54 protein-coding genes and 2 tRNA genes (1 of these 56 running past the window's edge) are annotated in these 55,636 nt (G+C 71.1%); 33 read left to right on the forward strand and 23 right to left on the reverse strand.

Annotation, left to right across the window (positions count from 1 at the left end; all coding sequences use genetic code 11):
* The 4 genes from KBX26_RS14310 to KBX26_RS14325 all read left to right on the forward strand — a co-directional run.
* A protein-coding gene (locus tag KBX26_RS14310) for a hypothetical protein (protein ID WP_210865605.1) crosses the window boundary here: on the forward strand, positions 1-279 show its final stretch. Its footprint begins 735 nt before the window's first position; 279 of the gene's 1,014 nt are visible here — the last part of the coding sequence; its start codon lies beyond the left edge, outside the window; its stop codon occupies positions 277-279.
* Between the two features lie 183 nt (positions 280-462).
* The gene (trxB, locus tag KBX26_RS14315) at positions 463-1,413 is read left to right on the forward strand and encodes a thioredoxin-disulfide reductase (RefSeq protein WP_030331847.1); all 951 of its coding nucleotides are present in this window, start codon (positions 463-465) and stop codon (positions 1,411-1,413) included.
* 31 nt (positions 1,414-1,444) lie between these two features.
* Entirely contained in the window at positions 1,445-1,768 is a 324-nt protein-coding gene (trxA, locus tag KBX26_RS14320; protein ID WP_030331849.1) for a thioredoxin, read from the forward strand.
* A gap of 170 nt (positions 1,769-1,938) precedes the next feature.
* Positions 1,939-3,102, forward strand: coding sequence for an N-acetylmuramoyl-L-alanine amidase (locus tag KBX26_RS14325; RefSeq protein WP_030331851.1), 1,164 nt, complete (start codon positions 1,939-1,941; stop codon positions 3,100-3,102).
* A gap of 11 nt (positions 3,103-3,113) precedes the next feature.
* On the opposite strand, the gene KBX26_RS14330 is transcribed toward KBX26_RS14325, so the two are convergent.
* Positions 3,114-3,779: a hypothetical protein gene (locus KBX26_RS14330; RefSeq protein WP_030331852.1), complete on the reverse strand. Its 666-nt coding sequence runs from the start codon at positions 3,777-3,779 to the stop codon at positions 3,114-3,116.
* A 294-nt stretch (positions 3,780-4,073) separates the two neighbouring features.
* Here KBX26_RS14330 and KBX26_RS14335 point away from each other — a divergent pair, with 294 nt between their 5' ends.
* Complete coding sequence (locus KBX26_RS14335) at positions 4,074-5,387, forward strand: PLP-dependent aminotransferase family protein (protein ID WP_030331854.1); 1,314 nt, start codon at positions 4,074-4,076, stop codon at positions 5,385-5,387.
* A gap of 7 nt (positions 5,388-5,394) precedes the next feature.
* Positions 5,395-6,396 carry a D-alanine--D-alanine ligase gene (locus KBX26_RS14340; RefSeq protein ID WP_030331856.1) on the forward strand — a complete coding sequence of 334 codons (1,002 nt, stop codon included), beginning with the start codon at positions 5,395-5,397 and terminating at the stop codon, positions 6,394-6,396.
* Positions 6,397-6,476: 80 nt separating this feature from the next.
* On the opposite strand, the gene KBX26_RS32345 is transcribed toward KBX26_RS14340, so the two are convergent.
* From KBX26_RS32345 to rpmH, 9 genes are all read right to left on the reverse strand, one after another.
* On the reverse strand, positions 6,477-7,550 hold the full coding sequence (locus KBX26_RS32345) for a hypothetical protein (protein WP_247680632.1): 1,074 nt from the start codon (positions 7,548-7,550) through the stop codon (positions 6,477-6,479).
* Positions 7,551-8,639: 1,089 nt separating this feature from the next.
* Complete coding sequence (locus KBX26_RS14350) at positions 8,640-9,656, reverse strand: ParB/RepB/Spo0J family partition protein (RefSeq protein ID WP_210865606.1); 1,017 nt, start codon at positions 9,654-9,656, stop codon at positions 8,640-8,642.
* A 27-nt stretch (positions 9,657-9,683) separates the two neighbouring features.
* On the reverse strand, positions 9,684-11,009 hold the full coding sequence (locus KBX26_RS14355; RefSeq protein ID WP_374224288.1) for an AAA family ATPase: 1,326 nt from the start codon (positions 11,007-11,009) through the stop codon (positions 9,684-9,686).
* A 256-nt stretch (positions 11,010-11,265) separates the two neighbouring features.
* Positions 11,266-11,976 carry a 16S rRNA (guanine(527)-N(7))-methyltransferase RsmG gene (gene rsmG, locus KBX26_RS14365; RefSeq protein WP_030331865.1) on the reverse strand — a complete coding sequence of 237 codons (711 nt, stop codon included), beginning with the start codon at positions 11,974-11,976 and terminating at the stop codon, positions 11,266-11,268.
* Between the two features lie 111 nt (positions 11,977-12,087).
* The gene (locus KBX26_RS14370) at positions 12,088-12,711 is read right to left on the reverse strand and encodes a R3H domain-containing nucleic acid-binding protein (protein ID WP_030331867.1); all 624 of its coding nucleotides are present in this window, start codon (positions 12,709-12,711) and stop codon (positions 12,088-12,090) included.
* Between the two features lie 212 nt (positions 12,712-12,923).
* Entirely contained in the window at positions 12,924-13,916 is a 993-nt protein-coding gene (gene yidC, locus KBX26_RS14375; RefSeq protein WP_030331869.1) for a membrane protein insertase YidC, read from the reverse strand.
* Positions 13,913-14,209 carry a membrane protein insertion efficiency factor YidD gene (gene yidD / locus KBX26_RS14380; RefSeq protein ID WP_081883822.1) on the reverse strand — a complete coding sequence of 99 codons (297 nt, stop codon included), beginning with the start codon at positions 14,207-14,209 and terminating at the stop codon, positions 13,913-13,915. Before yidD ends, yidC begins: the two co-directional genes overlap by 4 nt.
* On the reverse strand, positions 14,206-14,622 hold the full coding sequence (rnpA, locus tag KBX26_RS14385) for a ribonuclease P protein component (RefSeq protein WP_030331871.1): 417 nt from the start codon (positions 14,620-14,622) through the stop codon (positions 14,206-14,208). Before rnpA ends, yidD begins: the two co-directional genes overlap by 4 nt.
* 34 nt (positions 14,623-14,656) lie before the next feature.
* A complete protein-coding gene (rpmH, locus tag KBX26_RS14390; protein ID WP_007453904.1) occupies positions 14,657-14,794 on the reverse strand; it encodes a 50S ribosomal protein L34 in 138 nt (45 codons plus the stop codon).
* Between the two features lie 508 nt (positions 14,795-15,302).
* Here rpmH and dnaA point away from each other — a divergent pair.
* The 5 genes from dnaA to KBX26_RS14415 all read left to right on the forward strand — a co-directional run bounded on the left by dnaA (position 15,303) and on the right by KBX26_RS14415 (position 21,823).
* Entirely contained in the window at positions 15,303-17,249 is a 1,947-nt protein-coding gene (gene dnaA, locus KBX26_RS14395) for a chromosomal replication initiator protein DnaA (protein ID WP_374224289.1), read from the forward strand.
* A 776-nt stretch (positions 17,250-18,025) separates the two neighbouring features.
* Positions 18,026-19,159: a DNA polymerase III subunit beta gene (gene dnaN / locus KBX26_RS14400; RefSeq protein WP_210865609.1), complete on the forward strand. Its 1,134-nt coding sequence runs from the start codon at positions 18,026-18,028 to the stop codon at positions 19,157-19,159.
* 40 nt (positions 19,160-19,199) lie between these two features.
* Entirely contained in the window at positions 19,200-20,072 is an 873-nt protein-coding gene (gene gnd, locus KBX26_RS14405; RefSeq protein ID WP_030331875.1) for a phosphogluconate dehydrogenase (NAD(+)-dependent, decarboxylating), read from the forward strand.
* 16 nt (positions 20,073-20,088) lie between these two features.
* A complete protein-coding gene (gene recF / locus KBX26_RS14410) occupies positions 20,089-21,222 on the forward strand; it encodes a DNA replication/repair protein RecF (protein ID WP_030331876.1) in 1,134 nt (377 codons plus the stop codon).
* Positions 21,212-21,823, forward strand: a complete 612-nt coding sequence (locus KBX26_RS14415) for a DUF721 domain-containing protein (RefSeq protein WP_210865610.1) — start codon at positions 21,212-21,214, stop codon at positions 21,821-21,823. Before recF ends, KBX26_RS14415 begins: the two co-directional genes overlap by 11 nt.
* A 10-nt stretch (positions 21,824-21,833) precedes the next feature.
* On the opposite strand, the gene KBX26_RS14420 is transcribed toward KBX26_RS14415, so the two are convergent.
* Positions 21,834-22,061, reverse strand: a complete 228-nt coding sequence (locus KBX26_RS14420; protein ID WP_030331879.1) for a hypothetical protein — start codon at positions 22,059-22,061, stop codon at positions 21,834-21,836.
* A gap of 128 nt (positions 22,062-22,189) precedes the next feature.
* Here KBX26_RS14420 and KBX26_RS14425 point away from each other — a divergent pair, with 128 nt between their 5' ends.
* Positions 22,190-22,678, forward strand: a complete 489-nt coding sequence (locus KBX26_RS14425) for a MarR family winged helix-turn-helix transcriptional regulator (RefSeq protein WP_030331880.1) — start codon at positions 22,190-22,192, stop codon at positions 22,676-22,678.
* On the opposite strand, the gene KBX26_RS14430 is transcribed toward KBX26_RS14425, so the two are convergent.
* Positions 22,663-23,217: a hypothetical protein gene (locus KBX26_RS14430; RefSeq protein WP_030331882.1), complete on the reverse strand. Its 555-nt coding sequence runs from the start codon at positions 23,215-23,217 to the stop codon at positions 22,663-22,665. The two genes, KBX26_RS14425 and KBX26_RS14430, sit on opposite strands and share 16 nt — an antisense overlap.
* 521 nt (positions 23,218-23,738) lie before the next feature.
* Between KBX26_RS14430 and gyrB the strand changes: the two genes are divergently transcribed.
* The 6 genes from gyrB (at position 23,739) to KBX26_RS14460 (ending at position 31,036) form a co-directional block, all read left to right on the forward strand.
* Entirely contained in the window at positions 23,739-25,685 is a 1,947-nt protein-coding gene (gene gyrB, locus KBX26_RS14435) for a DNA topoisomerase (ATP-hydrolyzing) subunit B (RefSeq protein ID WP_030331885.1), read from the forward strand.
* Between the two features lie 130 nt (positions 25,686-25,815).
* Positions 25,816-29,598, forward strand: coding sequence for an intein-containing DNA gyrase subunit A (gene gyrA / locus KBX26_RS14440; RefSeq protein WP_156057541.1), 3,783 nt, complete (start codon positions 25,816-25,818; stop codon positions 29,596-29,598).
* 4 nt (positions 29,599-29,602) lie between these two features.
* Complete coding sequence (locus tag KBX26_RS14445; protein ID WP_030331889.1) at positions 29,603-30,520, forward strand: DUF3566 domain-containing protein; 918 nt, start codon at positions 29,603-29,605, stop codon at positions 30,518-30,520.
* A 154-nt stretch (positions 30,521-30,674) separates the two neighbouring features.
* A tRNA-Ile gene (locus KBX26_RS14450) sits at positions 30,675-30,748 on the forward strand.
* Positions 30,749-30,790: 42 nt separating this feature from the next.
* Positions 30,791-30,919 (forward strand): DLW-39 family protein, encoded by a 129-nt coding sequence (locus KBX26_RS14455; protein ID WP_209444550.1) that lies wholly within the window; start codon positions 30,791-30,793, stop codon positions 30,917-30,919.
* A 41-nt stretch (positions 30,920-30,960) separates the two neighbouring features.
* Positions 30,961-31,036 (forward strand) — tRNA-Ala (locus tag KBX26_RS14460).
* Positions 31,037-31,079: 43 nt separating this feature from the next.
* Here the strand turns inward: KBX26_RS14460 and KBX26_RS14465 are convergent.
* Complete coding sequence (locus KBX26_RS14465) at positions 31,080-31,262, reverse strand: tyrosine-type recombinase/integrase (RefSeq protein ID WP_307857814.1); 183 nt, start codon at positions 31,260-31,262, stop codon at positions 31,080-31,082.
* 296 nt (positions 31,263-31,558) lie between these two features.
* Between KBX26_RS14465 and KBX26_RS14470 the strand changes: the two genes are divergently transcribed.
* Together KBX26_RS14470 and KBX26_RS14475 are read left to right on the forward strand one after the other, a co-directional pair.
* A complete protein-coding gene (locus KBX26_RS14470) occupies positions 31,559-31,744 on the forward strand; it encodes a hypothetical protein (RefSeq protein ID WP_210865611.1) in 186 nt (61 codons plus the stop codon).
* A 134-nt stretch (positions 31,745-31,878) separates the two neighbouring features.
* A complete protein-coding gene (locus KBX26_RS14475; protein WP_156057547.1) occupies positions 31,879-32,205 on the forward strand; it encodes a hypothetical protein in 327 nt (108 codons plus the stop codon).
* Between the two features lie 78 nt (positions 32,206-32,283).
* Here KBX26_RS14475 and KBX26_RS14480 read toward each other — a convergent pair whose 3' ends face one another.
* A complete protein-coding gene (locus tag KBX26_RS14480) occupies positions 32,284-33,084 on the reverse strand; it encodes an MBL fold metallo-hydrolase (protein WP_210865612.1) in 801 nt (266 codons plus the stop codon).
* Between the two features lie 61 nt (positions 33,085-33,145).
* Positions 33,146-37,603 carry an HAD-IC family P-type ATPase gene (locus tag KBX26_RS14485; protein ID WP_210865624.1) on the reverse strand — a complete coding sequence of 1,486 codons (4,458 nt, stop codon included), beginning with the start codon at positions 37,601-37,603 and terminating at the stop codon, positions 33,146-33,148.
* A gap of 218 nt (positions 37,604-37,821) precedes the next feature.
* Here KBX26_RS14485 and KBX26_RS14490 point away from each other — a divergent pair, with 218 nt between their 5' ends.
* From KBX26_RS14490 to KBX26_RS14510, 5 genes are all read left to right on the forward strand, one after another.
* Entirely contained in the window at positions 37,822-38,082 is a 261-nt protein-coding gene (locus KBX26_RS14490) for a hypothetical protein (protein ID WP_210862586.1), read from the forward strand.
* A 59-nt stretch (positions 38,083-38,141) separates the two neighbouring features.
* Positions 38,142-39,530 carry an MFS transporter gene (locus KBX26_RS14495; RefSeq protein ID WP_210865613.1) on the forward strand — a complete coding sequence of 463 codons (1,389 nt, stop codon included), beginning with the start codon at positions 38,142-38,144 and terminating at the stop codon, positions 39,528-39,530.
* 51 nt (positions 39,531-39,581) lie between these two features.
* Positions 39,582-40,253, forward strand: a complete 672-nt coding sequence (locus tag KBX26_RS14500; RefSeq protein WP_210865614.1) for a GAP family protein — start codon at positions 39,582-39,584, stop codon at positions 40,251-40,253.
* Between the two features lie 65 nt (positions 40,254-40,318).
* Positions 40,319-40,513 carry a hypothetical protein gene (locus KBX26_RS14505; RefSeq protein WP_030331904.1) on the forward strand — a complete coding sequence of 65 codons (195 nt, stop codon included), beginning with the start codon at positions 40,319-40,321 and terminating at the stop codon, positions 40,511-40,513.
* Positions 40,514-40,608: 95 nt separating this feature from the next.
* Positions 40,609-41,157, forward strand: coding sequence for a YbaK/EbsC family protein (locus tag KBX26_RS14510; protein WP_030331905.1), 549 nt, complete (start codon positions 40,609-40,611; stop codon positions 41,155-41,157).
* A 73-nt stretch (positions 41,158-41,230) separates the two neighbouring features.
* On the opposite strand, the gene KBX26_RS14515 is transcribed toward KBX26_RS14510, so the two are convergent.
* From KBX26_RS14515 to KBX26_RS14530, 4 genes are read right to left on the reverse strand one after another with little or no spacing between them, the layout of a single operon-like run.
* Positions 41,231-41,872, reverse strand: a complete 642-nt coding sequence (locus KBX26_RS14515; protein ID WP_030331907.1) for a DsbA family protein — start codon at positions 41,870-41,872, stop codon at positions 41,231-41,233.
* Positions 41,873-41,892: 20 nt separating this feature from the next.
* Positions 41,893-42,321, reverse strand: a complete 429-nt coding sequence (locus KBX26_RS14520; RefSeq protein ID WP_030331909.1) for a SufE family protein — start codon at positions 42,319-42,321, stop codon at positions 41,893-41,895.
* Between the two features lie 35 nt (positions 42,322-42,356).
* Positions 42,357-42,782, reverse strand: a complete 426-nt coding sequence (locus tag KBX26_RS14525; protein WP_030331911.1) for a CBS domain-containing protein — start codon at positions 42,780-42,782, stop codon at positions 42,357-42,359.
* Between the two features lie 56 nt (positions 42,783-42,838).
* Entirely contained in the window at positions 42,839-44,608 is a 1,770-nt protein-coding gene (locus KBX26_RS14530; RefSeq protein WP_210865615.1) for a proline--tRNA ligase, read from the reverse strand.
* A gap of 18 nt (positions 44,609-44,626) precedes the next feature.
* Between KBX26_RS14530 and KBX26_RS14535 the strand changes: the two genes are divergently transcribed.
* From KBX26_RS14535 to KBX26_RS14555, 5 genes are all read left to right on the forward strand, one after another.
* The gene (locus tag KBX26_RS14535; protein ID WP_156057550.1) at positions 44,627-44,785 is read left to right on the forward strand and encodes a hypothetical protein; all 159 of its coding nucleotides are present in this window, start codon (positions 44,627-44,629) and stop codon (positions 44,783-44,785) included.
* A gap of 44 nt (positions 44,786-44,829) precedes the next feature.
* Positions 44,830-45,597: an SGNH/GDSL hydrolase family protein gene (locus tag KBX26_RS14540; protein ID WP_030331914.1), complete on the forward strand. Its 768-nt coding sequence runs from the start codon at positions 44,830-44,832 to the stop codon at positions 45,595-45,597.
* Between the two features lie 2 nt (positions 45,598-45,599).
* Positions 45,600-46,046: a hypothetical protein gene (locus KBX26_RS14545; RefSeq protein ID WP_030331916.1), complete on the forward strand. Its 447-nt coding sequence runs from the start codon at positions 45,600-45,602 to the stop codon at positions 46,044-46,046.
* A 129-nt stretch (positions 46,047-46,175) separates the two neighbouring features.
* On the forward strand, positions 46,176-47,534 hold the full coding sequence (locus KBX26_RS14550) for a hypothetical protein (protein WP_156057553.1): 1,359 nt from the start codon (positions 46,176-46,178) through the stop codon (positions 47,532-47,534).
* A 139-nt stretch (positions 47,535-47,673) separates the two neighbouring features.
* Complete coding sequence (locus KBX26_RS14555) at positions 47,674-48,576, forward strand: sulfurtransferase (RefSeq protein ID WP_030331920.1); 903 nt, start codon at positions 47,674-47,676, stop codon at positions 48,574-48,576.
* Between the two features lie 50 nt (positions 48,577-48,626).
* Here the strand turns inward: KBX26_RS14555 and KBX26_RS14560 are convergent, their stop codons facing one another.
* From KBX26_RS14560 to KBX26_RS14570, 3 genes are all read right to left on the reverse strand, one after another.
* Complete coding sequence (locus KBX26_RS14560) at positions 48,627-49,820, reverse strand: hypothetical protein (RefSeq protein WP_030331922.1); 1,194 nt, start codon at positions 49,818-49,820, stop codon at positions 48,627-48,629.
* Positions 49,817-50,365, reverse strand: coding sequence for a SigE family RNA polymerase sigma factor (locus KBX26_RS14565; protein WP_036411447.1), 549 nt, complete (start codon positions 50,363-50,365; stop codon positions 49,817-49,819). The genes KBX26_RS14560 and KBX26_RS14565 overlap by 4 nt, the downstream gene beginning before the upstream one ends.
* A gap of 70 nt (positions 50,366-50,435) precedes the next feature.
* A complete protein-coding gene (locus KBX26_RS14570) occupies positions 50,436-51,017 on the reverse strand; it encodes a TetR family transcriptional regulator (protein WP_030331926.1) in 582 nt (193 codons plus the stop codon).
* A 107-nt stretch (positions 51,018-51,124) separates the two neighbouring features.
* Between KBX26_RS14570 and KBX26_RS14575 the strand changes: the two genes are divergently transcribed.
* Positions 51,125-52,282, forward strand: a complete 1,158-nt coding sequence (locus KBX26_RS14575; protein ID WP_210865616.1) for an FAD-dependent oxidoreductase — start codon at positions 51,125-51,127, stop codon at positions 52,280-52,282.
* Here the strand turns inward: KBX26_RS14575 and KBX26_RS14580 are convergent.
* Positions 52,279-53,502: an MFS transporter gene (locus KBX26_RS14580; protein ID WP_210865617.1), complete on the reverse strand. Its 1,224-nt coding sequence runs from the start codon at positions 53,500-53,502 to the stop codon at positions 52,279-52,281. The genes KBX26_RS14575 and KBX26_RS14580 overlap by 4 nt on opposite strands.
* A 107-nt stretch (positions 53,503-53,609) precedes the next feature.
* Between KBX26_RS14580 and KBX26_RS14585 the strand changes: the two genes are divergently transcribed.
* Both KBX26_RS14585 and KBX26_RS14590 read left to right on the forward strand, forming a co-directional pair.
* Positions 53,610-54,209, forward strand: a complete 600-nt coding sequence (locus tag KBX26_RS14585) for a TetR/AcrR family transcriptional regulator (protein WP_030331931.1) — start codon at positions 53,610-53,612, stop codon at positions 54,207-54,209.
* 71 nt (positions 54,210-54,280) lie between these two features.
* On the forward strand, positions 54,281-55,636 hold a 1,356-nt coding region (locus KBX26_RS14590; protein WP_210865618.1), incomplete at its 3' end, for an acetyl/propionyl/methylcrotonyl-CoA carboxylase subunit alpha.

The raw sequence follows: 55,636 nt of genomic DNA on the forward strand, positions 1-55,636 counted from the left end.
GCCGAGGGCGAGCGTCGGCCCTCTCCGGACGGGTCGGACCAGTTGGCCCGGCTGACCGACGAGACGGCCCTGACCAGTTGTCTGGCGAGCGTCGCGGCGGAGCACGGATCGGTGCCACTGGTGGTCGAGGTGATCGACTACGCCCGCTTCCAGGGTGACCAGGCGCTGGTCATTCGCTTCACCGATGCCACCGGAGGCCGGTGGGCCTGGGTGAGTGGCCCGGAGTGCGGAGTGCCCGGGTCCGGCTCGGACAGCAGGTATTCGGCGCGGGTAGGGTGAATCCACGGTCGATGGCACGATGACCGCTCACGTGACCTGACCCACCGGATGCCCGGCTCGGGAATCCCCGGTTCGTACGATGACGTTCTGGAAGTCAGCTGCCGGCCTCACCCAGGCGTCGGCAACTCGGATCGGCATCGGTGCTCGCGCCGACGCCGAACACACACAACTCGGGAGACGGCAGTGGACGAGGTCCGCAACCTGATCATCATCGGCTCCGGGCCGGCCGGCTACACAGCGGCGGTCTACGCCGCACGCGCCAATCTGAAGCCGCTGATCATCGAGGGCGTGCAGTCCGGTGGCGCGCTGATGACCACGACCGAGGTGGAAAACTTCCCCGGCTTCGCCGACGGCATCCTCGGCCCCGAGCTGATGGACAACATGCGCAAGCAGGCCGAGCGGTTCGGCGCCGAGTTCCTCACCGACGACGTGACCCGCGTCGAGCTGGTGGACACCGGCGACGCCGGCTCCGGCGCGGTGAGCACCGTCTGGGTTGGCGAGACCGCCTACCGGGCCCGGTCCATCATCCTCTCCACCGGTTCGGCGTGGCGTCCGCTGGGCGTGCCCGGTGAGCAGGAATACCTGGGCCACGGCGTCTCCGCGTGTGCCACCTGTGACGGCTTCTTCTTCCGCAATCAGCACATCGTGGTGGTCGGCGGCGGCGACTCGGCGATGGAGGAGGCCACCTTCCTCACCCGTTTCGCCGATTCGGTGACGATCATCCACCGCCGCGACTCGTTCCGGGCCAGCAAGATCATGGCCGACCGGGCGCTGAGCAACGAGAAGATCAAGGTGGAGTGGAACAGCACCGTCGAGGAGATCCTCGGCGACGACGGCAAGGTCACCGGCGTCCGCGTTCGCAACGTGCACACCGGCGAGACCAAGGTGATGGACGTGACCGGCGTCTTCGTCGCCATCGGTCACGACCCTCGCAGCGAGCTGTTCCAGGGCCAGGTCGAGCTGGACGACGAGGGCTACGTGAAGGTCGACGCCCCGAGCACCCGCACGAACGTGCCCGGTGTCTTCGCCGCCGGTGACGTGGTCGACCACACCTACCGTCAGGCGATCACCGCGGCCGGCACCGGGTGTGCCGCCGCGCTCGACGCCGAGCGGTTCATCGCGACGCTCAGCTGAAACAACGAACACATCCCGGAGGAGGGGCATAGTGGGAACAACCAAGGCGGTCACGGACAAGAGCTTCGTCGCTGACGTGCTACAGGCCGACAAGCCGGTGCTGGTGGACTTCTGGGCGGAGTGGTGCGGGCCGTGCCGCAAGGTGTCGCCGCTGCTCGAGGAGATCGCCCGGGAGATGGGTGACCAGGTCACCATCGTCAAGCTCAACATCGACGAGAACCCGGAGACCGCCCGGGCCTACCGGGTGATGTCGGTGCCGACGCTGACCGTCTTCAAGAACGGCCAGCCGGTGCAGTCGATCGCCGGTGCCAAGCCGAAGGGCGAGCTGGTCCGGCTCATCGAATCGGCCCTCTGACCAGCAGAAACTCACCCGAACCCCGTACCCGCTCGCCGGGTGCGGGGTTCGTCGTCTTCCCGGCCGCAGCGACGACGTATTTCGCCGCCCCAGCCACCTCGCCGTCCCGGAGCGCATAGCCTCAAGCCTGGGCCGCCCGGCCAGCCAGTGTCGTGCAGAGGGGGTCGTGCGTGCGTCCGATCCGACCCGGTGACCGGGGACCCGCGGTCACGGAGATCCGTACCATCCTGACCGGCCTCGACCTGCTCGCCGCCGCCGGCCCGCACACCGACGAGTTCGACCTCGACACCGAGCGGGCGGTCCGCGCGTTCCAGCAGTCGCGGGGGCTCAGCGTGGACGGCCGGGTCGGAGCCGAGACCTGGCGCGCCCTGGACGCCGCCCGCTGGCGGCTCGGCGCCCGCACCCTCTACCACGCGGTCCCCGAGCCGCTCACCGGCGAGGATGTCCGGTCCCTGCAGGAGCGACTGCTGGAAATGGGGTACGACGTGGGCCGCGCGGACGCCATCTACGGTGTCCGGACGTCGCGGGCGGTGGCCCAGTTCCAACGCGAGGTCGGGCTCACCCCCGACGGCTCCTGCGGCCCGCACACCATGAACGCGCTGCGCCGGATCGGCCGCAAGGTGGTCGGTGGCCGCCCGCAGTGGCTCCGCGAATCCGACGCGATCCGACAGTCCGGGCCGGCGCTGGTGGGTAAGACGGTCGTCATCGACCCGGGGCACGGGGGCACCGACCCCGGCATGGTGGTGCCCGACGGCTCGCTGCGCTGGACGGAGTCGGACCTGGTGCACGACCTGGCCAGCCGCCTGGAGGGGCGGCTCGCCGCCTCCGGGGTGCGGGTGCAGCTCACCCGGGGCCCGTCGCCCGACAGTTGCCTGCCGGACGCCGAGCGGGCGCTGCTCGCCAACTCCCTCGGCGCCGACGTGTTCATCTCCCTGCACCTGGACGGCCACGCCAACCCGGACGCGGAGGGCGTGGCGACCTACCACTACGGCACCGACAACGGGGTGACCTCGGCGACCGGTGAACGCCTGGCCGGGCTGGTGCAGCGGGAGATCGTCGCCCGCACCGGGCTGCGGGACTGCCGTACCCACGCCAAGACGTGGGAACTGCTGCGACTGACGCGGATGCCCGCCGTCCGGGTCGAGGTCGGCTACCTCACCTCGCCGACGGACCGCGCCCGCCTTGTCGACCCCCGGTTCCGGGACCGGGTGGTGGAGGCGATCGTGGCGGCGGTCCAGCGGATGTACTACCCCATCGAACGAGACGTCCCGACCGGATCGCTCGACGTCAGCGAACTGCGTGCCGTGGTGACCGCCGGCACCGTGGTCGACTGATCGGCCCTCGGTCAGCCGTTGGTGGAGCGGGTGGCCGGGGCGGGACGGACCGGCCGGAGCAGCGTCTCCGGACTCATCGAGCCGAGCAGCTTCTCCAGCGCGTACTCGACGTCGGACTTCCAGCTCAACGCCGTCCGCAGCTCAAGGCGCAACCGAGGAAAACGCGGATGCGGACGTACGGTCTTGAAGCCCACGGAGAGGAAGAAGTCGACCGGTGCCACGCAACCCCCGGCCGGGTCGTCCGCGTCGCCGAACTTGGCGTCGCCGAACGCCTCGATGGCCTTGATCCCCCGCTTGGTCAGATCCCGGGCGACACCCTGCACCAACATCCGGCCCAACCCGCCGCCGGCGAACGCGGCGACCACGTTCGCGGTCATCAACAGTGCCGCGTCCGCGGAGACCGGTGAGGTCGGGAACGCCATCGAACGGGGCACGTAGGCGGGCGGGGCGTACATCACGAAGCCGGCCGGCATGCCGTCGACGTACGCGAGCTTGCCGCAGGAGCCCCACTCCAGCAGCGTCTGGGAGACCCACGCCTCCTTCTCCAGGCCCGGGTCGCCGGCAGCGCAGGCCCGCTCCGCGGAGACCGGGTCGAGCTCCCAGTAGACGCACTGCCGGCACGGGCGCGGAAGGTCTTCCAACGTGTCGAGGGTCAGGCTGACCAGACGTCGCGACATATGGCGCATCCCCACAATAGGCTCGGTGGTGAGACCGGCATGGAACGACAGCGCCGCCTTCCTGCCCCCGACGAGCGATCGTACGCCGCCGATCGGCGGTACGGGAGGGGACGCGCAGATGCCCACCCCCGAGGGGGACGCTGACGAGGTCCGCCATGTGGTCGGTCTGCCTCTGCCCGACCGCTGCTGGGCTCCGGCGGACTACGATCGACAATCGGTGTGCCCTCCGCCATGGTCAGCGGTGTGCGGGGTACCCGGGGCGGGAGCCACCCGAGCAGCGATCGAGGTGAGGTCATGACCGGCACGACACTCGACGACTACACCGACCGGTACGCCCGGCGGGTACGCGGGATGACCGCCTCCGAGATCCGAGCATTGTTCGCGGTGGCCAGTCGCCCGGAGGTCGTCTCGCTTGCCGGCGGCGCTCCGTACATCGCCGCCCTTCCGCTGGACGCGGTCGGCGAGATGCTCGGCCGGCTCGGCTCCGAGCACGGCGTGACCACCCTCCAGTACGGCATCGGTCAGGGCACCCTTGAGCTGCGCGAGCGGATCTGCGAGGTGATGTCGCTCTCCGGCATCGACGCCGGGTGCGGCGCGTCCCCGGAGGACGTCGTGGTCACCGTGGGCGGGCAGCAGGCACTGGACCTGGTGGCCCGGCTCTTCCTCGACCCCGGTGACGTGGTGCTCGCCGAGGGGCCGACGTACGTCGGTGCGCTCGGCGTGTTCCAGGCCGCCCAGGCGCAGGTCGTCCACGTACCGATGGACGCGGACGGGCTGATCCCGGAGGCGCTGGAGACCGCCATCGCCGACCTGGCGCGGGCCGGCCAGCGGGTCAAGTTCCTCTACACGATCCCCACCTACCAGAACCCGACCGGTGTGACGCTCAGCGAGGAGCGCCGGGAACGGGTGCTCGACATCTGCGAGCGCGCCGGCCTGCTCGTCGTCGAGGACGACCCGTACGGTCAGCTGGGGTTCGAGGGTGAAGCCCCGGCCCCGTTGCGGGCCCGCCGCCGGGACGGCGTCTTCTACCTCAGCACGTTCTCCAAGACCTTCGCCCCGGGGCTGCGGGTCGGCTGGATCCTGGCGCCGCACGCGGTCCGCGACAAGCTGGTCATCGCCAGCGAGGCGCAGATCCTCTGCCCCAGCGGTTACGCCCAGGCCGCGGTGGCCACCTATCTGAGCACCATGCCGTGGCGGCAGCAGCTCAAGGTCTACCGCGAGGTCTACCGGGAGCGCCGGGACGCCCTGCTCGACGCGATGGCCGACCTGATGCCCGAGGGCACCAGCTGGACCACACCGACCGGCGGGCTGTTCGTGTGGGCCACGCTGCCCGACGGGCTCGACTCGAAGGCCATGATGCCGCGCGCGGTCGCCGCCCGGGTCGCCTACGTCCCCGGCACCGGTTTCTACGCCGACGGCACCGGCACCGGCGCCATGCGGCTCAACTTCAGCTTCCCGCCGCCGGAGCGGATCCGCGAGGGCATCCGCCGGCTGTCCGGTGTGATGGAGCAGGAGATCGCCATGCGCCGGGTCTTCGGCGCCGTGGGTGGCGCCGCCGGCCGGCGCGGCCGGGCCGGTTCCGACGTGCCCGGGCCCGACTTGGCATGATGCCGGCATGGGTACGACCGTCGAGCATCTCCTCGTGACCGAATCCGCCGTCTCGGCCGACCTCCGCGTCGTGGTGCTCGCGGGCGGCCTCTCCTACGAACGGGACGTGTCGCTGCGCTCCGGTCGTCGGGTGCTCGACGCGCTGCGCGCCGTCGGCGTGGAGGCCGAGCTGCGCGACGCGGACGTGGCGCTGCTGCCGGCGCTCGCGGCCGACCCGCCGGACGCGGTGGTGATCGCACTGCACGGCGCGACCGGCGAGGACGGCTCGCTGCGCGGGGTGCTGGATCTGTGCGACATCCCGTACGTCGGCTGCGACGCCCGGGCCTCCCGGGTCGCCTGGGACAAGCCCTCGGCCAAGGCGGTGCTCCGCGAGGCCGGCATCCCCACCCCGGACTGGGTGGCGCTTCCGCACGACCGCTTCTCCGAGCTGGGTGCGGTCGCCGTCCTGGACCGGATCGTCGACCGTCTCGGGTTGCCCCTGATGGTCAAGCCGGCGCAGGGCGGGTCCGGGTTGGGCGGAGCGGTGGTCCGGGACGCCGCCGCGCTGCCCGCCGCCATGGTGGGCTGCTTCGCGTACGACTCCACGGCGCTGGTGGAGCGGTACGTGCCGGGGATCGACGTGGCGGTCTCCGTCGTCGACCTCGGCGACGGCCCGCAGGCGCTGCCGCCGGTGGAGATCGTGCCCCGCAACGGCGTGTACGACTACGCCGCCCGCTACACCGCGGGGCGGACCACCTGGCACGCCCCGGCCCGGCTGGCCCCGGAGGTGGCAGCCACTGTCGCTGACGTGGCCCTCGCGGCGCACACCGCGCTCGGTCTCCGGGACCTCTCGCGCGTCGACGTGATCGTGGACGCGGCCGGCCAGCCCCACGTGCTGGAGGTCAACGTCTCGCCGGGCATGACGGAGACGTCCCTGCTTCCGCTCGCCGTGCAGGCGGCCGGACTGGACTTCGGTCGGCTCCTCGGCACCCTGGTCGCCCGGGCGGCGGCCCGCCTCACCACTCACTGACCGACCTGCCAGCCCGTCGCGGCGAGCGCGGGTCGACCGTGTGGTTGACCCGGCGGGCCAACCACACGGTCGGTTCCAGATCAGTGACCCGCGCGTACGTCTGGTGTGTCGGTGCCGTTGGTGCGCGCTGCTGCGCCCGGGTCGCTGGGGATGCTCGTCCTGCCGGCAGCACCGGAGGCACCGCCGTTGGCGAGGTCGGAGGCGGCCGGGATGGCGGGGGCCGAGCCGCTCTCGTCTACGCGTGCGCCCGCCGGGTCGACGTCTGGCGCGTCCGCGCTTGCGCCCGCCGGGCCGACGCGGAGCCCGTCGCCCGGCCTTCCCGCCGGGTTGTCGGTGGGCGTTGCCGCCGCCTTGTCGGTGGGCGTCCCCACCGTGGCGGCGCTGCCGAACGCGGCGCTCTCGGATGCGGTCCTGTCAGATCCGGTCCTGTCGGATCCGGTCCTGTCGGATGCGGCGTTGTCGGAAGCCGCGCTGCCGGCGGGGGCGGTGGCGTCCCGGGCCGGGACTGCCGGGACACCGGCAGGGTTGGTGACGGGTGGCGTCCGAGCAGGTTCAGCCGCCCGGTCGGCGACGGTGGTCGCCGTCGAGCCGGCACCGGCGTTCGCCTGCGGGACCGGTCCGACCGCCGGCACGCTGTCGGCGTCAGCGGAACCGGACGGGGAGTCCAGCACCGGTTCCGGAATCTCCTCTGCCGCCTCGATGACCGAAACCGCGTCCGCTGCGGCTGCTGCCGCTGAGGCAGCCTCGGCTGCGGCGGCGGCATCCGCGGCAGCCGACTGGGCCAGCAGACTGGACGGCGCCTGCCACTGGATGCGGGGTGGCTCGGCGAGCGGACGGCCACCGAACTCGGCGAGCCAGGCCGCTACCAGTGCCAGATTTTCCCGCCACTGCGCCTCGGAGATCGGCGGCAGGATCGAGTCCCACAGCGACAGGAACGTGCCCCGCAACTGGAGGCGACCGTACGGCCGGGCGAGGAACCACATGTGCAGGTGAGCGGAGCCGTCGCCCCAGCGGTTGACGTGCACCCGGGCGACGCCGTCGAGCGAGCGGATGGCCCGCTCCAGACGTACGGTCATCACGCCCAGTTCGGCGGCCAACAGGTTCGGCAGGTCACCGAGGTCGAGGTGGGTCCGCGATTCCAGGATGAGCACCATAGGCAGACCGGTGGGGCGGTCCATGGCGCGTACCCGCCACCGCTCACCCACCCAGATGTAGGCGTCGTCGGGCGCGTTGCAGGCGGTGCATTCCCGGAGACCCTCACCCTTCCGGGGCGGTTCAACCGGGACCGGATCATCGAGCTGCTTCACGTGGAGGTCACCCTCGAAGGGAAATGACGGCCACTGGGTGAAGTCCGGGACTGAGGGAGGGGTGTCGTGCACGACGCTGACCCTAACCGAGTCTGGCACCGCTGTCCCTACCTGTTTGAGTGGTCCTGAGCCACCGGATCATCGCGCCACCGCCGCTCGGGCTCGAGTGGTCGCGCGGGCACCGAGAGGCGATATCCACAGGCTGCCGAGGTCCTCAACACGGGCCGTCATCCACAGGCCCACACCCGCTCCCACGCGCTGTTCTACGTGAAACGGGGGGTGCCTGTGGACAACCGGTGTGGATAACTTTTCGACCTGTCGGTCGTTGTCGCCAACCCGCGTCCGAGGCGGTTCGGCCGCCTCGGAGGCCGGCCGCTGAACGGTGCCCGCAACGCCGACGCGTGGGGACGCGGAGGCGACCCAGCTGACCGTCAACCCGACCCGCAGGGGTCGATTGGCACACCGACGAGCCGGTGTCGCTGTTTCACGTGAAACCGGCGCGTCGCTGCGCGGATTGCCTCTGGTGGGTCCGACCACAAACCCAGGCCCTTCGGCTCACCCGAGGATCACTGCGGAGGCGCCGTGCAGGCCACTCAGCGGCTCGCTGTCGCGTCGAGCGGGGCAGGGGGTGGCTCGGGTCGACCCCAGCATTCCGGAGCCTTCTGTGACCCGTGCAGGAGATCGGCCCGCCACTGCGGCGTCCACCGACCGCATCTGCGCGGTCGCCGTTCCCGAAGACGTGGACGGCCGGGCCGTCTGCCCCCGCGTACTCCGAGGCGCTCCTCGGGGGGCCGGCTGAGCGATTCGGCGTCCGTCCGGTCCGCCGATCCGTTGAGCGAAGCCGCCGGCTGTTTCACGTGAAACGCGACGACCCCGGGATGCGGAACGGCCGCGCCCCCGGGTGGGGTGGCGCGGCCGTGGGTGAGCGGGCTGGGCTCAGTCCCCGCTCTCCTCCTGCTGCACGCCGATGATCCCGACGATCCGCTCCAGGTCGTCAACGGTCGCGAACTCAATCGTGATCTTGCCCTTGCTCCGGCCGATGTCCACCTTCACCCGGGTGTCGAACCGGTCGGACAGCCGGTCGGCGAGATCGGTCAGGGCCGGCGCGTGCGCCTTGGGCCGCCGCTTCGCGGCCTGACCCTTCGCCGGGCCATCGTTCAGCGTCAGGGCGACGATTTCTTCGGTCGCCCGAACCGACAGCCCTTCGGCCACGATCCGCAGGGCCAGCTGTTCCTGCGCCTCTGACTCGTCGAGGCTCAGCAGAGCGCGGGCGTGCCCCGCCGACAGGACGCCGGCGGCAACCCGGCGCTGCACCTGGGCGGGCAGATTCAGCAGTCGAATGGTGTTGGAGATCTGCGGGCGGCTCCGGCCGATCCGGCGGGCCAGCTCCTCGTGGGTGGCCCCGAACTCCTCCAGCAGTTGCTGATAGGCGGCGGCCTCTTCGAGCGGGTTCAGGTTCGCCCGGTGGATGTTCTCCAGCAGGGCGTCGCGGAGCATGGCGTCGTCGCGGGTGTCCCGGACGATCGCCGGGATGCTCTCCCGACCCACCGCCTGGGCGGCCCGCCAGCGCCGCTCGCCCATCACCAGTTCGTACTTCTCGTCGTCGAGCTGCCGTACGACGATGGGCTGGAGGAAGCCAACCTCCTGGATCGAGGTCTTCAGCTCCTCCAGCGCCTCCTCGTCGAAGACCTGACGCGGCTGCTTCGGGTTGGGCATGATCGCATCGACCGGAATCTCGGCGAATCGCGCACCCGGCACCGGGCTGAGCACGGGCTCCGGCTCGTGGACTGGCACCCGGGCGGGCACCGCGGAGACGGCGGCCGTGGTGCCCGCGCCGTCCGGGCGCTCGTTGTCCGGCTCGGCCGTCGCGGTGCCAGCGGCACCCGGGACCGGCCCGGTCGGGATCAGTGCCCCCAGGCCCTTACCCAGACCGCCCCGAGGACGGTTCTTCATGCCACGCCTCCCAGCGACTTGTCCGCACTACGCATTCCGGCCCACCGGCTCCTTGACGCCCCGCTCGGCGATCTCCTGAGCCGCCTCGAAGTAACTCGTGGCGCCCCGCGAACCGGGATCGTAGGTCATCACCGACTGCCCGTAACTCGGTGCCTCGGAGACTCGGACGTTGCGGGGGATGACCGCCTGGAGGACCTTGTCGCCGAAGTGGTTCCGGACGTCCTGCTCGACGGCGTCGGCCAACCGGGTACGGCGGTCGTACATGGTCAGCAGGATGGTGGAGACATCGAGTTTCGGGTTGAGGTGCTGGCGTACCAGGTTGATGTTGTTGATCAACTGGTTGAGCCCTTCCAGCGCGTAGTACTCGCACTGGATCGGGATCAGCACCTCCTGCGCGGCAACCAGAGCGTTGACGGTGAGCAGACCGAGCGAGGGCGGGCAGTCGATGAAGACGTAGTCGAACTCGCCCGGGTAGGCGGCGATCGCCCGGTCCAGACGCGACTCTCGGGCCACCACCGACACCAACTCGATCTCGGCTCCGGCCAGATCGATGGTCGCGGGCACGCACCAGAGGTTGGGGATGCCCTCGACCGCCTGCGCCACCTCGACCAGCGGCACGCTGTTGATCAGGCAGTCGTACACGTCGGGGATTCCGGTGTGGTGCGGGACGTTGAGCCCGGTCGAGGCGTTGCCCTGCGGGTCGAGGTCGACCACGAGCACCCGGTTACCGTGCAGGGCGAGCGCCACCGCAAGGTTGACGGTGGTGGTGGTCTTACCCACGCCGCCCTTCTGGTTGGCGACGCACATGACCCGGGTCCGGTCCGGCCGAGGCATGGTCACCTCGCCACTGGGATTCAGGATCTGCACGGCGCGCATCGCCTCCATAGCCAACGGTGGGTCATCCTCTTCGCGCGTCGGGGTTTCACGTGAAACGTACGTGGGGTCGGCCGCCACGGCGGCCAACGACTCGGTCGAAGCGACCGGGGCGTCGGCGACCACCGGCGCGGCGTCCCGAACGGCAGCCGCAGTGGGTTGGTGCGGGACCGCCGGCTCGAATCGAACCGCCGCGGCGGTGTTGCGTCGACCCGAGGTCGACCGCACCTCGGCCGCGTTGATCGGTCGACTCGACGCCTCCGGCGTCCTGCGCCCACCCGGTGGGTCCGCAACGGCCGAGCCGTCCGGTCGCCCCGCGCTCGTCGGCGGATCGAGTGCCGGCGGCGGATCGCTGTCGGTGGGTCGGTTCGATGGCCCGGTCGCGCCGGGCGACCAGCTCGGGTAGTCGGTTTCACGTGAAACGGGATCGCTGGTCGACCCGGTCACGCGTGGATCGTCGTACCTGCCGTCGTCATGCACCTGTCATCCCTGCCCGCTTCGGATGGTCGGTCCGCGCCCCGGTCAACTCGGCCGCGTCCACGCCCGCAACCCGGAGCGTACGGCCCACGGGAGCGGTCGGAGACCCGCGACGTCCGTCATCCGCTACACACTATCGACGCGCGGTCAGCCTACGGCGGACGGGCGCGGCCGGTCCACGTCGGGTTCTCATCCCCTCGTCCACCCGTACCGGTACAACGAGGCAACCCACCGGCCGGAAGCCCGATGGCGCGAAGTGTCAACCTCGGCGGGGACGCCCACCCCGGGCGCGCTTCTTCGCCGCCGGGCGGGGCGGACCGACCATCCGCTCGCGCACGATCTCCACCACGGTGGTGGGTGGATCGATCACACCGACGCCGCAGAGCCGCACGGTTGGCTCCCCACCACCGAGTCGCGCCACCACGTCGGCGTGCTCCTCGATCTCGGCGGCGGCGGACGAGCCCTTGAGCGCCAGCAGACGGCCACCCCGAACCGCCAGCGGGAGACTCCAGCCGGCCAGCCGATCCAGGGGCGCGACCGCGCGCGCGGTCACCACGTCTCCGCTGATCGGCTCCCGGCCGCTCGATCCGCTGGCCGCCTCGTCGGCCCGGCCCCGGAACACCCGTACCGACCTGGCCAGGCCGAGTTGCTCAACGACCTCGATCAGGAACGAGGTCCGTCGGGCCAGCGGCTCGATCAGGGTGACGGTGAGGTCGGGGCGGGCGATCGCCAGGACGAGACCCGGCAGGCCGGCTCCGGAGCCGACGTCGAGCACCGTCGCGCCGGACGGGATCCGCTCGGCGACCGCGGCACAGTTGAGCAGGTGCCGGTCCCAGATGCGGGGGGCCTCCCGGGGACCGATCAGGCCGCGGACCACCCCGTCGGTGGCCAGCAGTTCGGCGTACGCGGCGGCCAGGTCGAGACGGTCGCCGAAGAGGGTGAGCGCGGCTGGCGCCAGCTCGGGCGGCAACGCCGCGTCGGCCGGTGACGGGGCGGTGTCGCTGCCCGTCGTGCCAGCGTCGGCGTCGGAGGTGACGGGCCGGACACGGCTTCCGCCGTGAGGTCGTCGTGGGTCACCCGGTCAGTCCGCCGGCCGTACGACGATGCGCCGGTTCGGCTCCACACCCTCGGACTCGCTCGCCACGCCCGACATGGCGTTGACGACGTCGTGCACGCACTTGCGCTCGAACGCGGACATCGCCTCCAGGCGGACCGGCTCGCCGTACTCCTTGACCTTCTCGACGGCGTTCTTGGCGACCGCGGCGAGTTCCTTGCGGCGGTTCGCCCGGTAGCCGCCGACGTCGAGCAGCAGCCGGCTCGGCGTACCGGTCTGCCGGAAGACGGCGAGGCGGGTCAGCTCCTGGAGCGCCTCCAGGGTGGCCCCGCGCTGACCGACCAGATTCTGCAACCGCTCGCCGACCACCTCGACCATCGGCCGGCCGGCGGCGACCAACTCGTCGATGTCGCCGTCGTAGTCGAGGATGTCGAGCAGGCCCTCGACGTAGTCAGCGGCGATCTCGCTCTGCCGGAACAGGTCGCCCTCGCCCACAGCCTTCTTCGCCCGGGTGCCACTGCCAGCGGCGGTGTCGGTGTCGTCGTCCGCCTCGGTGTCGTCGGCTTCGGTGTCGTCGCCGTCCACCGCGAGCGTGGCGGTCTCCTCCTCGTCCACTGACTGCTCGGCGCGGGGGATGCTGGTCTCGGTCACGGTCTCATCTCCGTACTCGCTCGGCCGGACCGTCGGGTCCGACTGGTTTCCCGGGGCCGGCTGGAGGTTGCCGGTGCCCACAGGCACGTCTGTACGGGCAGTGTCGCCCGTGGCCGCGCGGTGCGCGGTCGGTTCCACCCGGCGCCGGCCGTACGGCGGCTGCGCGGTGCGGAACGGGCCGCCGCCGGATCACCGGCGGCGGCCCTCACACATCAGCCCTGCCGCTTGGCGGGGCGGCTCTTCTTCGGGTTGTTCACCGGCTTGGCGCCCGGCTTCGGCCCGGCCACCTTGGGTGCTGCCGCCTTGACCGGCACCGGCGGGGCCGCCTTGCCACGACCGAACAGGCCGCCGGACTTGGCGGGCTGCACCGGGTTGCGGGAGGTGGCGGGGGCGGCGGTCTTCTTGGTGGCGGTCACCGGCGGCGGGAACTTCCGCAGCACCCACTGCTGCTGGCCGAGGGTGAAGAGGTTGTTGGTGACCCAGTAGATGATGACGCCGATCGGGAAGATCGCGCCGGAGATCAGCAGCGACGCCGGGATGCCGTAGAGCATCAGCCGCTGGATCATCCGCTGCTGCGGGTCCTCCGCCCAACCGGTCTTGAGGATCATCTGACGGCTGGTCAGGTAGGTGGTCGCGATCATGACCAGGACCAGGACACCAGCAATGATCTTCACGGTGCTGCCGTTGGCGCCCAGGCTGGCCAGCTCGTCGGCGGTGGAGCCGAACTTGCCGGCGATGGGAGCGGTGAAGAGCTTCGCCTGCGAGGCGCTCTGGAACTGGTCGACGGTCCAGCCGTAGAGGGTCTTGTTCTGCTTGTCGGGATCGAGCCGGCGCAGCACGTGGAAGAGGCCCAGGAAGACCGGGATCTGAAGGAACATCGGAAGGCAACCCATCAGCGGGTTGGCCTTCTCCTTCTTGTACAGCTCCATCATTTCTTTCTGGAGCGTCTCCCGGTCACCCTTGTGCTTCTCCTGAAGCTCCTTGACCTTGGGCTGGAGCGCCTGCATCGCCCGCTGCGACTTGATCTGCTTGACGAAGACCGGGAACAGGATCACCCGGACGGTGACCACCAGGAAGACGATGGCCAGGATCCAGGCGAAGTTGGTGCCGAGCACCGCGCCGACCGGCACCCCGATGGCGTCCCAGGCCGAGTGCCAGGTCAGCAGGATCCACGAAATCGCGTAGTAGATCCAGTCGAGACTCAATTCGGGGCTCCAGTCACATCAGCACGGCGGCGGCCGCCCGGCTCCGGCACCGGGTCATATCCACCAGGGTGAAAGGGGTGGCAGCGCAACAACCGCCGGACCGCCAGCACGGCTCCCCGGAGCGCGCCGTGTCGAGCGACCGCTTCCTGGGCGTACGCACTGCACGACGGGTAGAACCGACAGCGAGCCGGCAGTGCCGGACTTATCCACCGACGGTACGCGATGATGGGCGCGATCAGCACCTTGGCACCGGTTGTCGACGGGCGGGGGCTGGTCTGCTCGGTGTCAGTCATCGGGACCGCCGCTCCCGGGGCGACCTGGCGACCGCGATGGCGGCGTCCAGATCGGTGGCGAGCCGGGGGTACGACGCCTGCGCCGCGGCGGGCAGCGCTCGGACGACCAGGGTGCTGCCGGCGGGCAGGGCGGTCAGCCGTTCCCGGACCAGCGCCCGCAGTCGGCGGCGGACCCGGTTGCGGGTCACCGCGTTGCCGACCGCCTTGGACACGACAAAGCCGGCACGGGAGGGCGCGGACGACTGCTCCGCACTGTTGTCCCGTACCGGCTCCGGCGAGGTCGGTGTGCTGGGGTCGACGGTCACCGGCATGGCCAGGTGGACCACGACGGCGCCACGTCCGGCGCGTCGGCCACCGCGAACCGCTGCGGCGAAGTCAGTGCTGCGCCGCAGTCGCTGTGCGGCGGCCAGCACGACTGCCCACGTCCCCTGGACCGGCCCGGTCGGCTCAGGCCGACAGGGTGGTGCGACCCTTGGCGCGACGGCTCGACAGGATGGCACGGCCGGCACGGGTGCGCATGCGCAGCCGGAAGCCGTGGGTCTTCGCGCGCCGGCGGTTGTTCGGCTGGTAGGTGCGCTTGCTCACGTCAGGCTCTCCGTTTTCGTACGCGCCCCGCGCGACGGGATCGCCGGGGTCGTGTGGTGGTCCAGGCCACCGCGACGGTGGCCCACGATCGGTGCTGTCCGGCGGGGCGGGACCTCGGCGGTGCGAGGATGCGACCGCGGACAGCAAGCACCCATCACCCTAGCAGAGGGCGAGAAAGCAGCCGTTCCAGCCTACGCAGGGGGGCAATGGCCGTCAAACACCCCGAGCAGCGGACAACGGGACGCGCCCGAGGCGGGAGGACGGTTTTCGCTGATGCCGACAAGGGCGCCGCCGCGTCGCCGGTTGATGGCGCAGGGACAACGCTGTTACCGTGCCCGATTGCGGTGAGCGTCGGAAGCTCCGGTCGTCGCACAGGCAAGACCGGACAAGGCAGTGAATCGTTCGGCACGGTGAACCCGCTTCAGCGCCCGTTCAGGCAGGGGCAGGTGCCACCCGCGTCCGGCGGTGGCCACAATCGGTCGGTACACAGGCTGTGGATAACTTGTGGATGACCACCGGTCGATCGTCCGGGTGGGTGTTGTTCCACCCGCGAACGCGGCGGGCCCGGGACGGCCGGCTGGCAGACAGCGGCGGCCGGGAGCAGAGGCGAGGGGGTGGCACGACGGTGGCCGGTACGACCGACCTTGCCGCGGTGTGGTTAGCGGCGACCGACGAACTCGCCGACGAGATCATCTCCGCCCAGCAGCGTGCCTATCTACGGCTGACCCGGCTGCGGGCGATCGTCGAGGACACCGCGCTGCTCTCCGTCCCGGACGCGTTCACCCGCGACGTGATCGAGTCACGGCTGCGCCCGGCGATCACCGAGGCGCTCACCCGCCGGCTCGGCCGACCGATCCAGGTCGCGGTCACCGTTCGGGTGGCCGAGGACTCCACCGGCCGACCGGCTGGCACCGTCTACCGCAGCGCTCCGGAGGTCGGGCAGCTCGACCTCGACGGCCCGGGGGTCGCGTCGTTCGACGACGACCAGGACGCTCGGCCGTCCGCCGACGCGATGATCCCCGAGCAGTCACCCGCGCCGCGTACGCCCGATCCGGGCCCGCCACCCGCGCCGGCGGGTCCGCCGCTCGCGCCGACCGTCGACGGGCACCGCTCCGGGCTGATTCCGGCCAGCAGGGACGGGCAGGAGGCGTTGTTCAGCGCCGCCTTCGCCGAGCCCATCCGGCCGAACCGGCCGGGCCCGGACCGGCGCGGCTACGACGAGCAGGCGGCCCGCCTCGACCCACCCGGCCCGGACACCCGGCCCTACGAGCCCCGCTACCGGGATGACTCGGCGTCGCCACGCGACCAGCACGTGATCCGCTCGCTCCCCCGGGACAGCGGAACGGACAGCGGCCCGGGTCGCAGCGCTGTGGACCACCGCAACGGTGGCCGCGACGACCGCCGGTTGCCCGGTGCCGACACCGGTGGCAACCGGCTCAACCCGAAGTACATGTTTGAGACCTTCGTCATCGGGTCGTCCAACCGGTTCGCCCACGCGGCGAGCGTGGCGGTGGCGGAGTCGCCGGCCAAGGCGTACAACCCGCTGTTCATCTACGGGCACTCGGGACTGGGCAAGACCCACCTGCTGCACGCCATCGGGCACTACGCCACCACGCTCGGCAACGCCCGCTCGGTCCGCTACGTCTCGACCGAGGAATTCACCAACGACTTCATCAACTCGCTCCGGGACGACAAGACCAGCGCGTTCCAGCGGCGGTACCGCGACGTCGACATCCTGTTGATCGACGACATCCAGTTCCTGGAGAACCGCGAGCGCACCCAGGAGGAGTTCTTCCACACCTTCAACACGCTGCACAACGCCAACAAGCAGATCGTGATCACCTCGGACCGGTCACCGCGCCAGCTCGCCACCCTCGAGGACCGGATGCGAACCCGGTTCGAGTGGGGGCTGCTGGCCGACATCCAGCCGCCGGATCTGGAGACCCGGATCGCGATCCTGCAGAAGAAGGCGGCGCAGGAGCGGATGTACGCCCCGCCGGACGTGTTGGAGTTCATCGCCTCCCGGGTGTCGAACTCGATCCGGGAGTTGGAGGGCGCGCTGATCCGGGTGACCGCGTTCGCCAGCCTGACCCGGTCGACGGTCGAGCTGTCGCTGGCCGAGGAGGTGCTGCGGGACTTCATGCCCGACGGCGCCGGCCCGGAGATCAACGCCGACCAGATCATGGCCTCGACGGCGGACTACTTCGGGGTGAGCCTGGAGGACCTGCGGGGCCAGTCCAGGTCCCGTGTCCTGGTCAACGCCCGCCAGGTGGCCATGTACCTGTGCCGGGAGCTGACCGAGTTGTCGCTGCCCCGGATCGGGCAGGCGTTCGGTGGCCGGGACCACACCACAGTGATGCACGCCGACCGCAAGATTCGTCAGCAGATGGCCGAGCGCCGCTCGCTCTACAACCAGATCGCCGAGCTGACCAACCGGATCAAGCAGAACAGCTGACGGGTACGACCGCCGTCGCGGCGGTGCACAACCTGAGGACACGCCCGGCCGGATCTCCGGTCGGGCGTTCTTTTTGGTCAGTCAACTGGACTCTCGACATGGTGTAGACCACAGGATCGAGGCCGTGACCGCCTCGATCCCCACTCGTTGTCCACAGCTCGTTATCCACCGTCGGTGGATAACTACGGTCCGTCCTCCGCCAGTTACCCACAGGCTGTGGAGAAACCCTGTGTACGAGGCTGTGGACGCCTGGGGACGACGGTCGGGTTATCCACCGGTCATCATCAACCTGTGTACGGGCTGTTGAAGGTTCTGGGGATGACGGCAATGGTGATCTTCCCCGCGATCCACAGGCTTGGGGAGAAAGTCGGTGGATTACCGGTGGACAACCGGTGGACAACGGTGGACAACCGGCCGCCGTCGCCGGGCTGTGGACACAGAAGCCGGTTGTACCCCCGGTTCTCCACAGCTAAATCACCGGTCGATAACCTGTCTGAGCTGCGCAGACCTCGGTTTTCCACAGTTTGCACAGGTGCGATGAAGACGATGAGTTATCTCTTCTAAGAGAACAAAAACCAATCATCACCGTTGGGCTTTCTGTGGATCGGGCCGAACGCTGTCGGATCAGCCCGTCAGCATCGACACGATCCATGGGGTCGGGCGCACAGCCGATGTCCCTGCGCCCTAAGGTGCGATGGGTACCCGCACGGTCGGGCGGGACGGTAGGCAGCGGTCGGCATGAGAGAGTTGTCGCTGACGTCGACGCGGAGGCATTGATGAAGTTCCGAGTGGAGCGCGACGCGCTCGCCGAGGCTGTGGCGTGGACCGCGAAGAGCCTGCCCAACCGGCCGTCCGTACCGGTGCTCGCCGGGGTGATGCTCCGCGTCACCGATGGCAACCTGCGGGTCTCCGGGTTCGACTACGAGGTCTCCAGCCAGGTGACCGTCGAGGTGCAGGGCGACGCCGACGGCGCCGCGCTCGTCTCCGGCCGCCTGCTCGCCGAGATCACCAAGGCGTTGCCGGCCAAGCCGGTCGACATCGCCGCGGTCGGCGCGCACCTCGAGTTGGTCTGCGGCAGCGCCCGGTTCACCCTGCCCACCATGCCGGTGGAGGATTACCCCGCGCTGCCCGAGATGCCGCAGAGCGCCGGCACTGTCGACGCCGCCGCGTTCGCCACAGCGGTTTCCCAGGTGGCCATCGCGGCCGGCCGGGACGAGACGCTACCGATGATGACCGGTGTCCGCGTCGAGCTGTCCGGCGACACGTTGTCGATGCTCGCCACCGACCGGTACCGGTTGGCGCTGCGCGAGATCCAGTGGCGGCCGGACGACCCCGAGGTGAGCATCAACGCCCTGGTGCCGGCCCGCACGCTGAACGACACCGCCAAGGCCCTCGGCCCGCTGGGCGGCGAGGTCACCCTCGCCCTCGCCCAAGGGGCTGCCGGTGAGGGCATGGTCGGTCTCGCCGGCGGCACCCGTCGTACCACCAGCCGGCTGCTCGACGGCGCCAACTACCCGCCGGTGCGGTCGCTCTTCCCGGCCACGCACAACGCCGAGGCCCGAGTTTCGGTCAGCACGCTGATCGAGGTCGTCAAGCGGGTCGCGCTGGTCGCCGAACGCACCACGCCGGTGCTGCTCAGCTTCAGCGCCGACGGCCTGGTGGTCGAGGCCGGCGGTTCCGAGGAGGCGCGGGCGAGCGAGGCGATGGAGGCCACCTTCGCCGGTGACCCACTGACCATCGGCTTCAACCCGCAGTACCTCATCGACGGTCTGGCAAACCTGGGCGCTCAGACGGCCGTGCTCTCGTTCGTCGACGCCTTCAAGCCCGCGGTGATCTCACCCGCTGGCGAGGATGGCGAGGTCATTCCGGGGTACCGGTACCTCATCATGCCGATCCGCGTCTCGCGCTGATCGCGCCCAGCAACACCCAGATCCACGGAGGTAGAAACACATGCAGCTCGGCCTGGTAGGACTCGGCCGTATGGGCGGCAACATGCGGGAGCGGTTGCGTTCGGCCGGGCACGAGGTGGTCGGCTTCGACCACAACGCGCAGATCAGCGACGTTACGACCCTCGCCGGCCTGGCGGAGAAGCTCGAGTCCCCGCGCGCGGTCTGGGTCATGGTGCCCGCGGGTGTCACCGACGCCACCATCGACGAGCTCGCCGAGGTGCTCGGCGAGGGCGACATCATCATCGACGGCGGCAACTCGCGCTTCAGCGACGACGCCCCCCGCGCCGAGCGGCTCAACCAGCGGGGCATCGGCTACCTGGACGTCGGCGTCTCCGGCGGCGTCTGGGGCCGGCAGAACGGCTACGGGCTGATGGTCGGCGGTTCCCAGGAGCACGTGGACCGGCTGATGCCGATCTTCAACGCGCTCAAGCCGGAGGGCGAGTTCGGTTTCGTGCACGCCGGCCCGGTCGGGGCCGGGCACTACTCGAAGATGGTGCACAACGGCATCGAGTACGGCCTGATGCACGCCTACGCCGAGGGCTACGAGCTGATGGCCGCCTCGGAGCTGGTGACCAACGTGCCGGGCGTCATCAAGTCCTGGCGGGAGGGCACCGTTGTCCGTTCCTGGCTGCTCGACCTCCTGGACCGGGCCCTCGACGAGGACCCGGAGCTGGCCGACCTGAGCGGCTACACGGAGGACACCGGCGAGGGCCGGTGGACGGTCGACGAGGCGGTCCGGTTGGCGGTGCCGCTGAACGTCATCACGGCTTCGCTGTTCGCCAGGTTCGCCTCACGGCAGGACGACTCGCCCGCCATGAAGGCCGTCTCCGCGCTGCGTCAGCAGTTCGGTGGCCACGCCGTGCACAAGCGCTGAGCGGCGTCCACAACCTGTGTACGTTCACCGGCTGGAACTGGTCGACTTCCGCTCGTACGAGCGGGTGGCCGTCGACCTCCAGCCGGGGGCGAACGTCCTGATCGGCGCCAACGGTGTCGGTAAGACCAACCTCGTCGAGGCGCTGGGCTACGTGGCGACCCTGGACTCACACCGGGTCGCCACCGACGCGCCGCTGGTCCGGATGGGCGCATCGTCCGCGGTGATCCGCTGCGCTGTGGTGCACGACGGCCGCGAGCTTCTGGTCGAGCTGGAGATCGTGCCCGGCAAGGCCAACCGGGCCCGGCTGGGTCGCTCACCGGCGCGACGGGCCCGGGACGTGCTGGGGGCGCTGCGGTTGGTGCTCTTCGCCCCCGAAGACCTGGAGCTGGTCCGGGGCGACCCGGCCGAGCGTCGCCGCTACCTGGACGACCTGCTGGTCAACCGCCAGCCCCGGTACGCGGGTGTGCGGGCCGACTACGAGCGGGTCGTCAAGCAACGCAACGCCCTGCTGCGTACCGCGTACCTCGCCCGCAAGACCGGTGGGTCCCGGGGCGGTGACCTCGGCACCCTGGCGGTCTGGGACGCCCACCTGGCCCAGCACGGCGCGGAGCTGCTCGCCGGCCGGCTGGAGCTGGTGGCCGCGCTCAGCCCGCACGTGGCCAAGGCGTACGACGCGGTGGCCGCCGGTCGGGGGGCGGCGAGCATCACCTACCGGCCGTCGATCGAGTTGGCCGAGTCGACCACCGATCGGGCCGCGTTGGCCGAGGCGCTGACGGCGGCCCTGGCCGCGTCCCGTTCCGCCGAGATCGAGCGGGGCACCACCCTGGTCGGCCCGCACCGTGACGAGCTGGCGTTGAGTCTCGGCCCGCTGCCCGCCAAGGGGTACGCCAGCCACGGCGAGTCGTGGTCGTTCGCGCTCGCGCTGCGGCTGGCCGGGTACGACCTGTTGCGCTCCGACGGCATCGAGCCGGTGCTGGTGCTCGACGACGTCTTCGCGGAGTTGGACACCGGCCGCCGGGAGCGGTTGGCGGAGCTGGTCGGCGGGGCGAGTCAGCTCCTGGTGACCTGCGCGGTGGACGATGACGTGCCGGCCGCCCTGCGCGGCACCCGTTACCAGGTCGGCGAAGGGACGGTACGCCGTGTCGGATAAGCCAGGCACCGAGGGGTCGGCGGCAGGCGACGCCGCGGCTGCGCGTACTCCGAAGGTCGCTGCGCAGTCGGCGGGCGGTGAGCCGGCGGCGGCCGCCAGCGGGCCGGAGCTGGCCCGGGCGGTGCTCGACGCGGCGCTGTCCCGGCGGCAGGCGGCGGCCCGCGCCCGGCGTGCGCCCGGCGGTGGCGACGCCGCCGGCGGCTCGGGCCGGCGGTTGCGTGGCTACTCCGGCCCGGGCCCCGACCCGCGCGATCCGCAGCCGCTCGGCGCGGTGCTGAACCGGCTGGTGAAGGCGCGCGGCTGGCAACAGCCGGCGGCCGAGGCCACCGTGTTCGGCGCCTGGGAGCGGGTCGTCGGCGCTGAGGTGGCGCAGAACAGCCGCCCGGTGAAGTTGGAGAACGGCGAGCTGACCGTGGAGGCGCGCTCGACCGCCTGGGCCACCCAGCTGCGGCTGCTGGCCGGCTCGCTGCTCAAGCAGATCGCCAGCGAGGTCGGTCACAACGTGGTGCGCAAGCTGCACATCCACGGGCCGGCCGCGCCCTCCTGGGGGAAGGGCCCACGCCGGGTGCGCGGCCGGGGCCCCCGCGACACGTACGGCTGAGCCCGCCGGCTCAGCCGCGCCGGTCCGCCTCGCGGGCTGCCCGCTTGCGCTCCCGCTGCTCCCGGGTGTGGCGCTTGCGCTCGGCCAGGTCGCGTTTCCACGCTTCGCGGGCCTCGGCCGAACCGCCCTGCACCGCGCCCTGCACCCCTTCGGCGGGGCCGGCGAGGTGCCGGAAGGCCCACCGCATCAGTCGGCCGCCCTCGCCCGGGGCCCTGGTGACCGCGCCGTCCTCGCTCATCTGCCGCCTCTTTCCGGGTCACGTCGTCCCGCCGGGCCAGGCCCGCCGCACGAGCAGACCGTTGGGGTACGAATGATTGGTGCACCAATGATCGGTACGATAGTCATCGTGCGGAGGGAGGGCAACCGATGAGCGAACGACCGGACGGCGTCGACCCGCTGGCCCTGGAGCAGCAGGTGTGCTTCGCCCTCTCGGTCGCCGCGCGCAGCGTGGTGGCCGTCTACCGGCCGCTGCTGGAACCGATGGGGTTGACCCACCCGCAGTACCTGGTGATGTTGGCCCTCTGGCAGCACGCGCCGTTGTCCGGCCGCGACCTCAGCCGCCTGCTCCAGCTCGACCCGGGCACGCTGTCACCCCTGCTCAAGCGCCTTGAGGCGGGCGGCTACCTGCGCCGGGAACGCGACCCGAGCGACGAGCGCAGCCTCGCCGTCACCCTCACCGCCAGCGGCGCCGCGCTGCGGAGTCAGGCCGAACTGATCCCGGCCGCGATCGTGCAGCGGCTCGGGCTGCCCGTCGAGGACCTGCAACACCTGCACGCGGTGCTCACACAGCTGATCTCAGCCGCCAACCGGCCGGCCGGCCCGGAGACGGACGCGGCGGCTCAGGCGTCGGCGTAGACGGCGAACCCGCGCTCGGCGCAGCGCCGGTAGAACGCCGCCAGCACGCCCAGCTCGGCGCAGGTGAAGTTCCACTGCGGCGGATCGCCGCGCTCGTCGCGCAGCGCGTCGAGCCGACTCTCCAGCCAGCGCAGCTGCTGTTCGGCCAACCGGCCGTCGCCGAGCAGAGCACGCAGCACGGTGCTCACCGACTCGAAGGTGACCGCCTCGCCGGTCGGGCGGTGTGCGGCCACGAACCGTTCGATGCCGCTCGCGATCCAGGAGCAGCCGTCCGGGTCGATCACCGGGTCCTCGTCCTCGGCGGCGGCGTCTGTGGCGTACAACACACCTTCGAGGCCGAGCAGGAGATCCACCAACTCGGTGTACGCGGTCGCCCGGATGGTGCCGGTCTTCGCGATGAGCTCGGCCAGCGCCGCGGTCGGCGCGGAGATGCGCGGTAGGTCGACGATCTCGCCGAAGTCGACGAACTCGGCCGGCGCCACCGGATCGTAGAAGCGGCCGGTCCGCGGCCAGTGCACCGCGACGTTGTCCAGCCCCATCTGTCACCTCTTAAAGAGCACGTGTCGGGTCGATCGGGTCGATCGTCCCGGTTCCAACCGGTAAAGATCAAGGCTGGTTCCGGGGCGCCGCAAACGTACGGCACTGACGGTTTGGCCGCGACCCCCGACCCGCCCGACCGCGGGTCAACCCGTTCCGGGGCGGCGCGTGCGAAGCGGGCCTGGCGTGTGGGGGGAGTCGTGGGCGACGGGGTTCTGCCGGCTATGGACTTCTCAGCCGCCTCGCTGAGGGTGCCGAGTGGTGGTTCTGTCCTCCGCGCACAGTAGGATTGACAGTGAGACGAAGACCCGGTGCGGGAGTGGGACGGGGCCGGTGGCCCAGGTTCATTCTCCACGTCGGGTCGAGCCGATCGCGATCCGCGGGCAACCGCGGCGACCGGCGCGTTCGACCCGCTGTCCGGAGGTCTCCGGCGCCGGTCCGCGCGCCGACGTCGCGTCCTGTCCGCCGAACCCGCGCCCGACGCGCCCCTACCGGCGCGGCTGACGCGAGAAAGTGGCCGAGGGTGGCAGCGCAGGACAAGCAGGAGTACGGCGCAGAGTCGATCACCGTTCTCGAGGGGCTGGAGGCCGTTCGCAAGCGGCCCGGTATGTACATCGGGTCCACCGGCGAACGCGGTCTGCACCACCTCGTCTGGGAGGTTGTCGACAACGCTGTCGACGAGGCGCTGGCCGGATACTGCGACACCATCGACGTGGTGCTGCTCGCCGACGGCGGCGTCCGGGTCACCGACAACGGCCGTGGTTTCCCGGTCGACCTTCACCCGAAGCTCAAGAAGCCGGGTGTCGAGGTCGCGCTGACCGTGCTGCACGCCGGCGGCAAGTTCGACGGCAAGGCGTACGCGGTCTCCGGTGGTCTGCACGGCGTCGGTGTCTCCGTGGTGAACGCTCTCTCCACCCGAATGGCCGTGGAGATCCACAAGTCCGGTTTCGTCTGGCGGCAGCAGTACACCAACTCCAAGCCCAGCCCACTGGACAAGGGCGAGGCCACCGACCGCACCGGCTCGGCGGTCTCCTTCTGGCCCGACCCCGACGTCTTCGAGACAGTCGACTTCGACTTCCAGACCATCTACCGGCGGCTGCAGGAGATGGCCTTCCTCAACCGGGCCCTCCGCATCCACCTGCTCGACGAGCGGGTGGCCGAGGAGGAGGACGGCCGCCAGCGCGAGGTCACCTTCTTCTACGAGGGCGGCATCGCGGACTTCGTCCGGCACCTCAACGCCTCGAAGAGCCCGATCCACAAGACCGTGGTCGAGTTCGAGGCCGAAGAGGAGGGCATGTCACTTGAGATCGCCATGCAGTGGAACGAGTCGTACGGCGAGTCGGTCTACACCTTCGCCAACACCATCAACACCCACGAGGGCGGCACGCACGAGGAGGGCTTCCGGTCCGCGCTGACCAGCGTGGTCAACCGGTACGGCACCGACAAGAAGCTGCTCAAGGGCGACGAGAAGCTCTCCGGCGAGGACATCCGCGAAGGGCTCGCGGCGATCATCTCGGTCAAGCTGGCCAACCCGCAGTTCGAGGGTCAGACCAAGACCAAGCTGGGCAACACCCCGGTGAAGAGCTTCGTGCAGCGGGTCTGCAACGACCGGCTGGTCGACTGGTTCGACCGCAACCCGGCCGAGGCCAAGATGATCATCACGAAGGCCTCCCAGGCGGCCCGGGCCCGGATCGCCGCGCAGCAGGCGCGCAAGCTGGCCCGGCGCAAGTCGCTGCTGGAGTCCGGCTCGATGCCGGGCAAGCTGGCGGACTGCCAGTCGACCGACCCCCGCGAGTCCGAGGTGTTCATCGTCGAGGGTGACTCGGCCGGCGGCTCGGCCAAGCAGGGTCGCGACCCACGGACCCAGGCGATCCTGCCGATCCGCGGCAAGATCCTCAACGTGGAGAAGGCCCGGATCGACCGGGTGCTGAAGAACAACGAGGTCCAGGCGCTGATCACCGCGCTGGGCACCGGCATCCACGACGACTTCGACATGGAGAAGCTGCGGTACCACAAGGTGGTGCTGATGGCCGACGCGGACGTCGACGGCCAGCACATCCAGACGCTGCTGCTCACCCTGCTGTTCCGCTTCATGCGTCCGCTCGTCGAGATGGGGCACGTCTACCTGGCCGCCCCGCCGCTCTACAAGATCAAGTGGAACAAGAAGGGCGACGACGCCCAGTACGCCTACTCCGACCGCGAGCGGGACGGCCTGATCCTGCTGCGCCAGCAGAAGAAGCCGAACGCCAAGCCGGACGACATCCAGCGCTTCAAGGGCCTCGGCGAGATGAACTATCCCGAGCTGTGGGAAACCACCATGAACCCGGCGACGCGTACCCTGCGTCAGGTCACTCTCGACGACGCGGCGACCGCCGACGAGTTGTTCAGTGTGCTGATGGGTGAGGACGTCGAGGCGCGCCGATCGTTCATTCAGCGCAACGCCAAGGACGTGCGGTTCCTGGATATCTGACGGACTGCGCCGGATCGGCCGGGCACTGCCCGGCCGATCCGGCGGTCCACAGAGTTATCCACAGCTTGGCCGGTATCCACAGCGGTTATCCACAGCACGAAAACGACTCTGAGTCTGATAAGGGTATACAGTGACCGATTCTCCCGAGTCCACACCGAACGAGCCCGAGGTTCCCGCCGAGGCCATCGCCGCGGTGGTCGCGCACGACCGGATCGAACCGGTCGGGCTCGAGGTGGAGATGCAGCGCTCCTACCTCGACTACGCGATGAGCGTCATCGTCGGTCGCGCGCTGCCGGACGTCCGGGACGGCCTCAAGCCGGTCCACCGCAAGATCCTCTACGCGATGTTCGACTCCGGCTACCGTCCGGACCGCGGCTACGTGAAGTGCTCCCGCGTCGTCGGTGACGTGATGGGTCAGTTCCACCCGCACGGCGACTCCGCGATCTACGACGCGCTGGTCCGGATGGCGCAGCCCTGGTCGCTGCGCTACCCGCTGGTCGACGGCAACGGCAACTTCGGCTCACCCGGTAACGATCCCGCCGCCGCGATGCGCTACTGCCTCACCGGGGATGTCCGGATTCGCACCGCTGACGGTAGCGTGCGGATCGCGGACGTGGTGGCCGATGCGGCGCCGTCCAGCGAGACCGACATCGACCTCAAGGTCCGCGACCGCAACGGCGACCTGGTTCGCGCCAGCAAGTTCTTCCATTCCGGCGAGCACCCGACGCTGCGGCTCCGCACCCGCGAGGGGTACGAGCTGACCGGCACCCACAACCACCCGGTGCTCTGCCTGGTGGACGTGGCCGGCGTGCCGACCCTGCTGTGGAAGCTGCTCGCCGAGATCTCCCCCGGCGACCGCGTTGTCCTCCAGCGCAGCGTGCCGGACGAGATCGGCTACCCGATGCTGGAGCACGTCGAGGCCGCCGTCCTCGCCGGCGCCTTCGTCAGTGAGGGCTGGGTCTCCCCGAGCCGCGCCGGGTTCAACAACGTGGACCGGGAGTTCTTCGTCCGTGTTCTCGCGGCCTACGACCTGGCCGTCGGCGGCCCCCGCTACGTGAGTGAGCGGGTCATCGCCTCCGGCAGCACCCTGCACGAACTCGATGTGCAGGACCTCACCGCGCTGCGCGAGAGCCTTCTGGGCGACATGATGGGCGCGCGCAGCGCCGCGAAGTTCGTTCCCGAGTTCGTCTGGCAGGGGCCGGCAGCGGTCAAGCGGGCCTTCCTCCAGGCGCTGTTCGAGGGCGACGGCTCGTCGTCGCTGCTGCCGCGCAACACCATGCAGATCTCGTACTCGACTCGCAGCCAGCGATTGGCGGCCGAGGTCCAGCAGTTGCTGCTGGAGTTCGGCGTGGTCAGCCGGCAGACCCGCTACGACAGTGGCGAGATCAAGGTCGTGGTGACCAACCGGCGCGACGCGCGGATCTTCGCCGCGCACGTCGGCTTCCTCGGCCGTAAGCAGGCCAAGCTGGAGGCCGAGCTGGCCCAGGTGCCGGCGAGCAGCACGGCGCTCTCCAGCGACCACGTGCCGCTGGTCGGCGACTTCATCCGTGAGCACGGCGCGACGCGCTGGACGGAGCAGGACTGGCTGCGCCGGCACAACGTGGACCGCGTCGAACGGTGGGAGCGGGACCGGGACGAGATCGCGGCCCGGATCACCAACTCCGAGGTGCTCGACGTGGTCGAGCCGTTGGTCGACGGCCGGTTCTACTACGCCGAGGTGGCGCAGATCACTGACGCCGGTGTGCAGCCGGTCTACAGCGTCCGAGTCGACACCGACGACCACTCGTTCGTCTCGGACGGGTTCGTCAGCCACAACACCGAGTGCAAGCTCGACCCGCTCGCGATGGAGATGCTGCGGGACATCGACGAGGACACCGTCGACCTGCAGGACAACTACGACGGCCGGGCCAAGGAGCCCACCATCCTGCCGTCGCGGATCCCCAACCTCCTGGTGAACGGCTCCGAGGGCATCGCGGTCGGCATGGCCACCAAGATCCCGCCGCACAACCTGCGGGAGATCGGCGCGGCGGTGCAGTGGTGCCTGGAGCACCCGGACGAGGACGAGGAGACCACCCTCGAAGCCCTGCTCGGCATCGTCAAGGGCCCGGACTTCCCGACCTACGGCCTGATCGTCGGCACCACAGCGATCCAGGACGCGTACCGCACCGGTCGCGGCTCGATCCGGATGCGCGCCGTGGTGGAGGTCGAGGAGGACAAGCGGGGTCGCCCCTGCCTGGTTGTCAGCGAGCTGCCCTACCAGGTCAACCCGGACAACCTCGCCGAGCGGATCGCCGAGCTGATCAAGGAGGGCAAGCTCGCCGGGATCGCCGACATCCGCGACGAGTCCTCCGGTCGTACCGGCATGCGGATCGTGCTGGTGCTCAAGCGCGACGCCGTCGCGAAGGTCGTGCTGAACAACCTCTACAAGCACACCCAGCTCCAGGAGACCTTCGGCGCGAACATGCTGGCCCTGGTCGACGGGGTGCCGCGCACGCTCAACCTGGCGCAGTTCATCCGCTACTACGTCGAGCACCAGATCGACGTGATCCGCCGGCGGACCGCGTTCCGGCTGCGTAAGGCCGAGGAGCGGGCGCACATCCTGCGCGGTCTGGGCAAGGCGCTGGACGCGCTGGACGAGGTGATCGCCCTGATCCGGCGTTCGCCGACCGTGGACGACGCGCGGCAGGGCCTGATCCGGCTGCTGGAGATCGACGAGATCCAGGCGACCGCGATCCTGGACATGCAGCTGCGCCGGCTCGCCGCGTTGGAGCGGCAGCGGATCGTGGACGACCTGGCCAAGCTCGAGCTGGAGATCGCCGACCTCAAGGACATCCTCGCCAAGCCGGAGCGGCAGCGGAAGATCGTCTCGGAGGAGCTGGGCGAGATCGTCGCCAAGTGGGGCGACGACCGCCGGACGCAGATCATCCCGTTCGACGGCGAGGTCTCGATGGAGGACCTCATCGCCCGCGAGGACGTGGTCGTCACGATCACCCGCACCGGGTACGCCAAGCGGACCAAGGTCGATCTGTACCGCTCGCAGCGACGCGGCGGTAAGGGCGTCAGCGGCGCCACGCTGCGGCAGGACGACATCGTCAGCCACTTCTTCGTCTGCTCGACCCACGACTGGATCTTGTTCTTCACGAACAAGGGCCGGGTCTACCGGGCCAAGGCGTACGAGTTGCCGGAGGCCAGTAGGGTAGCCAAGGGCCAACACGTGGCCAATCTGCTCGCCTTCCTGCCCGACGAGCAGATCGCGCAGATCATTGAGATCCCGAACTACCAGGTAGCCCCCTATCTGGTACTGGCCACGAAGAACGGCCTGGTGAAGAAGACGCGGCTCGAGGAGTTCGACTCCAACCGTTCCGGCGGCATCATCGCGATCAACCTTCGCGATGAGGACGAGCTGGTCGGTGCTGCGCTGGTTGCCCCGGAGAACGACCTGCTGCTGGTCTCGAAGAAGGCACAGGCGATCCGGTTCAACGCCTCCGACGAGGCGCTGCGGCCGATGGGCCGGGCCACCTCGGGCGTGATCGGCATGCGCTTCACGGACGACGACGTCCTGCTGGCCATGGAGGTCGTGCGGGAAGGTTTGGACGTTCTGGTGGCCACGAACGGGGGATATGCCAAGCGCACCCCGATCGAGGAATACCCGGTGCAGGGCCGGGGAGGTAAGGGCGTGTTGACTGCGAAGATCACCGAACGGCGCGGTGGTCTGGTTGGCGCGGTGGTGATCGATCCGGACGACGAGCTGTTCGCGATCACCAGCAATGGTGGTGTCATTCGGACTCCGGTGAAGCCTGTACGCCGTACGCGTGACCGGAACACAATGGGGGTCAAGCTGATGGACCTCCCGGACGGCGTGACTATCGTGGCGATTGCTCGCAATGCCGACGAGCCTGACGAACAGGACTAGTTGAATGACGGAGACACAGGCGAAGTCGGGGAACACGGGGACCTCGGCCAACCCGGTCGACGAGGAGGCCGCCAAGGGCGGCACACCAGCGACCGGCCGCGCGGCCGTAGGCCGGGCGACGGTCCCCGCCGATGCGCCTGCCCCGAAGTTCACCAGGGCTCCAGGTATGACGCCCCCGCCGGAGCAGCCGGGCGAGGACGACGGGGCGGGTGACAAGACCGAGGCGACGCCCAGCGCCGAGGCGCCGACGTCGGCCGCCGCCAACCCTCCGGGTCCGGCGGCGACACCCTCGACCCGTCCGACGACCACCCAGCCGATCGGTGTCCGGCCCGGCCAGGCGACGTCGGCCGGGTCCACCGGCACCCAGCCGCGGATCACCCCCGGCATGACCCAGCCGCAGCCGGAGGCGGCGCGTGGCACTGCCACTGCCGGCCGTCCGGCCAGCGGCGGTGGCCTGCCGCCGGGGATCGGCAACCCGTCCGCCGTGGGGGCCGCCCGCGTCGGTGACGCGGTGCGCGCGGCGCGTACGTCGGTCAGCTCGGCCGCCTCCCGCGGGCCGCGCCGGGCCCGGCTGAACCTGAAGCGGATCGACCCGTGGTCCGTGATGAAGTTCGCATTCGCGGTGTCGGTGGTGCTCTTCATCGTCGTGGTGGTCGCCACCTCGGTGCTCTACCTGGCGCTGGACGCGATGGGTGTGTTCCAGAGCGTCAACGAGAGCCTGAGCGACCTGGTCAACGCCGGTGGTGGGCAGAGCACCAGCGGCTTCCAGATCACCGCCAAGGGCGTGATTCTCAGCTCGGCGCTGATCGGCCTGGTCAACGTGGTGCTGTTCACCGCGCTGGCCACGCTCGGCGCGTTCGTCTACAACGTCTGCGCCGACCTGGTCGGCGGGATCGAGCTGACCCTCGCCGAGCGGGACTGAGCCAACCGGGACGCCGGAGCATCGCGGAATGCGGTCGCTCCGGCGTCCCGTACTCAGGTAGGTTTTTGCAGGCGACGACGGGCCCCGGCTCGCAGCCTCGGACCCCGATTTGGGGCCGGCAGAGCGGATGGGTTAATCTTGCTCGTCGCAACGCGGGGCTATAGCTCAGTCGGTTAGAGCGCAGAGCTGATAACTCTGAGGTCGATGGTTCGATTCCATCTAGCCCCACCGCAAGTCGTCCGACGGTAGTCGAGCGCGAGGGGTCGCCCCATGTTCAAGAAGCTGCTGATTCTGGCTGGCGTCGTCGGTGTGGCCGCCGTCGTGTTCAACAAGATCAAGGCGTCGAACGATGAGCGTGCCCTGTGGCACGAGGCGACCACCGCGCCCGACCTGCGCTGACGTCCGGCCCGGCGACGAGTGATCGTCGCGGTGGCCACCACGGGGCCCTAGCTCAACTGGCAGAGCACTGCCTTTGCAAGGCAGGGGTTAGGGGTTCGAGTCCCCTGGGCTCCACCAGCACCTTCCCCGGTTGATCTCGGTCGGAGTGCAGCCAAGCCGGTTACGCCATCCCCTCCTGGCCGAGAATTCGGTCAATGGCCGAGGCAGCCTGACGAGCCCGCGCCGGCAGAACGTGGCCGTAGGTGTCGGCCGTCATCCGGATCGTGGAGTGCCCAAACACCTCCATCACCGTCCGCAGCTCCTCGCCCTGGTCGAGCAGGAACGTGGCGAACGCGTGCCGCACGTCGTGCAGGTGCGATGTGGCGACCTACGGCTTCGAAGACCTCCAGTTCTACAGTGAGGTCGCCCAGCCGATCGAGCACTGGTCACTGCGCGAAGAGGTCGCCGACGGAGCCCTCCGGGACCAGGCCAACCCACATTCTGACCCGACACGCATCCGCGACACAGATCGCTGCTGGGCCGAAGCTGTAACGGGCATCCATGGAATCACCTGCCACCCCGACGTGGGTCATGACAGTGGGGTATGCCGGCGTGTCGCCCGCTTGGTGTGAGGACGACGGCGCCACGGATGACTCACGTGTGAACCCGATCGCCATATCGAGAATAGGCGATCATGCGACCACCCTGAGCGCGGTCGTCGCGGCCGTCACCGAACAAGAGGCCCGCGAGATCGGACTGGTCGGCCTCGGACGTTGGGCGCATCGGATCGGCCTCAGCACGCACAATCCGACCGTGGTGGCGCTGGTTGCCAGGGGCATCGGATAGTCGGAACACCCCGGCGCTACCCGGTTCGTCTGGTTGAGGTCAAGGCAAGTCGGTCGATCCAATCCGGAATGGATGGACCCGGGCGACGCGCCACGCCGTGGGTTTAGCCCCCTGCTCGCAGGGGATCCGCGCTCATGCGGATAGACATCGATGAGCCGAATGCTGTCGAACAGTTCTGGGAAGGGATGCGGGAGGTCGCCGCCGCCGCTACCCGGCACCAGGACGACGACCTGTACCAGGCGATCGTCAAGATCGGCAGATCCGCTCTCGCCCAGGGGGTCGAACTGGTGCCGTCCAGTGGCTTCTTCCTGCAGTGCCCCGTCTGCAGCGCCAGGTCAGGCCAGCGCTGCATCAACGTGCCGGCCCACCCGTTGAGCGAGGACGCACTCCATCCGGCGCGCGTCGAGCTGGCCGAGAAGGCGATCAGCGGTGAAATCCCACTGCCTGCGCCGATCCGGTGACCACTCTTCCGACGACGCGGAGCTGTCTCCGTGACGTGACTCGTTGGGTGATTCGCACGGCCGGGATCGGCGGCGCGGTCAGGCGGGCTGGGTGAGTGAGATGGTTTCGCCGCGCGTGACGGTGCGCACCTGCCCTGCCCAGCCACGACGGCGGGCCTCCTCGACGAAATGCGCCAGCGGGGAGCGGAAGACCGGATAGTCGTCGTAATGGATTGGCACGGTCAGCCGCGGACGGACCAGCTCCACCAGGTCCGCACCCTGGCGGGCGTCCATGGTGAGCAGGATCCCGGCGACCTTCGTGCCGCCGAGGTGGATCAGCATCGCGTCGATGTCCGGGTAGCGTTCGGGGATCGCGGTGAGCAGCGGCCGGTTGAGGGTGTCGCCGGTGACGTAGAGCCGGAATTCCCGCCGCCCGGAGCGCTCCACGTCGATCATCGTGCCCATCACGTCGGGCATCAGCAGGTCGAGCACGCCCGGGCCGTGTTGTCCGGGCATTGAGGTGAGGCGCACTGTCGTACCGTCGCGGTGCAGTTCCCGGGACGACCACGTCGGCAGGCCCTGTGCGGCCTGGAAGCCCCAGCGGCGCAGCTTGCGTTCCGCAGCGGGGGTGGTGACGATCGGCAGCTCCCGGTCCAGTTCCCGACGGGCCACCCGGTCGAAGTGGTCGCCGTGCAGATGGGAGAGGACCACCGCGTCCAGTTCGGGAAGCTGGGCGATCCGCAGTGCCGGGTCCGTGCGCCGGCGCGACCACAACCCCTTGCCCAGGTACGCCCGCTGGCCCCGGTGCAGAAAGTTCGGGTCGGTCAGCAGGGTGAATCCGCCGATCCGTAGCACCGTCGTGGCGGTACCGATGAACGTCACCTGCGGTTGCGCTGCCACGGTGTCCACCTCCTCCGGCTCCGGTACCCCGGTGAGCCGGCGGCATGCGGCGTGCCGACGCTCAGTGCGTCGAGTCGCTGTTGTCAGTCGAGACGGTGTCGGGTCGGGCCTGGGGCACGTGCTCCATCAGCTTCGTGAGTGCGCCGTTGGCGAAGGTGGCACCGAGCGCCGACCCGGCTCCGATGGTCCAGCCGACCGGCCCGAGCGGGGTGCAGCCGAAGAACTGGCTCACCCCCGGCGTCTGCACCACCACGACCAGCACGCCCAGTGATGCCACGGTGGAGGCCAGCACGGCCGGGCTGGTGCCGCCGGCCAGGATGGTCTGCCCGAGTTGGGTGCCGACCAGGGAGACCAGGGCGACGGTGCCCGCCCGTTGGCGGCGTCCGGTGTAGCGGGCCAACGTCCAACCCGCTGTCGCGCCCAGCGTGGTGGCCGTCGCCCGCAGCCCGATCTCCCTGGTGAGGCTCTCGCCGAGCGCCCTGTCCGGGCCCTCCCGCAGCAGCGCGTCGGCGCGGTCCGACGCGGGTGGCCGGACCGCGATGGCCAGCGCCGGCGCCAGGTCGGTGAGCAGGTTGACCAGCAGCAGTTGTCGCCCGGTGAGCGCGGAACGGCCGGTCGCCGCGGCGCTGAGCACACTGAAGGCGATCTCGCCGAGGTTGCCGCCGACCAGGATGCTCAGCGCGTGCCGCACCGACGACCACATCGCCCGCCCTTCGATCAGGGTCGCGATGATGGTTTCCAACCGGTCGTCGGTGACCACCAGGTCGGCTGCGGCGCGGGCGGCCGGGGTGCCCCGTTGGCCGAGGGCGATGCCGACGTCGGCCAGCCGGATCGCCGGGGCGTCGTTGGCGCCATCGCCGGTCATCGCCACTGTCCGCCCGCACTTCTGCAACGCTTGGATGATCCGCACCTTGTGGGCAGGGGTGCAGCGGGCCACCACGTCGGTGTTGGTCAACCGTTCCGCGAGCGCGTCGTCGTCCAGTTGGTCGAGTTCACCGGCGGTGACCACCCGCTGTTCGTCGTGGTCGCTGATGGTGGCGGCGATCGCCTCGGCGGTGGCCGGATGATCGCCGGTGATCATGATGGTGTGCACGCCAGCCTGCCGGATCCGGCGTACCGCCGGGGCGGCGCTCTCCCGCACACCGTCGGCGAGGGCCAGGAAACCCACGAAGGTGAGCCCTCGAACGTCGGAGTCGGTGACCGTCGAGTCGTTCACCGGGCACTCGGCGACGGCCAGGATCCGGTTTCCGGCACCGGCCCGGTCGGCGAGCATCCGTTCCAACTCGGCGCGGCCGGCGTCGTCCAGCGGCTCCTGACGGCCGTCGGTGCGTCGGGACGAGCAGCGGGGCAGCACCGTCTCCGGAGCACCCTTGACGCTCAACAGCAGGTGACCGTCGGTCCGTCCGATGCTCGCGTGGTAGCCGCGGGACGGCTCGAACGGCAGGCCCCCGGCAGCGTGCCAGCCGGCGGCACCGGTCTGCTCCACCACGCCGGCCTCCCCGGCGCCCCGCCGGACCGCCCGGTCGGTCTGCAACGCCAACTCCTCCGGATTCTTCGCGGCGGGGGTGGCCCGCAGCGCCGCGGCCAACGTCATCCGGAGCCGGTCGTCCAACCGGTCCACCGGCGCGTACCGGTCACCGACGCCGTCGCCGACTCCGGCGAGCAGCAACTGGCCCTCGGTGAGGGTGCCGGTCTTGTCGAAGCAGAGCACGTCCACCCGGCCCAACGCCTCGATGGTGCGCGGGTTGCGGACCAACGCGCCGTGCTCGGCCAGCCGCCGGGCCGCGGCCAGCTGCGCCGCGCTGACCAGGAACGGCAACCCCTCCGGCACCGACGCCACGGCGAGGTTCGCGGCGGTCGCCGCCGTTTCGGCCAGGGGTACGCCCCGAAGCAGGCCCGCGCCGGCCACCGCTATCGCGGAACCGGCCGCCAGCGGGATGGCGGTGCTGGTCAACGAGCCGAGCCGAGCCTCCACCCCACTGGTCGGGGGTGCCTGCCGCACCAACGCGAGGCTGCGCCCGGCCTCGGTGTCGTTGCCGGTCGCCACCACCACTGCGGTGCCGTGCCCGGCGGCGACCGTGGTGCCCTCGTAGAGCATCGAGTGCCGGTCGGCGACGGCGGCGGCGACCACCGGCCGGTTGGACTTGGCGACCGGCAGCGACTCACCGGTCAGCGACGACTCGTCGGCCTCCAGGCCCACCGACTCGAGCACCCGGCAGTCGGCGGGCACCGAGTCTCCCGGTTCGAGGGCGATGACGTCCCCGAGGACCAGGTCCTCGGCGGCGAGCACCTGATCGGCGCCGTCCCGGCGGACCCGTGCGGTCACCGCCGACCGCGACAGCAGCTCCGCCAGTGACCTCTCGGTGTTGCGTTCGTGCACCGCCCCGATCAGGGCGGACCCACCGACCACGCTGCTCACCAGCGCGGCGTCGACAAGTGAACCGAACGACGCGGAGAGCACCGCCCCGGCGGCCAGCACCGGGGTGAGTGGGTTGGACAGCTCGTCCAGGAAGGCGCGCAGCAGCCCACCACTTCCGGGTTCGGCACCGCCGTCGGCGCCCGAGCTGTGGCGTCGGCGCTGCGCTTCCGCGCTGGTCAGGCCGTCCGGCGTGGAGCGCAGGTGGTCGAGCACCGTACCGACGGGCATCAGGTGCCAGGCGGTCGTCACCGGTGCCGGGGTGTCCGACTGGTCGTGCAACCGGCGGGCCTGCCAGACCCCGTTCGCGAAGGCCAACCCGGCCGCGCCGTTCACCGCGACGAGCGACCGGCCGGGCAGTTCGGTCGGCGGGGCCGTGAACGCGCCCAGCGCCCCGAGACCGGTGCCGGCCATGGCCAGCCGAATGTTCTGCTGGGCGGTACGCCGAGCCACCCCGGTCGCCTCGATCACCAGGGCCACCACCCGCAGGTCGGCACCGACCAGCAGGTGTGCGCCCCACGGGGGCAGCTCCTCCGGCGCGGCGAACCCGAGACCGCAGTCGGACGCGCCGAGCGCCTTGCGGTCGGCGGAGACGAGCATCACCATCGCGCCGTCGCGCTGTAGTCTGCGGACCGACTCGACCAATTGGTCCCCGCCGGGCAGCATCGCGTCGGCGAAGCCGTACCGCTGCTCGTCGCCACCGGCAACGATCAGCCGCAGGCCGGCCCGCCGCGCGGCGGCCGGCAGCCCGTCGACACCGGGTGCGGGTTCCGGCTCGACCCGCAGGAGGGCGGCGAGCCGGTCGCCGTGGGCGAGGCCGAGCAGTTGGCCGCCGGCCGAGCGCAGCCGGCCCGCGTCCGCGATGGCGTCCAGGTGGTTCGCGGGCATCTGGTCCAACGGTCCGAGCCGCCAGCCGTCCGCCGCACGGGAAGCGGCCGGATCGTCCGGGTCGAACAACGCGAAGGCCCGCTCGGCCACCTCGTCGACGTCCGCGTCGGACGCCGGCGCCAGGTCGGCGAGTACGCCCCGGTCCGAGCCGAGCACCGCGGCGTCGAGCACGAGCGTGTCGATCCGGTCCAACTCCCGCAGCACACTGCGGTCCATCGCGATCACCCCGCGCCGCGCCAGCATCCGGCCGAGCTGGGCGGCGTACCCCTCACGTCCACTGCCGGGCGCCTTCGGCAGCGCCGACAGGCCCAGCGCGGCGGCCCGCTTGCGCCCGGCGAAGGGCACCGCCGCCGCGCCGGCCGCCGCGCCGGCGGCGAGCATCCGGTTGATGTACCGCTCGACCGGGCCGTGCGGCTTGGGTCGGGGACGGTCGGCTATCGGCCACCGGGCGACGGCACGCTCGGGGTCCCCGGTCAGTCGGGGTTCCGCGTTTTCCCAGGCGGAGAACTGGGCCCGGTCCTCACCCCACTCCACGAGCCGTTGGGCGCCGTCGAGGACGATGCCGGTCCAGCGGCCGGTGAGACCCTGCACCACGGCCTCGGCCAGCGGGAAGAGGACCTCCGCGCGCGGGTCGGAGCGCAGTGTCCTGCCGAGGAACGCGTGCAGCTTCGGTTGCAGGTCGACCGCCGCCAGCACGCCGGCCACCTCACCGGGCAGCGGCGCGAACGGCAGGATCCGGGTGGCCGCCCAGAGGGTCAGACCCAGCGCGTCCGAGGCGAGCGCGCCGAGGGTGCGCGGGTTGTGGGGGCCCTCCTCGGGCGGGTGCGGGGGTGGGATCTCCGGATCGGGCTCGTGATCGCAGGTCCGTTCGACCCGGCTGATGGTGGCGATGAGGTCGTCGAGATCCGGTTCGGGGGCCTGCACGGCCACCACCACCCGCCCGGATGGAGCGTTCACCCTGGCCCAGGCCACCCCGGGCATCCGCTCCAGCGCACCCTCGACCTGCCGGGCGAGCTGGTCGCCGCCCTCCTGGCACACGCCGTGTACCTCGATGTGGTGCCGACCGGGGCGTGACCAGACCCGACGCCGGCTGAGCCCGACCGACCGGGCCAGCCGGGTCGCGGCCGACCCGACGGTCCGGGACGCCTCGCCGATCAGGTGCGGCACGCCGAAGGACGGCAGGATGCGGCCGGCAGCGCGACCCGCCGCCGTCATCGAGGCGTACGGCTGGACGGACGCCAGCCCGGCTCCCTGTTGCCGCTGGTCCTGACCTTGGCCATGTCGTCCTCCCACCGCGCTCACGTCCGGCGGCCTGGCTTCCCGACCTGCCATCCGTTATGCCCCCTGAGCGGCGGAATTTTCCGTCGTCGCTGGCGCATGGACGGGTTGGGCCGTGGAATCCGACGAGCATCACCGGACATGGGGAGGCCGGCATGAGCACGCTGACGCGACATCTCAACGGTTCGCGGGAGAACATGCGGATGTACAGCCGTCGGGTCCAACTGCCGATGCTGGGTGACGTGGCGGTGCCGCCACCGGACAAGGTCGTCTACTACGCCGGGCTCGGCGTGCTCGCCGCGCTGCAGGTCATCGAGTGGCCGATCGCTGTGGTGATCACCGCCGGCCACGTGTTGGCAGACCAGCATTTTTCCGGTCTGGCGCGCGGTCTCGGGGAGGTTCTGCAGGACGCGTGACGAGAGCCGGGTCACCGGACGGTTGACATGAATCAGGGTTGAGGTCGCATGCTCGGCCGATGTCGAGCACAGCCGTCACCGCCGCACCCGCCGCACCAGGGCTCTTCGCACCCCGGTTCCGCGCGATGACGGTGGGCAGCGTCGCGTTGATCTCACTGCTCGCGTTCGAGGCGTTGGCGGTCGGTACGGCGATGCCGACGGTCGCCCGCAGCCTGGACGGGCTGGCGCTCTACGGGATCGCCTTCGGTGGCCCGTTCGCCACCGGTGTGCTGGCCATGGTGGTCTCCGGAATCTGGTGCGACGCCCCGGGGCCTCGCGGGCCGATGTGGCACGGCGTCGCCTGGTTCGTGGTGGGGTTGCTGATCGCCGGCACCGCCCCGGTGATGAGCGCGCTCGTCGTCGGGCGGGTCGTGCAGGGTTTCGGCTCCGGGCTGCTCTCGGTGGCGCTCTACGTGATCGTCGGGCACGCGTACCCGCAGGAGCTGCACCGGCGGATCTTCGCGGCGTTCGCTGCGGCGTGGGTCGTACCGTCGCTGGTGGGGCCGGCTGTCGCCGGCCTGATCGTGCAGTACCTGGGCTGGCGGTGGGTCTTCCTGGCGGTGCCGGCGGTGGCGGTGCCGGCGGTGCTGCTGATCCATCCGGGCCTGCGGTCGTTGGGCCGGAGTGTGGCCGCGAGCCCACCGGCGGGCGCGCTCGGGCGGATCGGTTGGGCGTGTGGGGCCGCGGTGAGTGCCGCACTGCTGCACATCGGGGGACAGCAGCGCGGTGCCACCGCCCTGGTGCTGGTCGCGCTCGCCGTGGTTGGCCTGCTGGTCTGCGCCCCGCGACTGCTGCCGGCCGGGTTCCTCCGGGCGGCGCGAGGGTTGCCCACCGTCGTGGGGCTGCGGGGCCTGGCGTCGGCGGCCTTCGTCGGTGCCGAGGTGGTCATCCCGCTGATGCTGTCGCGGGAGCGGGGCCTCTCGCCGACAGCGGCCGGACTGGTCCTCACCGTCGGCGCGTTGGCGTGGTCGGTGGGCTCCTGGTTGCAGGGCCGCATTCCGGTGCCGGCATCGCGGGCCACCCTGCCGCGCGTCGGGCTGGGCTGCATCACGATCGGCACCGCCACTGTGGCGCTGGCCGTCCGGCCCGAGCTCCCGGTGGCTGTCGCCGTTGTCGGTTGGGCGGTCGCCGGTCTGGGCATGGGGTTGCTCTATCCGTCGTTGTCGGTGCTCACGCTGGAGTTCTCCGCGCCGGGTGAGCAGGGTCGCAACAGCTCGTCACTGCAACTGAGCGACTCCCTCTTCGCGGCCACCGTGCTCGCTCTGACCGGGGCTGTGCTGGCGGCCGGGAGTGCGCCCGGCCCGGCCAGCTACACGACGACGCTCGTGGTGGCCGCTGGGCTGGCCCTGCTCGGGGCGGTGCTCGCCGGCCGGGTGGTGGTGGGCGGGGGTGTGCGACAAGGCGGGTGATCCGCGGATTCGGCCGCGTTCCGGCTGCCGGTGCCGGAAGGATGGCGGGCGATGAACCTCCTGACCGTCCTGCCGCTCGCCGTGGTCATGGTCGCCGGGACGCAGCTGGTGGTGGCGGTCTTCCTCGCCTCGTCGGATCGGCCCCGGGCCGCGTCGCTGGGCTTCCTCACCGGCGCGGGGCTGGTGGTGGCCGCCGGGGTGACTGTGGCGTGGTTGGTGACCCGGCTGGTGGGTGGAGTGGCGGCCGACGCGAGCGCCGTCGCCGGGAGGGTCGATCGCGGTCCCGCCATCGACCTGGTGGTGCTGGCCCTGTTGGTGATCCTGGCCGTGCTGATCTGGCTACGCCGCAACCGGTCCGGACCGCCGCGCTGGCTGGGCGGCATCGAGCGCGCCGACCCGCCGCAGGCGCTGCGGCTGGGTGCGCTGCTCTTCGTGGCGACCCCCACGGACGACCTCACCATGGCCACCGTCGGGGCGAGCGTGGCCCGTCACGATCTGCCGTGGTGGCACCTGGTGCCGTTCGTGCTGTTCACAGTGCTCCTGCTCGGGCTGCCGCTGCTGGCGTTGCTGCTGCTCGGGAGCAGGGCGGCGCGGGTGTTGACCCGGATGCGGGAATGGGCCGAGGGGCACGCCTGGATCGTCAGCGAGATCGTGATCGCGTTCTTCGCGCTGCTGACCGGGTTGGACCTGATCCGGTCCGGCTCAACCGCCGCCCTCCGCTGACACGTACGGGGGAACCGGGCGGAGATGAGCGCAACAACGGTTCACGTTCGTCTTACCGTGACGCCATGTTCGCTGTCGTCACCACGGTGATCCTCTACGTCTTCGGTTTCGTCTTCCTCTACGGCGTGATCCGGCTGGGTGTCCGGCACGCGTTCGAGGATCTGGAGTTGCAACGGGCCAAGGCTCAGCGCGAAGAGGAGTTGGCGGCCGCCCGCGACCGCTCCTTCATGCGCGACAACGCTTTCCTCGCCGGCAGTTGAGCGCCGGATCGGTCCGGCCCGGCCCGGTGGCGTCGCCGGGCGGACGGGGAGCCGCCGGACGGTTCAACGTCGCGGATGCGAGGATCGCACCCGTGATGGGAACGCTGAAGACGGAACCGGCCCGCGCCCGCCTCGATCTGCTCGCCCCGCCGGTCGCGGAGGCAATCGCCCAGTGGCCGGCCAGCGCCCCGGTGGACGTCAACGACGTGCTGGTCGCGCCGATCGACGCCGACCTCGCCGACACCGCGGCGTTCTGCGCGGCGTACGAGGTGGGGCTGGACGTGTCGGCCAACTGTGTCGTGGTGGCGGGCAAGCGTGAGGGTGTGGTCCGTTACGCGGCCTGCATCGTCCTGGCCACCACCCGGGCCGACGTGAACGGCGTGGCCCGCCGGGCGTTGGACGTCCGCAAGGCGAGCTTCGCCCCGATGGCCGACGCTGTCGAGTTGACCGGCATGGAGTACGGCGGCATCACCCCGATCGGGCTGCCGGCCCAGTGGCCGATCCTGGTGGACGCGCGGGTCATCGCCACACCGCACGTGATCGTCGGGTCCGGCGTACGGCACAGCAAGATCGCGCTGCCGGGGCCGGCGTTGGGCGCGCTGCCCGGAGCGCAGGTGGTGGAAGGGCTGGCCAGGCCGGCCTGACCACGCATCGGCATCGATGTCGTTGCACGTGAAACATCGTGATCATCGATGCCGGATGCTGGCCGCTGGTGACTCAGTGTGAGTGGGCTGCGGATTCGCGCTGCTCCACCTCGGCCAGCGCGGCGAGCAACGTCTGCACCTCCTGCGCGCCGGAGACCGCGTACTTCCCGGCCAGCACGAAGGTCGGCACGCTGGTGATGCCCAGGGCCTGAGCGTGGGCCAGGGCGGCGGTGACGTCGGCGACGCGTTCGTCGGAGTCGAGGAACCGGCGGGCGTCGGCCGCGTCCAGGCCGACCTCGCCGGCCAGGGTGGCCAGCGCCTCCCGCGACCCGACGTCGACGCCGTGGTTGAAGTGCGCCTGGTACAGCGCCTCGACCATCTCGGCGGCCCTGCCCTGGTCGCTCGCCCAGGAGACCAGCCGGTGCGCCTCGAAGGTGTTGGCGATCACCGCGCGGTCGTAGTCGAGCCGCAGCCCGTCGGCCGCCGCGACCTGGGTCACGTGGTCGACCATCTGCCGGGCGCGCCCCGGACCGCCGAACTTGCCGGCCAACGCCTGCACCAGCGGCAGGGGCTGCGGCACCGGCGACGGGTCGAGCTGGAACGGCCGGTAGTGGACCGTCACCTCGCCCGGGTAGCTGGCGAGGGCCTCATCCAGGCGGCGCTTGCCGATGTAGCACCACGGGCAGATGACGTCCGCGTAGATCTCGATCTCCATGACCGGTGCCAACCTCGCGGTCAGCCGCGTTGTTCCCGGATCTGACGCTTGAGACGACCCAGGATCGCCGTGCCGCCCCGGACCCGCAGCGGGCTGATCGCCTGCGCCAGCCCCATCCGCTGGTAGAGGTCGTCCGGTACGGCCAGCACCTGCTCGGCGCTCGCGCCGGCGAGCCCTTCGGCGAGGATCCCGGCGAACGCCCGGGTGGTGGGCGCCTCCGGCGGGCAGTCGAAGAGCGTCTCGACGGTGCCTTCCGGTGTCACCCGGGCGCGCAGGAAGAACGCCGTCTGGCACTCGGGCACCTGCTCCATGCCCTCGCGCTCCGCGGCACCCTCCGGCAGCGCCGGGATGACGTCCGCGTACTCCAGGAGCATCTCCAGCACCAGGTCGCGCGGCGCGGCCGCGAACTCGTCGACGATCTCGGCCAGTCGGGCCGGCATGTCAGCCATGCGTCGAGGCTACCGCCGTGGTGCCGGAGCCCCGGTCACACAGTGGGCGACTGCTCACTGATCTCGCTGAGCGCGCTGGTGGGGTCGAGCTGCATGGCCAGGTCGCCGAGCGAGACGATCCCCACCAGCTTGCGGTCACTGTCACAGACCAGCACCCGTCGGATGCCCCGATCCCGCATGAGCGCCGCCGCCTCACCCGCCGTGCAGTGCTGCTCGATCATGACGACCTCGCGGGTCACTATCGCACCGATGGTGGTGGCCGCCGGGGAGCTGTTCTCCGCCACGGCCCGCACCACGATGTCCCGGTCGGTGAGCATGCCGGCGAGGCTGGCGCCATCGGTCACCACCACATCACCGATGTCGGCCTCCTTCATCACCCTGGCCGCCTCGTCCAGAGTGGTCTCGGCCGGCAGGTACACCACCTGCTTGGTCATCACGTCGCTGACCCGGTAACCGGTCATGAGAGCCTCCGAAGACGTTTCCACCGATCCGACTGCACTACCCAGTGACGCCGTGGCTACACCAGGCTCGCACGTTCCTGGCGTACCTCGTTGACGAGTCGATCCAGCAGACCGTCCAGCGGCAGCTCGGTGCGCTCGCCGCCGGCCCGCTCGCGCAGCTCGACGTACCCCTCGGTGAGTCGGCGGCCGACCACGACGGCCCGGGGGATGCCGATCAGCTCGGCGTCGGTGAACTTGACCCCGGCCGAGACGTGCGTGCGGTCGTCGACCAGCACCCGCAGGCCGGCCGCGGCGAGCCGCCCGCCGAGCTCCAGCGCCGCGTCGAGCTGCGGGCCCTTGCCCGCAACCACCAGGTGTACGTCACACGGCGCGATCGCCGCCGGCCAGACCAGCCCCCGGTCGTCGTGGTGCTGTTCGGCGACGGCCGCCACCGCCCGGGAGACCCCGATGCCGTAGCAGCCCATGGTCGGCCGGACCGGCTTGCCGGCCGGCCCGAGCACGTCGACAGCGAAGGCGTCGGTGAACCGGCGGCCGAGCTGGAAGATGTGCCCGATCTCGATGCCCCGCCGGATGGTCAGCTCGCCCGTCCCGCAGTCGGGGCAGGGGTCGCCGGGGCGCACGTCGGCCGCCTCGATGGTGCCGTCGGGGGTGAAGTCCCGTCCGCAGACCACGTCGGTCGCGTGCCGGCCCGACTCGTTCGCCCCGGTCAGCCACGCCGACCCGGCCACCACCCGGGGATCGACCAGGTAACGGATGCCCAGCTTGTCGAGCAGCTGCGGCCCGATGTAGCCGCGTACCAGCTCCGGATGCTCGGCCCACTCCTCGAAGACGGTCACCTGCGCGGGGTGCAGTGCGGCACCGACCCGCTTCAGGTCGACCTCCCGGTCACCGGGCAGCCCGACCACCAGGGGCACGGCCCGTTCCGCGCCCGGCTGCCGGATGGACAGCACGACGTTCTTCAGGGTGTCGGCGGCGGTCCAGCCGTCCCGACCGCCCAACCGGCGCGCGTTGGCCAACTCCACGAGGCTGGCGATCGTCGAGGTCTCCGGGGTGTCGTGCACCTCGGCGGCCGGCTGCGCGGCCGGATCGCCGGCGGCGGGCACCCGGGTGAGGACCGCCTCGGTGTTGGCCGCGTAGTCGCAGGAGGTGCAGCCCACGAAGGTGTCCTCGCCGACCGGCGTCGCGGCCAGGAACTCCTCCGACGCCGAGCCACCCATCGCGCCGGACATCGCCTGCACCACCGTGTAGTCCAGACCCAACCGGTCGAAGATCCGCCGGTACGCGGAGCGGTGCCGGGCGTACGCCTCGCGCAGCCCGGCCTCGTCCAGGTCGAAGGAGTACGCGTCCTTCATCAGGAACTCCCGGCCGCGCAGCAGCCCGGCCCGGGGCCGCGCCTCGTCGCGGAACTTCGTCTGCACCTGGAACAGCGTCACCGGGAAGTCCCGGTAGGAGGTGAACAGGTCCTTGACCAGCAGCGCCGCCATCTCCTCGTGGGTGGGCGCCAACAGGTGCTCGGCGCCGCGCCGGTCGGCGAGGGTGAAGATGTCGTCGCCGTACTCGGCCCACCGGCCACTCGTGCGGTACGGCTCGGCCGGCAGCAGTGCCGGGAAGTGCACCTCTTGGTCGCCGATCGCGAACAGCTCGGCGCGTACCACCTCGGTGATCCGGTCCAGCACCAGCTTGCCCAGCGGCAGCCAGGTGTAGCCGCCCGGTGCGGCCCGACGGATGTAACCGGCACGCAGCAGCAGCCGGTGACTCGGCACCTCCGCGTCGGCCGGGTCCTCGCGCAGGGTCCGCAGCAGCACTGTCGACATGCGTAGCAGCATCCGGGCAGCCTACGGTCGATGCGTCAGGCTGAGCCATCCCGTTTCGACATCGCGGATATCGGCGGCGCAACACCCGATATCGGCGATCCGGCGTCGAATCAGGCTGCCGGGCGGCAACTGGGCAATGACCTCCGACACGTCGCGGATTCGGGGCGGCACCGGGCGATCCCGCGGTGACAGACTGGTCGCCGCAGGCAACAAGTGGCGTGAGGGAGGCGCGGGTGCGCTGGCGCAGTTTTGTCGCGGTCGGGGACAGCTTCACCGAGGGCATGGACGACGCGTACCCGGACGGCACCTACCGGGGCTGGGCGGACCTGGTGGCGACCCGACTCGCCGCCGAGGCGGGCCCCGACTTCCGGTACGCCAACCTGGCCATCCGGGGCCGGCTCTTCCCCAGTGTGGTCGCCGAGCAGGTGCCCTCCGCGGTGGCGATGAAGCCGGATCTGATCAGCTTCGCGGCCGGTGGCAACGACGTGCTGCGGCGCACCTTCGACCCGGACACGCTGGTCGCCCGCTTCGACGAGGTGGTCCGGCAACTGCGCTCGGGCGGCGCTGACGTGCTCCTCTTCCGGTTCGCGGACGTGATGGCCCGGCTGCCCGGCCAACGCCTCGTCGCACCCCGGGTGCAGCTGCTCAACCAGGCGGTCGGCGAGACCGCCGAGCGGCACGGCGCCATCATGGTCGACCTGTACGCCGACGACACATTCCTCAACCCGATGCTCTGGAGCACCGACCGGTTGCACCTCTCCCCGGCCGGCCACCGGCGGGTCGCCGGCCAGGTGTTGAACGCCCTGGGGGTTGGTTGCGACGAGGAGTGGCTGATGGTCCCGCCGCACCCGGCACCCTCGCCGTGGCTGGCCGCCCGCGCCGCCGATCTGCGGTGGGCCGGTCAGCACCTCGCCCCGTGGGTGAAGCGGCGGTTGACCGGTCGGTCGTCCGGCGACACGGTGACGGCGAAGCGCCCGCAACTCGGCCCGCTCGTCGACTGAGCGTGCTCACCCTGCACACCGCGGCCCTGCTGTGCCGCGACCGGGACGGCGAACCGGTGCCGGAGCACGCTGTGCTGGTCAGCGGCGACCGGGTCGCGGCCGTCGGCCCGCTGGCCGAGTTGAGTGCGGCGTACGCCGGGGCCCGGGTTCGCCGTTGGCCCGGGACGCTGGGGCCGGGTCTGCTGCACGACGGTCCGCTGCCGCCCGCACCGACCCCGCGCGAACGGGTGCACGCGCTGTTGCGTACCGGGGTGACGGCGGTCCTGGCGGAACACCTGGCCGACCCGGCGCTGCGGGCCGCCGCCGAGCGGAGCGACCTGCTGGTGCTGCCCACCGCCGTGGTGCCGACGCTGCGTCCGGACGGTCGGGCCGACCTCGCGGTGCACGGCGACGACGGCACCTGTCTGGTGACAGTGGTAGCCGGCCGGATCGTCCACCGCCGCGCCTGAACAGGCGCTGACGCCTCCACTGTGGAGTGCACTGATCGAATCGGGGTCGCCCGATGTCCGCCCGCCCCGATAACATCCGCTGCCCCCGCTGATCGGAAGGCGGGGACATCGGGGAAAGGTGGCTGGGGGATGACCCTCATACCTGGCACGACGACATCCGCACGACCGCTCCGGGCGCTGCTGGCGACGGGGCTTTCCGTGGCGGTCGCCGCCGGGACGCTCACGCTGACGGCCGTGCCGGCCGCAGCGAACGACGTACCGAACGCGCCTGCCATCGACGACAACCAGCCGCCGGGTGTGCCGACCGAGCTGCAGACCTCCGGCGAACCGTGCACCACGGCGGAGCCGTACCAGTGGTGGCAGAACGACGACCTGACGCTCTCCGCCGTCCTGCACGACCCGGACATCGACGCGAACGGCGGCACCGACCGGTTGACCACCACCTTCGCGCTCTGGCCGGTCGACGAGCCGGCGGCCCGGATCGAACGGTTCGGGTACAACGGGCGGGACGGCGATCGGGAGAGCGGCCTCTTCGAACGGGAGGTGCTGACCCACGACCGGGTGTACGCGTGGCAGGTCCGGGCGGCGGACAGCCAGGCGACCGGCGAGTGGAGCGGCCTCTGCTACCTCCGGACCGACTTCCAGGGCCCGGAGGCCGCGCCGGTCGTCACCTCCAGTGACTTCCCGGTCGACGGTTGGCACCCGGCGTTGCCGGGACAGTTCACCTTCGACGCGGCGGCCACACCGGACGCTGTTGGTTTCCGGTACGAGCTGCTCGGCGGCGACGGTGTCCAGGTGGTGTCGGCGGACGGGCCGGGCGGCTCGGCCACTGTCACGCTCCGCCCGGAGGCGGGGCCCAACACCCTCGTGGTGTGGAGCCTCGACGCGGCCGGGAACCGCTCGCCCGAGGCGCGGTACGAATTCCGGGCCAGCGATGTCGCGCCGATCATCACCGGCAGACTCACCGAGATCGGTGTGCCGACCACGTTCACGGTGCAGCCGCAGATGGCCGGGGTGGTCCGATACCGGTTCCAGTTGGACGGCGACCCGGAGCAGACGGTGGAGGCGGCGGCCGACGGCACCGCCACGCTGACCGTCACCGCGACCCGGGGTGGCTACCGGACGCTCTCGGTGACCAGCGTGACCGCCGACGGCGTGACCGCGACCGCGTCGAGCAATTTCCGGCTGAGCACCGCGCCGAAGATCACCGCGACGGTCTATCAGCAGGGCGTCACCAGTGGGGGGCCGGGCGTGCCCGGGGTCTTCACCTTCACCCCGCGCCAGCCCGACGTGGTCAGCTACCGCTATCGCTTCGGCACTGTGACCAGCACCGTGGCCGCGGCGGCCGACGGCACCGCGTCGGTGACCTGGGCGCCGACGAAGGCCGGCCTGACCTCGCTCACCGTCTGGAGCATCGACGGGGACGGCACCCAGTCGGACTCGGCGTCGTTCACCTTCTTCGTCGGCAACCAGCCGCCGAGCAGCTAGCCGGAGCAACCCGGCGGGTGGCCTCGCCGGGGCGATCGTGATCCGGCGAATGCCGACCGGCCCACCATCCCGTGCGGGGGCGGTGGGCCGGCCGGCGTTACAGCGGTCGCGGGCGGCGATCCGGCGTACCTTTGGGATCATGTCTGTGCCGAACGATCCCGATCCCCGCCTCCAGTCGTACGCGGACCCGCAGCGGTTGGTCACCACCGAGTGGCTGGCCGCGCATCTGGGCGACGAGGGCCTCGTCGTCGTCGAGTCCGACGAGGACGTGCTGCTCTACGAATCCGGTCACATTCCCGGTGCCGTCAAGGTTGACTGGCACCTGGAGTTGAACGACCAGGTGACCCGGGACTACCTGGACCCGAAGAGCTTCGCCGAGATGTGCGCGGCGAAGGGCATCGGCCGGGGCGACACCGTCGTCTTCTACGGCGACAACTTCAACTGGTGGGCCGCGTACGCCCTCTGGGTCTTCTCGCTCTTCGGTCACGCCGATGTGCGACTGCTCGACGGCGGTCGGCAGAAGTGGATCGCCGAGGGACGCGAGGTGACCCGCGACAAGCCGGCCCGCCCGCGCGCCGACTACCCGGTGCCGCTGCGCGACGACGCCCCGCTGCGGGCCTTCCGTGAGCAGGTCATGGCGCACATCGCCGCCGGTCGGCCACTTGTCGACGTCCGCTCGCCGGGTGAGTACACCGGCGAGATGCTGCACATGCCGGACTACCCGCAGGAGGGTGCGTTGCGCGGTGGGCACATCCCGGGTGCGGTCAGCAAGCCGTGGAAGTCCGCCGCCAACGAGGACGGCACGTTCAAGTCCGCCGACGAGTTGAAGGCGATCTACGCCGACCAGCTCGGGCTGAGCCCCGACGACGACGTGATCGCGTACTGCCGGATCGGGGAGCGGTCCAGCCACACCTGGTTCGTGCTGCGGCACCTGTTGGGTTACCCGCAGGTGCGCAACTACGACGGCTCGTGGACCGAGTGGGGCAACCTGGTCCGGGCACCTGTGGTGAAGGGCGACCAGCCGGGCGGCCTGGCCGCCTGACCGGCACGACCGTCCCCGCGTGACAGTGAACGTCGCGCGGGGACGGTGTTTCAGCCGGCCAGTGCGATCGGACCGCGCAGGTCGCGAACGATGCCGGTGATCTCGCCGGTCTCCGGGTACCAGCGGGCCAGGGCGGCCGGTTCCAGTCGGAGCAGCACCGCGCCCCTGCCGTCCCAGCCCAGGACCTCACAGCAGCCCTTGGCGCGATCCCGGCCGAGGTCGAGCAGGTGGACTACGGCGCCGGTCCGTGCGTCCAACACCGCCGCCCCCTCGGCACCGTTGATCTCGCTGCTGGTGATCCAGGCCGCCCGGGCCAGCCGTTCACCGTGCAACCAGCCTCGGCCGTAGAACTCGTTGACCTGGTAGGGCGAGGGCAGCTGCGAGGCGTTGACCGGCTGCTCGGAGCGGAGTTCGCCCTCCCGGGCGGTCCGGCTGCGCAGCATCAGGCTGGTCCCCTCGCCGTAGGTCTCGATCAACGGGGCCTCCCGGCCGGCGTCCGGGTCGGGTGCGATCAACTCCCAGGTCGACACGTCGATGATGCTGGCCGCCCCGGTGACCCGGTCCACCGCGTACGTCCGGTCGTCGCCGCCGACCAGCACCCGGTCGTGCGCCCACACCACCAGCTCCAGGTAGCCGTCGAGCGGTATCCGGCGGACGGCGGCCGTGCTGAGGTCGATCAGGACCAGCTCTTTGGTCTGCGCGAACGCGGCCTGCCGGCCGTCCGGCGACAGCACTCCCGGCTTCAGCGCGCCCGCCTCGTTGCCGCTCGCGTCGCGGGTCGGTGCCAACGTCACCACGTCGAGGCTGCGCACCACGCCGTCGTTGCCGAGCACCCGGACCGGGCCGTCCGCGCGATTTTCCTCGTCCACCGGCTGGAACAGCGCCACTGCCCGCTGGACCGGTCGCTCGGAGAGCGGCACCGTCGCCGGAGCGCCGAGCCGGGCCAACGGATCGGGCGGGAAGGTCAGCTCGGCGGGCGGCTTCTGCACCGGACCCGCGTGGGAGGGGTCGACGGTCGGGGTCACCGTCGGACCCACCGGTGGGACCGGCGCGGGATCGGCGGGCGGTCGCAGCGCCGCCACCGTGCCGCCACCGACCAGCACCACGGCCAGGGCGACCACCGCGACGGCCCGCCGGGTGCGCCGGGTACGCCGAGCCCGCTCCCATCCGGCGGCGGCCGGCTGGCTGGGCAGCACGTCCTCGACGCTGACGGTCAGCAGTCGGCGCAGCTCCTGCTCGTTCACGGGTTCACCTCCAGACCGCTGGCCAGATCGGCCGGGCCTCGACCCGGTCGGGCGTCGCGGGCGAGGTCCGGGGCGACCTCGCGGAGTCGGCGCAGCGCCGCGTGGCACTGGCTCTTCACGGTGCCGACTGTCACGCCGAGCGCCTCAGCGGTGGCGACCTCGGTCAGATCCTCGTAGTAGCGCAACACCAGCACGGCTCGCTGCCGTGGGGGCAGCAGGCCCAGCGCGTCGTGCATCGTCAGCCGTAACGCGCCGTCCCGGTCGTGGGCCACCTGGTCCGGCGGCGCGGCGCTGAGCCACTCCCGCCGTCGGCGCCGCCACCACGACACCGAGTCGCGGTAGAGGATGGCCCGCACGTACGCGGAGGGGTCGCCGTCGCGGACCGAGGACCAGCGCAGCGCCAGCTTGAGCAGCGCGTCCTGGAGGAGGTCTTCGGCCTGGTGCCGGTTGCCGCAGATCAGGTAGGCCGCGCGGAGCAGCCGGTGCTGGTGGTTCTCCACGAAGGCGAGGTAGCCGTCGCGTCCGTCGTCCCTCGTCGGCGCCATCCGTCCCCCTCCCGGCCGTCGCGCGGTACGCGTCAACAGGCAGACGCACGGGAGGGGGAAAAAGGTTGGGTCAGCTCGGCGGCGTTCCGGTCAGATAACGCTGCAGGGTCGGCGCGACCCAGGAGACCAGCTCGTCCGGCGTGGTGTCCACCATGGGCGGCAGCCGGACGATGTATCTGGTGAAGGCGAGGCCGAGGACCTGACTGGCCACCAGGCCGGCCCGTCGGGCGGTCAGCGTCGGGTCGGTGCCGAAGGTGGCCACTGCGGCGGTGAGCTGGTTGGCGAAGATGCCGCGCATGCGTTCGGCCGCACCGGGATTGGTGCTGGCGGCCCGCAGTAGCGCCACCAGGGTCTCGTCGCCCTCCCACCGGGCCAGGAAGTGTCGGACCAGCACCTCACCGAGTCGGGCGGGCGGCACCGAGGTCAGGTCGGGCAGGCGGAGGTCGAACTCGGCCGCCGCCGCGAAGAGCCCTTCCTTGCTGCCGTAGTAGCGCATGACCATCGACGGGTCGATCTGGGCGTCGGCGGCGATGGCCCGGATCGTGGCGCGTTCGTAGCCGTCCGCCGCGAACCGTTCCCGGGCCGCTCGCAGGATCGCCGCCCGGGTGGCGTCGGAGCGGCGGGGCTGGGTCGGCGGGGCGGACGAGGTCATGCCAACGACCGTATGCCAACACTTGTTGACACGCAATCGTGAGGCGCTCTAGCGTGGCCAACAAGTGTTTGCCAACACATGTTGGCAGTCGTCTTCTGGAGGTGGCCATGCTGCCCACGAACACTGACGTCCTGGTGGTGGGTGCCGGCCCCACCGGTCTCGCCACCGCGTTGACGCTGGCCCGGCGCGGGGTCGAGGTGACAGTGCTGGACCGGCTCGCCGCGCCGCCAACGACCTCCCGCGCCGCCGTCGTGCACGCGTACACCCTGGAGGTGCTGGACCGGATCGGCGCCGCCGCGCCGCTGATCGCCCAGGCGGTGCGGACGCCGCGTTTCACGGTGCGCGACCGGGACCGGGTGCTGCTGTCGGTGCCGTTCCACGAGCTGCCGTCCCGCTTCCCCTACGCGCTGCTGATCTCCCAGGCGGTCACCGAGACCGTGCTCACCGAAAAGTTGGCCGAGCTCGGTGTCCAGGTACGACGGCCGTGCCAGCTCACCGGGCTGAGCCGCGTCGGTGACGGCATGCTCGCGCAGGTCGACGGGCAGGCGGTGCGCGCCCGGTTCGTGGTCGGCGCGGACGGCCTGCACAGCACGGTCCGGGAGTTGGCCGGCATCGGCTTCACCGGCAGCAGCGACGAGGAGTCCTTCGTCCTCGCCGACGTGCGGGTGCACAGCGTGCTGCCCCGCGACGAGGCGGCGCTGTTCCTCGCCCGCCCCGGGCCGTTGGTCTGGGCCCCACTCCCCGGCGGGGTGGTCCGGCTGGTCGCCGCCGTGCGGAACGCACCGGCCGAACCGGATGCGGCCTACCTTCAGGCGCTGCTCGACGAGCGCGGCCCGGTACGACGACCCGACCGGGTGACCGACGTGGTCTGGGGCTCCCGGTTCCGGGTGCACCACCGGATCGCCGACACCTTCCGAGCCGGACCGGTGTTGCTGGCCGGTGACGCCGGGCACGTGCACAGCCCGGCCGGCGGGCAGGGCATGAACCTCGGCATCTGCGACGCGGTCGCGCTCGGCTCCGCGGTGGCGGACGTGCTCGACGGTGGCCCGGAGACGCTGCTCGACGACTACGACGCCCGGCAGCGACCGATGGCCGAGGACGTGATGAGCTTCGCCGCCGGGCTGACCAGGTTGGCGGCCGTCTCCCCGGCCGGCCGGCCCGCCCGGGACGTGCTGCTCCGGCTGCTCGGTGCCGTTCCACCGGCCCGTCGACGGATCGCGCTGCGCCTGTCCGGGCTGTCCCACCGCGAGCGAACGCCGAGCTAGGCCACGCCACTGCGGCTCAGCACGCCGGGTGCGGCCGACCGCAGCGTCCGCCACGCGGTCAGGGTGACCAGCGCGAACGTCCCCGCTGCCGCGCCCGCCACCGGCACCGTGCCGTACGCCGCGGCGGCCAGCCCGGCGAGCGCCGCCCCGAGCGGTGCGGTGAGCAGACCGACCATCCGCTGCGCCGCACCTACCCGGCCCAGCAACTCGCCCGGCACCTGCCGCTGCCCGTACGACGCCCACAGGCTGTTCCACACCACTGTGCCGGCGGCGAAGACGGCCAGCGCGATCCCACCCGGCACCGGATGCCGAGCCAGCGCGAAGCCGGTCAGCGCCACGGTCTGCCCGGCCAGCACCACCCGCAGCGCCGGCACCGTGCCGAGCCGGGCGGCGAGCCGCCCCGACCCGAGCGCCCCCGCCAGGCCCCCGAAGATGGCTGCGGCGGCGAACAGCCCGTACCCGGCCGGCGGCACCCGCAGCACATCCAGCGCGTAGAGCACCAGCACCGCCATGATCCCGCTGATCGCCAGGTTGCTCGCCGCGGTGAGCAGTGTGAGCCGCCACAGCGTCCGGTGCGCCCGCAGCCAGCGCAGCCCCTCGACGATCTCGCTCCACACCGAGCCGCGCCGCCTCCGCACCCTGGTCCGTGGCGCCGGGGCGAGGGCCAGCACGAGCACCGCGGCCACCGCGAAGGTGACGGCGTCGAGGGCGAACGGAAGGGCCGGGGCGACGGCGAACAGGACACCGGCGGCGGGAGCCCCGAGGAAACCGCCGGCCACCGCTGACCCCGCCTGGAGCCGGCCGTTCGCCCGGGGCAACGCGTCCGGCGGCACCACCGCGGGAAGCAGCGCGAACGAGGCGGAGTCGAAGAGGGTGCCCAACGCGGCGAGCAGGAACGCCGCCACCAGCAACACCGGGACGCTGACCCGGTTGAGCGCGACCACCACGGCCAGCGCCGCCACCACGCCAGCGCGTACCCCGTCGACCACCGCCATCGTCCGACGGCGGTCCCAGCGGTCCGCGTACACCCCGCCGAGCAGACCGAAGAGCAGCGGCGGCACCTGCCCGGCCACGGTGACCGCCGCGATGATCCGGGGATCGCGGGTCACTGTCGCGGCCAACAGGGCCAGCGCCGGGGTACGCAGCGCGTCTCCGAATCGCGACGACACGGCAGCGGACCAGAGCAGCCGGAAGTCCCGGCCGAGAGCAGTGGCGGTCATGCCGGTGACCGTGCCGGTTCGACCGGGTCGAGGGTCAAGCCACCACAGTGCGGAACGACCGTCAGCCGCCGCTCCACCGCAGGCAGTTCCCGGTCTAGGCTTGCCCGGTGACGGTGGAGCAGCAGGCACGGGGTGCGGCGGGTGCGGGCCGGCGCAGGTCCCGCAAGGACGAGATCCTGGAGATCGCGGTAGGTCTTTTCGCAGCGCGCGGATATCACGGCGTGTCGATGGACGACATCGGTGCGGCCGCCGGGGTCACCGGTCCGGCGCTGTACCACCACTTCGCCGGCAAGGAGGCCATGCTGGCCGCCGCGCTGATCCCGGTCAGTGAGGGGTTGCTGGCAGGTGGGCGGGAACGCGCCGCCGGCCGGTCGGACGACCCGCGCGGCGTGCTGGAGTCGCTGATCGACTTCCACGTGGAGTTCGCCCTGGCCAACCCGGCGGTGATCGCGTTGCACCTGCACGAGCTGGACCGCCTGCCCGAGGAGCCGCGGCGGCGGATCCGCCGCCTGCAACGGCTCTACGTCGAGGAGTGGGTGACGGTGCTCACCGCGCTGCACCCGGGCATGCCCGACGGTGAGGCGCGGGTGCTCGCGCACGCCGCGTTCGGCCTGATGAACTCGACGCCGTTCCTCGGCGGTGAGGTGGACCGGCGACGTCGTGCCGAGCTGCTGCGCGGCGCGACCCTGGCCGCGCTGCTCGCCTGAGCCGACTCGTCAGAACCGTGCCGGTCATGATTCCCTGACATCGTCCCACCATCCGGACGCCGGGAGGAAACATGATCGAGTCACTGCTGGTCGCCAATCGGGGCGAGATCGCCCGCCGGATCATCCGGACCGCCAAGCGGCTCGGCATCCGCGCGATCGCTGTGTACTCGGAGGCCGACGCCGACCTGCCGTTCGTCGCCGAGGCGGACGAGGCGGTCCTCATCGGCCCACCGAACCCGGCGCTGAGCTACCGCAACACCGAGGCGATCCTCGCCGCCGCGAAGTCGACGGGCGCGCAGGCCATCCACCCCGGCTACGGCTTCCTGTCGGAGAACGCCGAGTTCGCCCGTACCGTCGAGGCGAGCGGCCTGATCTGGGTCGGACCTGACGCGGACGCGATCACCGCGATGGGCGACAAGATCAATGCTCGGAACCTGATGGCGGCGGCGGGTGTTCCGGTCGCGCCCGGCACCACCGACCCGGCCGCCGACCTGGATGCGGCGGTGTCGGCCGCCGCCGAGATCGGCTACCCGGTGATGGTCAAGGCCGCCGCCGGCGGTGGCGGCATGGGCATGGGCGTGGCCGTCGACGAGGCCGCGCTGCGCACCGAGTACGACAAGGTGCGCGCGTTCGCCGAGCGGATGTTCGGCGACGGTTCGGTGTTGATCGAGCGGTACTTTCCCCGGGTACGGCATGTCGAGGTGCAGATCCTCGGTCTGGCCGACGGTCGGGTGGTGGCGCTCGGCGAGCGGGAGTGCTCGGTGCAGCGGCGCAACCAGAAGCTGGTCGAGGAGTCCCCGTCGCCGGCGGTCTCGCCGGAGCTGCGCTCCCGTCTGCTGGCGGCGGCGGTGCGGGCCGGCGAGGCGGTCGACTACCGCAACGCGGGGACTGTGGAGTGCCTGTTGGTCCCGCGTCAGCGGGACGCTACTGGCGCTGCTTCCGGTTCCGAGGAGTTCTTCTTCCTGGAGATGAACACGCGGTTGCAGGTGGAGCACCCGGTGACCGAGTACGTCTACGGCATCGACCTGGTCGAGGAGCAGTTGCGGGTGGCCTCCGGGCTGGCGCCGACGTTCGACCCGGACGCGTTGACCCCCGGTGGTCACGCCATGGAGATGCGGATCAACGCCGAGGACCCGAAGCGCTTCCTGCCCGGCCCCGGTGTGATCAGGACATGGGTGGAGCCGACGGGCGAGGGGGTCCGGGTGGACTCCGGCTACACCGAGGGCAACACGGTCACCCCGTTCTACGACAGCCTGCTGGCCAAGCTGATCATCACCGGCGCGACCCGAGCCGAGGTGCTCGACCGCGCGGAGGCGGCCGTCGCGGCGTTCCAGATCGAGGGCCCAAAGAACAACGTCCCCTTCTTCGCCGAACTGCTCACCAACGACGAGTTCCGCTCCGGCACCTACGACACCGCCATCGTCTCC

Source organism: Micromonospora sp. C97, from assembly GCF_018070385.1.
Taxonomy (GTDB): Bacteria; Actinomycetota; Actinomycetes; order Mycobacteriales; family Micromonosporaceae; genus Micromonospora; species Micromonospora parva.

Excerpts from the sequence above, each read along its gene's own strand:
- KBX26_RS14330 (WP_030331852.1), bottom strand. The coding sequence starts at position 3,779 with ATGTCGCGACGTCTGGTCAGCCTGACCCTCGACACGTTGGAAGACCTT.
- KBX26_RS14335 (WP_030331854.1), top strand. The coding sequence starts at position 4,074 with ATGACCGGCACGACACTCGACGACTACACCGACCGGTACGCCCGGCGG.
- KBX26_RS14340 (WP_030331856.1), top strand. The coding sequence starts at position 5,395 with ATGGGTACGACCGTCGAGCATCTCCTCGTGACCGAATCCGCCGTCTCG.
- KBX26_RS32345 (WP_247680632.1), bottom strand. The coding sequence starts at position 7,550 with ATGGTGCTCATCCTGGAATCGCGGACCCACCTCGACCTCGGTGACCTG.
- KBX26_RS14350 (WP_210865606.1), bottom strand. The coding sequence starts at position 9,656 with ATGAAGAACCGTCCTCGGGGCGGTCTGGGTAAGGGCCTGGGGGCACTG.
- yidD (WP_081883822.1), bottom strand. The coding sequence starts at position 14,209 with ATGACTGACACCGAGCAGACCAGCCCCCGCCCGTCGACAACCGGTGCC.
- dnaA (WP_374224289.1), top strand. The coding sequence starts at position 15,303 with ATGACCACCGGTCGATCGTCCGGGTGGGTGTTGTTCCACCCGCGAACG.
- dnaN (WP_210865609.1), top strand. The coding sequence starts at position 18,026 with ATGAAGTTCCGAGTGGAGCGCGACGCGCTCGCCGAGGCTGTGGCGTGG.
- gnd (WP_030331875.1), top strand. The coding sequence starts at position 19,200 with ATGCAGCTCGGCCTGGTAGGACTCGGCCGTATGGGCGGCAACATGCGG.
- KBX26_RS14420 (WP_030331879.1), bottom strand. The coding sequence starts at position 22,061 with ATGAGCGAGGACGGCGCGGTCACCAGGGCCCCGGGCGAGGGCGGCCGA.
- KBX26_RS14425 (WP_030331880.1), top strand. The coding sequence starts at position 22,190 with ATGAGCGAACGACCGGACGGCGTCGACCCGCTGGCCCTGGAGCAGCAG.
- KBX26_RS14430 (WP_030331882.1), bottom strand. The coding sequence starts at position 23,217 with ATGGGGCTGGACAACGTCGCGGTGCACTGGCCGCGGACCGGCCGCTTC.
- KBX26_RS14445 (WP_030331889.1), top strand. The coding sequence starts at position 29,603 with ATGACGGAGACACAGGCGAAGTCGGGGAACACGGGGACCTCGGCCAAC.
- KBX26_RS14455 (WP_209444550.1), top strand. The coding sequence starts at position 30,791 with ATGTTCAAGAAGCTGCTGATTCTGGCTGGCGTCGTCGGTGTGGCCGCC.
- KBX26_RS14475 (WP_156057547.1), top strand. The coding sequence starts at position 31,879 with ATGCGGATAGACATCGATGAGCCGAATGCTGTCGAACAGTTCTGGGAA.
- KBX26_RS14485 (WP_210865624.1), bottom strand. The coding sequence starts at position 37,603 with ATGACGGCGGCGGGTCGCGCTGCCGGCCGCATCCTGCCGTCCTTCGGC.
- KBX26_RS14490 (WP_210862586.1), top strand. The coding sequence starts at position 37,822 with ATGAGCACGCTGACGCGACATCTCAACGGTTCGCGGGAGAACATGCGG.
- KBX26_RS14495 (WP_210865613.1), top strand. The coding sequence starts at position 38,142 with ATGTCGAGCACAGCCGTCACCGCCGCACCCGCCGCACCAGGGCTCTTC.
- KBX26_RS14500 (WP_210865614.1), top strand. The coding sequence starts at position 39,582 with ATGAACCTCCTGACCGTCCTGCCGCTCGCCGTGGTCATGGTCGCCGGG.
- KBX26_RS14505 (WP_030331904.1), top strand. The coding sequence starts at position 40,319 with ATGTTCGCTGTCGTCACCACGGTGATCCTCTACGTCTTCGGTTTCGTC.
- KBX26_RS14510 (WP_030331905.1), top strand. The coding sequence starts at position 40,609 with ATGGGAACGCTGAAGACGGAACCGGCCCGCGCCCGCCTCGATCTGCTC.
- KBX26_RS14515 (WP_030331907.1), bottom strand. The coding sequence starts at position 41,872 with ATGGAGATCGAGATCTACGCGGACGTCATCTGCCCGTGGTGCTACATC.
- KBX26_RS14520 (WP_030331909.1), bottom strand. The coding sequence starts at position 42,321 with ATGGCTGACATGCCGGCCCGACTGGCCGAGATCGTCGACGAGTTCGCG.
- KBX26_RS14525 (WP_030331911.1), bottom strand. The coding sequence starts at position 42,782 with ATGACCGGTTACCGGGTCAGCGACGTGATGACCAAGCAGGTGGTGTAC.
- KBX26_RS14530 (WP_210865615.1), bottom strand. The coding sequence starts at position 44,608 with ATGCTGCTACGCATGTCGACAGTGCTGCTGCGGACCCTGCGCGAGGAC.
- KBX26_RS14535 (WP_156057550.1), top strand. The coding sequence starts at position 44,627 with ATGCGTCAGGCTGAGCCATCCCGTTTCGACATCGCGGATATCGGCGGC.
- KBX26_RS14550 (WP_156057553.1), top strand. The coding sequence starts at position 46,176 with ATGACCCTCATACCTGGCACGACGACATCCGCACGACCGCTCCGGGCG.
- KBX26_RS14555 (WP_030331920.1), top strand. The coding sequence starts at position 47,674 with ATGTCTGTGCCGAACGATCCCGATCCCCGCCTCCAGTCGTACGCGGAC.
- KBX26_RS14565 (WP_036411447.1), bottom strand. The coding sequence starts at position 50,365 with ATGGCGCCGACGAGGGACGACGGACGCGACGGCTACCTCGCCTTCGTG.
- KBX26_RS14570 (WP_030331926.1), bottom strand. The coding sequence starts at position 51,017 with ATGACCTCGTCCGCCCCGCCGACCCAGCCCCGCCGCTCCGACGCCACC.
- KBX26_RS14575 (WP_210865616.1), top strand. The coding sequence starts at position 51,125 with ATGCTGCCCACGAACACTGACGTCCTGGTGGTGGGTGCCGGCCCCACC.
- KBX26_RS14580 (WP_210865617.1), bottom strand. The coding sequence starts at position 53,502 with ATGACCGCCACTGCTCTCGGCCGGGACTTCCGGCTGCTCTGGTCCGCT.